The organism is Streptomyces sp. NPDC005962 (genome assembly GCF_040629205.1).
Lineage (GTDB): Bacteria > Actinomycetota > Actinomycetes > Streptomycetales > Streptomycetaceae > Streptomyces.
Genome location: NZ_JBEXVE010000033.1, coordinates 56,190 through 103,455, shown reverse-complemented (window position 1 = coordinate 103,455; position 47,266 = coordinate 56,190). Strand labels below are relative to the sequence as shown.

Genomic DNA, 47,266 nt, shown 5'->3' with positions numbered 1-47,266 from the left:
GGATCGGCGTAGACGGCCACGCTCGCGATCCCGGCATCCCGGCAGGCACGGGCAACACGGACAGCGATCTCGCCACGGTTGGCGATGAGCACCTTCTGCATGCTCTCTCTTCCCTCTTCAGAAGTTGCCGTCCGGCGAGGACGGTCAGGTTGCTATCCCAGGGCCCGCTTGAGGAAATCCAGTACCACGCTCGCGTAGCCTTCAGGATCGCTCTGCAGCCCGAGCAGATGCTCGGCTCCCGGGAGGACGTGCGTTTCGGCCTGGGCATAGCGCTCGGCCAGCGCGTCCACCGAGGAGGGCGGCACGATCGCATCGTGCTCGCCCGACATGAACAGGAGTGGGATCTTGGCGAACTTGCCGGTCGCGGGCGGTGGCCATTGGGCGCGCAGCATGGCGGGGCCCAGGGCGCACAGCGCCCGGGTCACCACGGAACGGGACGGTTCGCCGCTCAGCGCGGGGGGCATCGGCAGCGCCTCCGCCTCCAGGTACTTGCGCAGCAGCGGCGGGACGTCGTGCCCCGGGCCGCTGTCGCACACCAGCGCGTCGAACTCGAACCCGTCGTGGGTCAGCGCCCACATGGCCGAGAAGCAGGAGAAGGAGAAGCCGTAGACGGCGATGCGCGCCGTGGCGTACCCCTGCTTGCCGCGCAGCCAGGACACCACCGAGGTGACATCGCTCGCGAACCGGTCGCCGAGCCCGAACAGCGCCCGGTCGTCGCTGCTGGCCCCGTGGTTGCGGTGGTCGAACAGACAGACGGTGTACCCGGCGTCGTGCAGGAACTTGGCGTGGCCCAGGCTGTGGTCCTTGCCCGTCCCCATGCTGTGGCCGAGCACCACCACCTTCTCCGTGGAGCCGGGGCAGAGCCAGGCGTGCACCCGCTTCCGGCGGGCGAACGGGATCTCCAGGTCGGTGCAGGGCAGCCCGTAGTCCCGGGGGTGCTCCCGCTGGGTCCGGTTCCGCGGATGGAAGGCGAGATACGCCAGCTGGGCCCCGTACAGCGGGGCTATCGGCAGTGCCGCGACCGAGAGGGCGCGGGACCCCAGCGAGGGTGGCCGCACCGGCGTCCGGGGTGGCTCGGGCATCGGCGTCCTCCAGGAGGGGGTGGAGTGTCCGTCGGCGGTCAGGGCGTTCTCGTCTCGGTCGGTGCCGTGCGGTGGGGCAGCGGGGCGGGTACGTCAGGATGGCGGCTACCGGGGGGTACGGGTGGTCACCCGCAGCCCCCGGCGTGGCCCTGGTCGCCGGACCGGGCGGCCACGAAGTCCGCGTCAGCCGGTGCTGGTGTGGGGGTGGCCGGGCCGGGAGCGGGGGGCGGCGCGGCGCGGGAGCGGACCGCAGCGGCGAACGCCGGGAGCCGGTCCACGCCCCAGTACTTGTCGTAGCCGAGGAGGAAGAACGGCACGCCGAACACCCCGTCCCGGCTGAGGTCCAGCAACGCCCGGAGCCCGCGCCCGGCGCGCAGCTCCGGGTCGTCGGCGGCGCCCGCCATCCGGCCCGCCACGGCGGCCGGAAGGCCCAGCTCCGCGGCGATGTCCGCGATGGTCTCGCGGTCGCAGATGTTCCGGCCCTCCTGCCAGCGGGCCCGGTGGACCCGCTCGATGTACGCGGGGCCGAACCCCGCGTCCAGCGCGGGAAAATACGCCAGATGCGGTACTTCCCAGACCGGGTCACGGTCCACGGGCCAGGTGACGGCGAGACCGCGGTCGGCGGTCAGGCGGCGTACGTCCTGAAGGATATAGAGGTGTTTGTCGCGTGACATCGCCGTATACGGAAAGGACCGCTGGTGCTCGGCCATGCGGCGCTCACTGTCCGCGTCCGGCTCCCACCAGGGGTGCCATTCCACCACCTGTGCGACATCCGGAAAGCGGTCCATCAGATCACGGTAGGCGATCCAGCTGTACGGGCTGCGGAAATTGAAATAGAACCGCGGGACCCTACTGCGCCTGGCCGTCATGTCCGTCCCCGCCCCTCGCTCAGATAACGATGCCGCCATCGACCTGGAACACCGCTCCGGTCACATACTCCGCCCCGACCAGGTACGCGACCATGTCCGCGACCTCCTCCGGGCGTCCGAAGCGGCGCAGCGGGATGCTCGCTTCCGCTTCCTTGCGCACACTCTCGGACAGCGCCGCCGTCATATCCGTCTCCACGAAGCCCGGCGCGACCACATTGGCCCGGATGCCGTACCGTCCGACCTCCTTGGCGAGCGATTTGGTGAAGCCGATGATCCCGGCCTTGGAGGCCGCGTAATTCGACTGTGCCGCATGGCCGTGCACGCCCGCCACCGAGGAGATGTTGATGATGCATCCGGACTTGCGTTTCATCATGCCGAATACCACCGAACGGCATATGTGGTACGTACCGTCCAGGTTGACTTCCATCACGCCCCGCCACTCCTCGTCCTTCATCAACAGCAGCGGATTGTCCCGCGCGATGCCCGCCGACACCACTGCTACGTCGATGGGACCGAGCCGGTTCTCGGTGAACGCCACGAGCTCGCGCACCGCGTCCGCGTCCCGTACGTCCGTCTGCCGGCCGACGACCCGGCCGCCGCCCCGCCCGGCGGCCTCCTCCTCCAGGGCGCGGGACGCGTCGGGGCTGGACTGATGGCAGAACGCCACGTCGAAACCGTCCCGGGCCAGCCGCAGCACGGTCGCACGGCCGATGCCGCGCGAGCCGCCGGAGACGAGGGCCACCTTGCTGTGCACGTCGGACATGGTGTTACGTCACCTCTCCTGCCGGGGCCGCCCTGAGTTCGGCCGCCGGACGCATCGTCATCACCAGCCGCCCGACGGTGAGCACGGTCGCGCCCCCGACCCGGCTCTCCCCCTCGAACATGTACGTCTCCCCGACCTGCCGGTCCAGCCGGACGTGGTGCTCCACCACGTCGCCGGGGAGGACCGGGCGGTGGTACTCGGCGTCGGAGACCCCGCCGAGCAGCATCGCCATGCCCTCCACGACATCCGGATTGGGAGCCTCCCAGGCGACCAGCACCCCCGCCACATGGCACCAGGATTCGAGGAGCACCGTCCAGGGGTAGTGGTAGGCCTCCGGGGGCGCGTCGTCGGGTACGGCCTCGTACCAGGGTTCGTTGCAGGTGACGGCCTTGAGCCCGGAGGCGCGTTCGCCGGGGACCAGTTCGGTGATCCGGTCGACGAGCAGCATGGGGTAGCGGTGCGGCAGCACCCGCTTGATCTGGTCCACGGTGATCATCCGGCGGCCTCCCGTCCGGCAGGGGACGTGAAGCGCAGCCGGACGCGGGCGGCGAGCCCGCGCTCGGTGGTGGCCACGGCGCGGCAGCGCCAGCCGCCCGGCGCGGCTCCCCGCTCGTGCTGCTCGTGCTGCTCGTCCTGCTCTTTCGGCTCGTCCCGTGTCCAGGTGAACTCGCAGCTCAGGGTGGAGCCGGGGAAGACCGGGCCGAGGAAGCGGGCGGACTCGACCGCCGCCAGGGCGGCCCCCGGCTCGGGCAGCGTGGCGAGGGCGCCGCGCTGGACGTACTCGACAACGCACACCCCGGGGAAGATCGGGAAGCCGGGGAAGTGACCGGCGAACACCTTCTCCGTTCCGGCGATCACGGCCACGCACCGGGCGGGCCGCTCCCCCGGCACCCCGGGGTCGACCACCTCCAGGGTGCCGTCGACCGGTCCGCACGCGGTCGCCGTCACCTCACTTCTCCAGCTTCGACGCGAGCAGGTCGTGCACCTTCCGCAGGGTGGTGATGCTCTTCATCTCCTTCTCCTCCAGCTTCACCGCGTACTTCTTCTCCAGCTCGACCATGACCTCCAGGGCCATGAGGGAGTCGACGCCGAGGTCCTTGACGAAGTCGGCCTCGTCGGTCACCTCCTCCTCTTCCACATCGAGGACTTCCGCGACGAACGTGCGCAGTTCGTCGAGGTCCAGCGCGGCGGTGGCGTCGGCCATCGGGGGTTCCTTCCGCTCTCGGGGTCTTCTTCGGGGCTCGGGTCTTCTTCGGGGCTCATGGCGTGGTGGGTACGGCGAACGCGGCGGGCGACTCGACCGGGACGGTCGCCGCGCCCGCCGCGATCCGGCGGATCATTCCGGTCAGCTGACGGCCCGGGCCCAGCTCCACGAACCGGACGCAGCCCAGCTCGTCTCCGAGGGTCCGGACGCTCTCCTCCCAGCGCACCGGGCTGGTGAGCTGGGCGAGTTCGCGCTCCCGCCACCCCTCCCCGCCGCGGTGGGGGCGCGCGTCCACATTGGCGACGACCGGGGTGTGCGCGGGCGCGAACTCCACGGCGGCCAGCGCCGCGCGCAGCTCGTCCGCGGCGGCGGCCATGAGCGGGCTGTGGAACGCGCCGCCGACGGCGAGCCGGATCGCCTTGCCCCCGCTCTCCGCGGCCAGTGCGGCGAGCCGGTCGACGCCCTCGGCGGTGCCGGAGACGACGAGGTTGCCGGGCGCGTTGGCGTTGGCGACCCAGACCTCCGGCCCCTCCGCCCGCACCCGTCCGGTCAGCGCGTCCACGGCCCCGGCGTCGAGCCGGACGACGGCCGCCATGGTGCCGGGCGAGCGTTCGGCGCAACGGCGCATGGCCCAGCCGCGGGCGGCGACCAGCCGTGCCGCGTCGGCGAGCGGCAGCGCCCCGGCCGCGTACAGGGCGGTGTACTCGCCGAGGCTGTGCCCGGCGCACGCGGCCACCTCGCCCAGCAGCCCGGCGGCGGCCGCCTCGTGGTGGACGATCATCTGGTACCCGAAGACGGCGAGCTGGGCCAGGTCGGTGCGGCGCAGCGTGGCGTCGTCGGCCGTCAGCAGCAGCTCCCCGACGTCGACCCCGGTGTGCTCGGAGATCTCGTCGGCCAGCGGCCAGGCGCCGGTGTCCCGCCACGCCCGGCCCATGCCCGCCTTCTGGGCGCCCTGCCCCGGGAAGACCAGGGCCGTGCGCCCGTCCGCCGCGGATATCTCACTGCCTGTCATGAGCGCGCCCCTCCCCGCTCATTCACCGGGTCCGCAGCAGCGCCGCGCCGACCACGCCGTCCCGGTCGACCGTGGTGACCAGGGCCGGGCTGCCGGGGTCGAGCTCCCCGCGCCCGGCGAGCGCGAGGACGGCCGCGATCTGGAAGGCCGCCGAAGCGGCGCAGGTGTCGCCGATCGCGTCGGCCGTCGCCAGCCGCAGCGGCCGGTGGCCGCCGAGGACGTCGTCGAGGGCGGCGCGCTCGGCCTCGCCCTCGGCGCCGGGCGCCTGGGAGTCGGCGAGGACCCGTACCTCGCCGGGCGCGGTGCCGGTACGGTCCAGCAGCCGCGTCACGGTGTCGGCGAGCACCGTACGGGCCGCCGCCGGGTCCGTGGCGAAGCCGAACTCGACGCCCGCGACCTCGGCGAGCCCGCCGCGGCCGTGTTCGCGGGCCTCGTCGGCGGTCTCCAGCAGCCAGACCGCGGCGCCCTCGCCGAGCACCGCCGTCGTGTCGTCGTCGGCGCGGGTGTGCCACTCCAGCCAGGCGCGGGCGGAGGTGAACTCCTCGACCGCCCCGCACAGCACGGTGCGGGCGCGCCCCGCGCGCTGGAGCCGCATCGCGTACCGCAGGGTGAGCAGCCCGGCGGCGCGGCCGCCCGCGATGGTGGTGTTGGGGCCCTTGAGGCCGTGCCAGATGGCGGACTGGCCCGCCGCGCAGTTCATCACCGTGTTGGGGAACCGGGCCGGGTCCACGAAGAAGGGCTTGGCGCTGACCAGCGAGTCCCGGGTGAAGTCCATGATGGACTGGGCGCTTCCGGTGCTGGTGCCGAGCGCGAGACCGGTGTGCTCGCCGACGCCCGGCAGCCGCTCCGCCCCGTCACCGGACTTGCTCCCGCGCTCGCCGGAGAGCAGCTGGCGGATCGCGGTGACGGCGAGGCCGGTCACCCGGTCCATGGAGCGGGTGTTCTTGCGGCCGAGGATCTCCCGGATGTGGAAGTCGGGGACGAGGCACGCCTCGCGGAACGGCACCGACCACTCCTCGGGATCCAGCGGCTTCCCGGTGCCGCGGCCGAACTGCATCCCGCAGCTGAAGTCCGCGGCCCGCAGCCCCAGGGGCGATACGGCGGTCCAGGCGGAGATGACCGGGCTGACCGCGGCCGGAGCGTTGACCATCGGTACTCCTTCGGTTGTGGCCCGGGGGCCGGACGGAGTGCTCACAGGAACCACACCTGTTCGTAGGAGGGCCATCGCGCCGCGAGCCCGTGCGCCTCGATCACCTGGACGCCGGGCAGCAGCCGGTCGGCGGCGGTGCGTCCCAGCGCGGTCAGGTCGGGCCGCTCGACCAGCACGGTCACCCCGGCGTCGAGCACCTTCGCGACGGACGCGCGCGGATCGGGCAGGGTGTCCAGGGTGCGTCCGCCGAGCCGCAGCGGCGGCTGGGGGGCGGTGCGCAGGGCGTAGCCGACGGCGGGTCCGCGCAGCGCCAGATCGCAGCCCCCGCCGCTCTGCCGGTGCAGATCGGGGACGACGTAGAGGGCGTCCGCGAACTGGGTCTCGACCGAGCCGCGGTACGCCTTCTCCATGATCAGCAGCCAGCGCGCCTGCGGCTGTTCCGGCATGGCCTCGTCCCGCGTGACCTCTTCCGGCATGGCTCAGCACACCCCCATGACCAGGGCCTTGTCCGCCGCCTTGACGTGTTCGGCGAACAGGAACGGGGACCGCTTGCTGACCTGGGGGATCTGCTCGGCGGCGCCCCGGTCGTCGGCGCAGAAGCGGCAGACGTACCAGTAGAGCCGGTCGGGGTGGTCGGCGAGCAGATCGCGGACGATCAGCGCGGTGGACGGGTGGCGGCGCTCCAGGTCGGTGAGGTCGCGCGGCTTGGTGTCGCCGAGCGCCGCGCTGGTCAGGCCGGTGGCGTCGCCGCAGGTCCAGATCTGCACCCGGGCGCCTCGGTCGAGCAGCGCGGTGGCCAGCCGCAGCGCCGAGGTAACCAGGTCGCTCTGGTGGGGCGCGCCGAAGAGGTTGAGGAGGACGTCGGTGGCGGGTACCGGCCGGGCCATCAGTGCCACACCGCCCGCACCTGGGGTTCCAGCAGCTTGGCGGCCACGTCGTCCATCTCCACCATGCGGATCTCGGGCGTCAGGTCGGCGGCGGGCAGGGCGCGCTGGGCGGCCGAGAAGGTGTCCACCCACAGCTCGCCGCCGCCGCGCAAGAACGTCTCGATGCCGGGCGCGGCGCCGGGGAGGGCGGCGGTGACCCCGTTCTCGACGAGGAACAGCACTACCCGGTGGCCGTCCCCGGCCAGCCGTGCCGCGTCGCCGACGAAGCGTTCGCAGGCGGGCCCGGTCTGCGGGCCGCCGCTCTCGATCAGCAGATGGTCCGTCATGTGAGCAGCTCACCGCCGTCGACGCCGATCACATTGCCGGTGATCCAGGAGGAGTCGGTGCGGGACAGCAGGGAGACGGCCTCGGCGACGTCCTCCGGGCGGGTGAGCCGCCCGTGCGGGTTGAGGTCCTTGGCGTATGCGGCGAGCCGGTCGCTGCCGGGGATGCGCTCCATGGACGGGGTCGGGGTGACCCCGGCGCGCAGCGCGTTGACGGCGATGCCCGAGGGGGCGAGTTCCAGGGCGAGTTGGCGTACGTGGGACTCCAGGGCGGCCTTGGCGGCGGAGACGGCGCCGTAGTGGGGCATGACGCGGGCGCCTCCGGCGGAGGTCATCGCGTACACCTTGGCGCCCTCGCGCAGCAGGCCCGCGGTGAACAGGTCCTGGGTCCAGTAGACGAGGGAGTGGGCCATCACATCGAGCGTCATGTTCATCTGACGGGAGGTGAGGCTGCCCTCGCCGTCGGGGGTGACGTACGGCAGCAGGGTGCCGAACGCCAGGGAGTGGACCAGGACGCGGACGCCCTTGCCGCCGGTCAGCTCCTCGAACCGGGGCAGCAGCTCCTCGCGGGTGCGGGCGGAGGCGGCGTTGGCGTTGAAGAAGTGCGCCTCGACGCCGTGGGCCCGCATCTCCTCCTGGGCGACCGCCGCCTTCTCCTGCCCCTCGGCGGTGTCGAAGTGGACGCCCAGGACGCCGACGCCCGCGCGGGCCATCTCGTGGGCGATGGCCAGGCCCATGCCGCTGGAGGCGCCCAGCACCAGGCACCAGGAACCTTCGAGTGAGGTGATCATCGGTCGCTCGCCCTCCGTCGTAGTCCGGTCATCGGCTGCTCGCTTCCGCTCCGCCGGGCCCGCCCGGGGTGACCAGGCAGACGGCGGTGTTTCCCTCGGCCGCCGCGGTGACGACGGCGTGTGGGTGGTCCGGCGGGTTCCGCAGGGCGGCGGCGATGTGTGCCATCGGCGCCAGACAGCCCGCGCCCGCCGGTATGCGCTCGGCCTCTTCGTCCAGGACGTGCGCGACCGCCTCGCCGACCGCTTCGCCCACCGGGGAGCCGTCCAGGACAGCGGTGACGGTCAGCGGGGCGCCCGGCCGGTGGCCGAGGGCGGCGAGCGCGTCCCGGAGCGCCTGTGCGGCCTCCCCCGCGCCGTCGGCCGAGGCGGCGAGGCCGGGCGGCAGGAAGAACGTACGGACCGCGACGCGCCCGTACGCCCGTCCGCCGCGCTCCGCGACGGCCGCCGCGGGCTCCAGCAGCAGCGCGACGGCACCGGCCTCCGAGAGGTCCGCACCCGGCTCGCCCTCCGGCAGCGCCTCCTCCGTCGCCCCGGCGAGCAGCCGGGAGGCGCGTCCGGCAGCGATGGCGCGCGCGCCGGTCTGGAGCGCCTCCAGGCCCGCGACGCGGGGGCTGGTGAGGGTGAGGTTGAACCCCTTGAGGTCGTGCTCGGTGGCCAGTCGGCTGCCGAAGAGGTTGATGGAGAAGTAGGGCGCGGTGGCCGGGCTCAGCTCCCCCGCGCCCGCCCCGACGACCGTACGGTCCATCGCGTGGTGCAGGGAGACGGCCGCGCTGTTGGTGCCCACCGCGGCGGCGCGGCGCTCGGGTCCGGCCGCCGTCAGCGCGTCCTCGCCCGCGTCGGCGAGGGCGCGCTTGGCGGCCGCCAGGACGTACTGGGCGGCGCCGGGCAGGTACTTGTAGCCGCGGCGGCCCAGCGCCGTACGGAAGTCGAAGCCGTCCGCGCTCACCTCGCCCACGCCCGTGACCATGAGATCCATCGGCAGGTCCATCAGCGGGCCTCTGCGAAGACGAGGGAGATGTTGTTGCCGCCGAACGCGTAGGCGTTGACCATCCCGTATCCGCCGGTCAGCGGGGTGCTCCCGGACGGCAGCGGCACCGGGCACCCCGGATCGGCGTCCCCGACGGGCACGTTCGGCGGCAGGGTGCCGTGCCGCAGCATCAGGGCGGCGGACAGCGCGGCGAACGCGCCCGCCGCGCCGCCGGTGTGGCCGATGAGCGCCTTCAGGCTGTACAGCGGGGCGCGGGGCGCGACCGCGGCCAGCACCCGGCTCTCCACCACGTCGTTGAGTTCGGTGCCGGTGCCGTGCGGCACCACGAAGCCGACCTCGCCCCCGCCCGCCTCGCGCAGCGCCTCCCGCATCGCGCGCTCGATCTGCCCGCCGCCGGGCTCGGGCGCGGTCGCGTGGTGGGCGTCGCAGCTCCAGCCGGTGCCCGCGAGGCGCGCGTAGGCGCGCTCGGCGCCCCGCGCGCGGGCGTGCGCGCCGGACTCCAGGACCAGGACGGCGGCCCCCTCGCCGAAGACCGTGCCGCGCCGGTCGGCGGCGAACGGACGGCAGCGCTCGGGGTCGATGGCGCCCAGCCGGTTGAAGCAGGCCAGCGCCACCCGGGAGTACGCCTCGGCGCCGCCCGCGAACACCACGTCCGCCTCGCCCGAGCGGATCAGGTCGGCGGCGACGGACAGCGCGTAGCCACTGGCGGAACAGGCGTTGCTGACACAGGTGTTGGGGCCGCGCGCGCCCAGCGAACCGCCGACCGCCGAGGCGACCGGGAAGACGGGCGCCCAGCGGTCGGTGCCCGGGGCCTTCCCCTGCCACCACCCCTCGTGCAGCTCCGTGTCGCCCATGCCGCTGCTGATCGCGACGGCCACCCGGCGCGGATCGACGCTCCCCCACTCGGAGAGGCCCGCGTCCCGGGCCGCCTGCCGGGCCGCCTCGATCGCGAACCGCGAGCCGCGCCCCAGCGGCAGCCCCGCCCACTCCGCGGGCCCCTCCGGCACGTCGGCCTCGGGCACCAGGTACATCCGCGGATGGTCCATGCGGGCGTGGCTGTCGGGCACTCGGGACGGGGTGGTGCGCGCGGTGTGCATCCCGCGCCAGAACGCGTCGGCGCCCGTGCCCAGCGGGGACAGCGCCCCCACTCCGGTGACCGTGATGTCGTCCATCAGGTGCCGCTCGCCTTCCCGGCCAGCGCGTCCAGTACCCGCTGGTCGAAGGGGACCAGATGCCAGTCGCGGCGGTTCTCGATCAGCGCGTAGCCGTGCACGATGCCGCCGGTGGCGGTGAGGGTGAGCGCGCCGTCGCGGACCGCGTAACAGTCCATGCGGGCGGTGTAGGTGAGGTCCTTGAAGATCTCCTCCACCGTGTAGACGGTGTAGAGGTCCTCTTCCATCAGCGCCTCGTCGGTGATCCGTATCCAGGAGCGCGGTACGACGGGTATCCACCGGCGGTCGTCCAGCAGCGTCTTGATGGAGATGCCGCGGGACTTCACGAAGCGGTCCTTGGCCTCCTCCATCAGCCGCAGATAGCCCGACATCTGGAGCCGCTCGGTGAAGTGGCAGTAGGGGTAGGTGATGTTCCACTTCCACGCGTGGGCGTTACGGCCCTCCGTGAGCGCCGCCAGGACGGCCCGCTCGTCGCCGTCCGGCACCGCGGGGCGCGGCTCGGTGGGCGAGCCCTCGCCCAGCCGGTCCACCGTGAAGCGGCCGAACTCGCCGGGCGGTTCGGCGGGGCCGCTCAGCGGCTCCGGCAGATAGGTGTCGGCGCGCAGCGAGACATGGACCTTGGCGGTGACGGCCTTGAGGACGGAGCCGTCGCGGACGACCCGCAGGGTCACCCGGAAGGCCAGCGCCGTGGCGCCGTCGGAGGTGTCCGGCACCACCTCGGCCTCGGCCTCGTCGTCCAGGTGGAAGGCGTGCAGGATGCGGCTGTCCAGCGCCACGATGTCCAGCCCGAGGCCGTGCTCCTCGTAGAGGCGGCGGGCGGGCGCCCCGCTGCGGGCGAAGTGGACCAGCACCGCCTCCTCGATGAGGTAGTTGACGTGCTTGAAGCCGATCCAGGTGCAGATGTTCGAGCCCTCGTACCGCGGACGCAGCCGCACCGTGGTGGTGTCGGCCAGCAGGGCCTTCGTCGACATCGGCGGGGCGGCGGCTCTCATCAGGTGCACTCCATGGCTGAAATCTCTGACATCGCTGACCTTGCGGAAACCTTCGGAAGGGGCGCGTCCGGCCCGCGCAGCAGCAGTCCGGCCACGGCGTCGGCCGTGTCGTCGCCGCTGGTGATCAGCGCCTCGCCCGTCCCGGTTCCGGCCCGCGCCGCCGCGAGCCAGCCGACCGCGGCGGCGCACTGGAGGACGCCGAGCGCGCCGGAGGCGCGGCCGAAGGCGGCGGTGACGTCGTGCCGCGGTACGTGCGGGGGCACCGGCGCGGCGGTGTCGGCGGTGTCGGCGGTCGGCTCCTCGTAGCGCTCCGGGGTGAACCAGACGCCCGGCCCCTCGCCGCCTTCCGGCAGCAGCGCGCGGACGCAGCCCGCGAGCCCCGCCCGGCGCTCGTACGGCCCCAGGACGGCGGCGGCGCGCGCCCCGCGCTCGTCCGCCCAGCGCGCCCCCTCGATGACGAGGGCGGCGGCGCCGTCCAGCAGGTCGTCGGCGGGCCGGGCGAGCAGATCCGCCACGACGGCGTTGCGGGTTTCGACGCCGACCACCAGCGCGCGGCGGACGCGGCCCGCCGCCACGAGCGTCGCGGCCCAGTGGACGGCGTCGAGCCCGGACGTCGGCCCGTTGCACAGCATCAGGTTGGGGCCGCGCAGCCCGTGCCGGATCGCGACCCAGGAGGCGATCACATTGCTGGAGGCGTTGGGCAGGCTCATGGGGCTCAGGGAGCGGGCCGAGCCCTCGGTGATCGCGGCGGCGGTGAGGCACGCGGTGTCGAGGTTGCCCAGGTTGGAGCTGGCCACCACGCCGACGGTGTCGCCCGGTACGGTCAGCCTCTCCCCATCGGTGCCGTCAGTGGGGGCGACGAGGGCGGCGTCGCGTAACGCCTCGAGCGCGGCGCACAGCGCGAGTTGGGTCGCCCGGTCCTTGTAGCGGTGGCCTCGGCGGCCGATGCGGGCGCCGGTGTCGAACGGTTCGGGGGCGCGCCCGGGGGCGTGCGCACCGCGCAGCAGCGCGTCCGGGGTGTCCGCGCCGGGCAGTGCCAGGCCGACCCCGGAAACCACGGCGGTGCCGGGCGCGCTCATGTGCCGGCCCTCTCCACTATGGCGACGGCGTTGACCCCGCCGAACCCGAACGCGTCGATCTGGGCGAACCGCAGCCCCGCCACATCGGCCGGGGACGGCTCCCGGACGAAGCGGAAGGCCGCCGCCTCGGGCAGCGGCTCGGTGAGGCCGAGGGTGGGCGGTATCCGGCCCGAGGCCAGCGACTTCAGCGCGACGATCAGGCTGACCAGGCCCGAACTGCCCGAGGTGTGCCCGGTCATGGACTTGATCGCGGTCATCAGCGGCGTCGTCACCTCGGGGCCGAAGACCTCGGCGATCGCGGTCGCCTCCGCGCTGTCGTTGAGCTGGGTCCCGGTGCCGTGCAGCAGCACCAGGTCGATGTCGCCGGGGGTGACGCCCGCCCGCTGCTGGGCCTCGTGCACCGCCCGTACGATGCCCTGCGCGTCGGGCGCGGTGACATGGCGGGCGTCGCAGTTCATGCTGACGGCGCGGAGTCTGCCGAGCGCGCCGGAGCGCGCGCCGGACTCCTCCCGGCGCAGCACCACCGCGGCGGCGCCGTCGCCCATCAGCACCCCGCGCCGCTCCCGGTCGAACGGCCGGACCCGGTCGGGCGGTTCGGCGTTCACCCGGTCCAGCAGCCCGTACATGGACTCGGTGACGGTGTCGACACCGGCCACGATCACGGTGTCCTCGGCCCCGGTGGCCAGCAGGTCGCTGCCGAGGGCGAGGGCGTACAGCGAGGCCGAGCACGCCCCCGCGAAGGTGTGGGTGCGCACCGCGCCGAAACGTTCGCGCAGCGCGGTGCCGAAGTGCAGCCGCGCCCGGATGTCGAACGCGGTGCCGTCGCGCCAGGCCAGCTCCGCCGAGCGCAGCTCGCGCAGCCCGGTGCCGACGAGGACGGGCACCCCGCTCAGGTCCTCGCCGAGCCCGGCCTGCCGCGCCGCCTCCCCGACGGCGCGCAGCAGCCAGGCGGTGGCCCGGCCGGGCACATCGGCGCCGGGTCCGGGCCGGTCGTCGATCTCGTACGCGTGCCGTCCCCGGTAGCGGTCCGGGGCGAAGCCGCGCAGTTCACCGAGTCCGCTGGTGCCCGCGCACAGGGCAGAGAAGACCTCGTCGACGCCTTCGCCCACGCTCACCACGGCGCCCGCGCCGGTCACCAGCTGACTCATGGCCTTAGTTCCAGTCCGTGCCGCGCTTGCCGAAGATCACGACGGCGTTGTTGCCGCCGAAGGCGAGCCCGTTGTTCTGTACGACCCTCAGCTCGGCTTCCACCGCGTGGTTCGGCACGACGTCGAGCCCGCACTCCGGGTCGGTCTCGACGTGGTTGATGGTCGGCGGGATGAACCCCTCGGTGAGGGCCAGCGCGCAGGCGATGGAGGCGAGCGCCCCGGCGGCGCCCATGGAGTGGCCGATCATCGACTTGATGGACACGGTGCGCGGCGGGTCGTCGTCGCCGAAGACCTGGCGGATGGCGCGGGCCTCGGTGATGTCGTTGGCCCGGGTGCCGGTGCCGTGCGCGGAGATGAAGTCGACCTCCTCCGGCTTGATCCGGGCGTCGTCGAGGGCGAGCCGCATGCAGCGGGCCACGCTGTCCTGGTTGGGGGCGACGGGGTGGTCGGCGTCGCAGTTGAGGCCGTAGCCGAGGACTTCGGCGTAGATCCGGGCGCCGCGGGCGAGCGCCGACTCCAGGCTCTCCAGGACGAGGACGCCCGCGCCCTCGCCGGTGAGGATGCCCTTGCGGTCCTTGTCGAAGGGCTGGCAGCGCTCGGGCGCTATGGTGCCCAGCCGGTAGAAGCCGGTGAAGGTCTTGCGGCACAGCGCGTCGGCGCCGCCGCACAGCGCGATCTCCACGTCGCCGCCGCGTATGGCGTCGTAGCCGTAGCCGATGGCGTAGTTTCCGGCCGCGCACGCCGTGGGCAGGGTGACCGCCTCGGTCCGGCTCAAGCCGAACTCCTCGGCGATGACGGCCGAAAGCCGCCCGGCCGGCACCCGGCGGGCGACGGTGGGGTCCATCCGCTCGGGCCCGAGGTCGACCTCCGTCTCGACGAGCTGGTCCAGGTCGCCCGACTCCCCGTCGGTGGTGCCGATGGAGATCAGGGACGGGAGGGCGCGCAGCGCGTCCTCCGCGATACCGGCGTCGGCCACCGCCATACGGGCCGCCGCCACCGAGAACTGGCTCGCCCGGCCGAGGTTCGCGATGTCCAGATTTCGTATCCATCGCCCGGGTTCGAAGTCCGGGACCTCACATGCCATCGCATGCTCGAAACCCTCGGTGTCGAACGCGGTGACCGGCCGTGCCGCGCTCTTCCCCGCGCGCAGTCCGGCGAGGAATTCCGCGGTGCCGACGCCAATGCCGGACACCGCCCCGAGACCGGTGACGACAACCCTGCGACCCGACTCACCACGCATTTCGCCCTGCCTTCCGAGGAGTTGGCCGAGGGTCCTGTCACCAGCCGGCCGCGTCGGAAACAACCTCGTAGACGCCGCTGAGGTTCACCATCCGGCCCAGCTCGGCCTGGTCGATGACCACGTTGAACGTTTTTTCGAGCGCCGCGAGTATTTCAATGGCGCGCAGCGAATCCGCGTCATGCTCTTCTTTGAAGAGACTGCTCTCGGTGACCTCGTCCGGGTCGATCTCAAGGATATCCGTGACGATTTCCTTGATGGTTTCCCGACGCTCTTCGACGATGGCGGCCATTACCGCGCACCTCCATTTTCGGCATGGGCAAAGCGACGACTGCCGTTGACGCTATGCGTCGCTCCGGGGGCCGACAAGCCCCGAGTCCACTACCTGTCACACCGCCCGTGAAGCCAACCGGACGACAACCACGGCTGTCATAAAGCTGCACTACGCAGCCGGTTACCGGAACGTCAGGATGCCCAATCTGCAGCAAGCTGCCACGGCGATACCCACAGACCGCGCAAATCAGCCGGAACCCGACTACCCGACTACCCGTCACAGGAGGCGACTAGTCGCGCTCCGCCTCCATGAGCCCCGCGCGCACGGCCCGCACCCCCGCCTGGAAGCGCGACTCCACGTTCAGGTCCCGCATGATGTCGGCCACGTAGCGCCGGTACGTACGCACCGAGAGCCCCAGCTTCCGGGCGGCCGCGTCGTCCTTGTAGCCCTCGGCCATCAGCGTCAGCACCTCGCGCAGCACCCGGCCGCGCGCCCCGCCCTCGAAGGACAGCGGCCGCATCGGGCGCTGCGCGGTGTCCCACATCCCGCACAGCAGCCGGTGCAGCATGACGGCCACCGTCGAGTTCTGGATCATCGAGGCGCGGGAGCCGCCCGGGTCACCCGGGGAGCCCTCGGGCGCGATCACCGCCGCGCCGTCCACCGCCACCAGCTCCTGCCGCACGGAGCCGCACACCCGCACCTCCAGCCGCGGCACCGTGCCGACCGTGCGCTGCCACACCAATCCGCGGATCACCCGCGGCGGGCACAGCATCCGGGTCCGCACGCCCTTGCCCGACAGCTGTGCGAGCGTCTGCGCGACCAGTCGCGCATGCTCCTCGCAGGTCACCTCCGGCAGGCTCCAGATCACGTCACGCTCGGCGCGCAGCACCAGCCGCGCCACCCATCCCGCCACCACCTCGCCGTCCACCGGCAGGTCGGCGGTCGCCGAGGCGAGCACGCTGCGGCGGTGGTGGTGCACCGCGGACTCGATCAGCCGTAACGCCTGGCCGAGAGCTTCTTCCAAGTTGTCCGACCTGGCTTCCGGCTCCATGTGAACCGCTCTCCTTGTGCCCGTCTCGCCGTCAATACCGTCGATACCCTCAATAGGCTTACGGTCATTTGGTTGAATTCCAAAATGGCTCAAAGGACACCCCCCGTTCCCCCGTCGGGGCACAGTAACGAGCCATCTGCCGAAACGGCAAGGAACATCATGACTCAACGGCTCGTCAGCCGGGTAAATACCTTCGCTCTCCCGCGTGGGAAGACCCTCGAACGGGGTCAAGGGGCTGCGCCCCGGCTCGGCAGATTGGTAACTTCCTCTTGAGCCAGCAAGCCTTGAGCAAGCAAGCCGTCCCTTGCCGTACGAGCGCGGACCCCCCACCCTCACGTGGTCCCCGAAAGGCGCCGCCCCCATGGCCGCACAGAACACCGCGATCACCGACACGGCACCGGCCGGCGCTCCGCAGTCGCCGACCGGACGCCAATGGCTCGCTCTCGCGGTGCTGGTCTTCTCCCAACTCGCGGTGTGGCTGGACAACACCGTCCTCAATGTCGCGCTCAAGACACTGGCCGATCCGGACGAGGGACTCGGCGCCAGCCCCAACCAGCTCCAGTGGAGCATCAGCTCCTACACGCTGGTCTTCGCGGTGCTGCTCTTCACCGGCGGCGTGCTGGCCGACCGCTACGGCCACCGCAATCTGCTGCTCACCGGCATGCTCGTGTTCGGCGGCGCCTCGGCCTGGGCCGCGTACGCGGGTTCGGCCACCGAACTCATCGTCGCGCGCGGGGTGATGGGAATCGGCAGCGCCCTGATCATGCCCGCCACGCTCGCGCTGATCGCCCAGGTCTTCGACGAACGGCACCGCGCGACCGCCATCGCCATCTGGTCCGGCTCCAGCGGTATCGCGATCGCCACCGGGCCGATGCTCAGCGGGGCGCTGCTCGACCACTTCTGGTGGGGGTCGGTCTTCCTCGTCAACGTACCGATCGTCGTGCTGTGCGTGGCCGGTTCGCTGCTCTTCCTGCCCGGCGCGGCCGCCAAGGTGCGGCAGAAGTTCGACCCGCTGGGCGTGGTGCTCTCCACGGTCGGGCTCTTCGCCATCGTCTGGGCCGTCATCGAGGGCGGCCACCGCAACGACTGGAACGATCCGGCCATTCTCGGCGCGTTCGCCGTCGGCGCGGTCCTCGTCCTGGTGTTCGTCCTCGTCGAACTGCGCGTCGACAACCCCAGCTTCGACGTCCGGCTCTTCCGGAACAGCCGGTTCACCGGCGCGAGCGTGGCCGTGATGCTGACCTTCTTCGGCCTCAACGGCTCGATGTACTACACCAGCTTCTATCTCCAGGGCGTCCACGGGCAGACCCCGCTGGAGTGCGGGCTGTCCATCGCCCCCGTCGCCCTCGGTGTGCTGCTGGGCGCGCCGCTCTCGGCGAAGCTGGTGCGGGCGTTCGGGGTGCGGCGCGTCGTCACCGTCGCCATGCTCATCGCGACGACCGGCTTCTTCTCGTACGTCTTCCTCGACGAGCACAGCGGTCTGGGGCTGTTCTGGGTCTTCCTGATCCTCCAGGGGCTCGGCATGGGTGCCGCCGTGGCCCCCACCACCGAGACGATCATGTCCGTCCTGCCCGCCGACCGCACCGGCGCCGGGTCCGCCGTCAACAACGCGATGCGGCAGATCGGCGGCGTCCTCGGGGTCGCGGTCCTCGGCTCCATCCTGGCCGGGGTCTACCGCGGCGAGATCACCCCCAAGCTGGGCGATCTGCCGCCGGGCGCCGCCGGTGCCGCCGAGGAGTCCCCCGAGGCCACCCGGCTGATCGCCGACCGGCTGCGCGTGCCGCACCTCTCCGACTTCGCCGACCAGTCGTTCGTGCACGCCATGCACGTCGCCGCCGTGATCGGGGCGATCGCCGCGGTGGTGGGCGCGGTCATCATCTGGTGGACGTTCCGGCGGGCGTCGTACGCCGAGGGCGCCCGCTGATCACCCCCGGTGATCCTTTCCTTGCCTCCCCGGGGACACGGGCATAGCCTCCCGGCACAACGTCCGTATTCCGGAAGGCTGTTCCCATGCGTACAGCGGTCATCACCGCCGCCGGCGAGGTCGAGTTACGACGGATACCCGTGCCCGACGTCGGGGACTCGGAAGTGCTGGTGCGCATCGCGGCATGCGGCATCTGCACCATGGAGGCCAACCTGTACGCCGGGCGCATGACCGTCTACCCGGCCGCCGCCGGACACGAGATCTCCGGGTGGGTCGAACGCGTCGGCCCCGGCGCCGCCGATCTGGAGGACATGCCCGCCGTCGGCTCCCTCGTCACCCTCGACGGCCTCCCCCGCTGCGGCGCCTGCCGCGCCTGCCGCCGCGGCCAGTCCGCCATCTGCGTCGCCCTCCAGGGCCGGGTCCGCGAGGCGGACGGCGCGATCGCCATGGGCGCCGGGCTCGCCGACCACATCGTGCTCCCCGCCTCCCGGGTCTGGTCGGTCGGCGACACCGACCCGGCGGTCGCCGCCATGGGCGAACCGCTCGCCTGCGTCGTCCACTCCCTGCGCCGCGGCGGCTTCCGCGCCGGGGACCGGGTGACCGTCATCGGCGCCGGGTACATGGGCCATCTGCACCTGGCCGTGGCACGCGAGCTGGGGGCGCGCGGGGTCGCGGTCGTGGAGCGCGACGAGGAACGCCGCGAGGCGGCAGCGGCGGCGGGCGCCGACGCGGCCGTACCCCCCTCGGACGTGGCGCAACTCCCCACCGCCGACGTCGTGTTCGTCACCATAGCCAGCGCCGAATGCATCGCCGCCGCGCTGGCCGCCGTGGCGGACGGCGGCACGATCGTCCTCTTCGGCGGCGCCCCGGACGGCCCCCCGGCCGACCTCCCGGGCTACGAGGTCCACCGCCGCCAGCTGACGGTGACGGGCTCCTTCAGCCACGAACCAGCCGACTGGCGCACCGCCGCCGAACTCCTCCGCGGCGCCTCCCTGGCCCCGCGCCTGGAGCCCCTGGTGACGGCACGGTACGGCCTGGACGAGGTGGAAAAGGCCCTGCAGCAGGCGGCAGAGACCCCGGTCTACCGAGTGGTCGTCACCCCGTAGCCCCAGGCATCCGGTAACCCACGCATGCTGCACGGCCAACGGACGCCTCGTAGCCCACGGACACCGCTCGTGGGCTACGGACGCCCCCGGCACCGGGCACGCGCTCCCGGGCGAACGGGGGGCACGCCCCGCGTCACGAACCAGCACCCGTCACACGCCCGCCCCGGGGCACCGGGTAGGCGGCCCGCCCCGGAAGGGCAGGCGATCGCCCGTACGCCCGACAACAGGAGGACCCGCGCTCCCCGGCGAACCGGGGGCACGCCCCGCCCCCGCCACCCGACGCGCAACCCCACTACCCGACACCGGACATACGGCTCCCAGCCCCGCAGCACCGAACACAGCCCAGCCACCGGCACAGGGAACGAGCCCCACCGCCCACGACACCGGACACACACCCCAACCCGCCGCAGCGGGCGCGCGGTGTCGCCCCCGAGGGGCGGTTGCCCGCGCCCGTCCGGCGGGGCGCGCCCCGGGCGGGCTTGGGGTCCAGGGGCGTAGCCCCTGGTTCGGGAAGGGGCGGGGTGGGGGCTTACCGCTACCGAAAGGAACACCGTGCGCATCGGCGTGCAGCTCCACCCTCAGCACACCGGCCTCCAGGAACTCCGCGCCGCCTGGCGGCAGGCCGACGGCCTCGGCGTCGACTCGCTGTGGACCTGGGACCACTTCCTCCCGCACACCGGCGACCCGGACGGCACCCACTACGAGTGCTGGTCGCTGCTGTCCGCGATGGCGGTCGAGACCCGGCAGGCCACCATCGGCCCGCTCGTCACCTGCACCGCCTTCCGCAATCCGCATCTGCTCGCCGACATGGCCCGCACCGTGGACCAGCTCAGCGGCGGGCGGCTGGTGCTGGGCCTGGGCGCGGGGTGGTTCGAGGCCGAGCACACCGCGTACGGCATACCGTTCCCCGGACCATCCGGCCGCATGGACGCGTTCGCCGCCTCGGTCACGGCCGTCAAGGCGCGGCTGGCCAAGCTCAACCCCGGCCCCGCGGGCCCGCTTCCGCTGCTCATCGGGGGCGCCGGGCGGCGCCGCACCCTGGAGCTGGTGGCCCGCGAAGCGGACTGGTGGAACTGGTACGGCTGGGCCGCCACCGACCCGGTCGCCGAGTTCCGGGAGCTGAACCGGGTCCTGGACGAGTGGTGCGAGCGGGTCGGCCGCGACCCGGGCGAGGTGGCCCGTACGGTCATGGTCAACCCGGACCAGCTGCCGCTGGCCGAGGGGTTCGCGGAGGCCGGAGCGGTGCACCTGATCCTGTCGCTGCCCGCCCCGTACGACCTGGGCACGGTCGAGAAGCTGCTCTCGGTGCGCGCCGCGCTCACCCCGTGAAACGGGAACCCCTGGGGCACCGCTTCACCCTGCTCATGGGTGCCCTGCTGGTCTCCACCCTCGGCAACGGCCTGTGCTTCCCGTTCACCGCGATCTACGTCAGTGAGCTGCTCGGCCTCGGCGCACGGGCCGCGGGCGGGTACTTCCTCGCGATGGCCGCGGCCAGCTTCGCCGCGGCACTGGTCGGCGGCCCGCTGGCCGACCGGCACGGGCCGCACCGGGTGGGGGTGCTGGGCGGGGCGGCGCTCGCCGCCGGGTACGGGCTGCTGGCTCCGGCCGACACCACCTCCCTGGTCCTGGCCTCGGGGGCGTGCGTGGGCGTGGGCTTCGGGCTGTTCTACGCGTCGATCGTGGGCGTCGTGGACGCGGCCGTCCCGGAGAGCGGCCGCCGCACCGCGTTCTCCGTCCGGCACATCGTCAACAACGTCGGGATCGGGGCGGGTTCGGTGGCCGCCGGGCTCGCGCTGCGGGGCGCGCACACCCCCACCGGCACCCTCCGCTGGCTGTATCTGGCCAACGCCCTGGCCGCGCTGCCGCTGATCGCGGCGACGTGGTACGTACGTCCGCGCACCGCCAAGCAGGCAGTGGACGCGACGGCCGAGGCACCCGCCGACGGCGCCACCTACCGCGATCTGCTGCGCGCCCGCCCGATGGCGTTGCTCATCCTCGCCCAGGCCCTTTTCGCGATCGTCGGCTTCACCCAGATCGAGGCCACGGTCCCGCTGCTCCTGCACGACGGCATGGCCGTCACCCTGGGCTGGGTGAGCACCGTCGTGGCGGCCAACTCCTTCGCCCTGATCGCCCTCCAGCCACTTCTGAGCCGCTGGCTGGAACGGCTGCCGGAGACCGTGAGCCTGGCCGCCGGGCCCGTTCTGTGGGGGGCGGCGTTCGGCTGCGGCCTCGGGGCGGCGCTGGCCGGGGACGGGGCGGCGCCGGCCCTCCGTTACGGGCTGCTGCTGGCCTTCGCGGTGGTCTTCGCGGCGGGCGAGCTGACGTACTCGTCGGCCTTCTACCCGCTGCTGCTGCGCTGGTCCGGCGAGGCGGCCGTGGGGCGGGCGAGCGCGCTCGCGTCGCTGGCCTGGAACCTGGGCACGGCGACCGGGCCGCCGCTCGGGCTGTTCGTGGTCGCCCACTTCCCGGCGACCGGCAGCTGGGCCGCGCTCACGGCCGGTGCCGGGGCCGCGTTCGCGGTGGCCGCCGCACTGCACCGGCGCGCGACGGCCACCGCGAAGGCGAGAAGCTAGGACTTCGGCAGATAGCCGTTGTCGTACGCGTCCTCAGGGGTGACCGTCTTCGCCAACAGCCCCTGGTCGTACATGAAATCGGCCATCCGGGTCCAGGTCTGCGGATCGTTGACGCCGACCTCGCCCTGGTCCGTCTTCATCATCGGCACCGTGGCCTTGAGGACCGCCATCGCGTTCTTCTTCTGCTTTTCGCCGCGCAGCCCGGGCACGTATTTCTCGCTGAGCTTGATGGTCTCGTCCGGGTTGTCCATCGCGTAGCGCAGCCCGCGCAGCGACGCGGCGACGAACTTCTTCATGTCGTCGCCGCGCTTGTCCAGCACATCCTTCTTGGCGCCCAGACCGACCCCGACCAGCGGATCGCCCTTGTCCCCGGAGTCGAGCGTAATCGCCCGGACCGGCTTACCGGCTTCCTCGAAGGAAATGGCGTCATTGTTCAGGTAGCCCATGACACCCTCGACCTTGTTTCCGGTCAGGGCCGCCTGCTGGGTGAATCCGATGTTCTGGATCTTGGCCTGCTTCGGGGAAAGTCCGCCCTCCTTGAGAAGGGCGAGCAGACCGAAATACGTCTCGCCGTAGGGGCCGGGAGTCCCGATCTTACGGCCCTTGAGATCGGCCGGTTTCCTGATGTCAGAATCCTTGGGCACAATCAGGCCCACGGGGTATTTCTGGTAGAAGGTCGCGATGTCCACGACGGGCAGATTCTTGGAGGCGCGCGCCTGGAGCATCTCGTCGCCGCCCGCGTAGACGACGTCTTCCTTGCCCGACTTCAGGGCCCCGAAGAGGTCTTCGGCCGCCCCGTGGTGACGTAGCGTCACATTCAGCCCGGCGTCCTTGTAGTAGCCCTTCTCGGCGGCCGCGTAGAACGGCGAGAACTGGATGTTCGGTGTGTAGGTCAGCCCCACGGTGATGCTCTTGCCGCCCTTGCCCTCCGCGTCCTTCGGCTCCTCGGCGCATGAGGTCAGGGTGGCCGCTGCCACCACCGACACGAGAGCCGCCCCCAGAACCCGGTGTCTGAGGGTGCCCCTCATGGACGTCTGCACAGCACGCACGTACTTCTCCTCGCGAATCGACTCGTGAATCGGATGAACCGGTCAGTCACGCTGGACGAGCCGCTCGACCAGCCGGACCACGCCGTACAGACCGGCGGCGAGCAGGGCGAGCATGACGAGTGTCGAGAACAGGCCGATGGTGTCGGCCGCCTGGCGCTGCACCGACAGCAGCTGCCCCAGCCCCTCGCCGCCCATGACGAACTCCCCGACGACCGCGCCGGTGATGGAGAGCGTGAGCCCATTGCGCACCCCGGCGAGGATGCTGGGCAGGGCGAGCGGAAGCTCGATGTACCAGAGCATCCCCCACCACCCCACGCCGTCCACCCGCGCGGCGCCCAGCACCTCGGGGTCCAGGGCGCGCAGCCCGAGCACGGTGTTGACCAGGATGGGGAAGAAGACGAGGAGCGCGCACAGCACCGCGATCGGCAGCAGTCCGTAGCCGAGCCACAGCGCGAGCAGCGGGGCCAGCGCCACCGCGGGCACGGCCTGCGACGCGGCGATGTACGGCTGGAGCGCGGCGGCCGCCAGGTCGCTGCGGGCGATGAGATAGCCGAGCGGCAGCGCCACTCCGATTCCCATACCGCTTCCGGCCAGCGCTTCCCACACGGTTTCCCGCGTGTAGTCGACAAGTGAATCGTGCAATACCTGGTCGATGAAATGCCGGGCCAGGTCGACCGGCCCCGGAAGATAGAACTCCGCCACCGCTCCGGTACGGGTCACGATGTCCCAGACGAGAAGCGTCACCAGCCCGAATACGAGGGGCGGAAGCACTCCCCGGAACAGCGTTCCCGTCCGGTTCCCGCCGCCCCCGCCGCTGTTCTCGCGGGTCTTTCGCATCCGCCCCGGCCGGGGGGAATGCGGCTCACGCCGCGGCGTCACCGCATCCGGCTCAGCGCGTGCGACCACCGTACCGGCCGCGCCGTTCCCGTACCCCTCACCCATCCCCAAATCCCCTTGTATTACCGGCGGTTGCCAGATGGCGCCACGCCCGCGTGCAACCTATCCCCAGCGCACACCGGTTCACAATGTCGATGGGAAAACGAAACAATTCCGGTGCCGTACTTCCCACCCCGTCCTCAGCGTTCCCCGAGAATGCCCAGCTCGGAGGCGCGCGCCCCGGCCTGGAAGCGTGAGTTGGCGTCCAGCAGCTCCAGGATGCCGGTGACATAGCGGCGGTACGTACGCACGGAAATCGCCAGATCGCGGGCGGCCGCCTCGTCGGTCACCCCGTCCCGCAGCCGCGCCAGCACCCGCCGCACCATCTCCGTACGGGCCCGGTTGCCGAAGTCGAGCGGGCGCGGGGCGGGGGTGGCGCCCGCCCAGATGGAGCGGAACATGCCGTACAGCGAACCGACCACCACCTGGTCCTCGATGACGGAGGTGTGCCGCCCGTTCGCCGACTCCATGCACACCAGCGCGGCCCGGCCGTCGGCGATCACGGCCGTGGGCAGGGGCACCGGGGCGATCCGGACCTGTGCGAGGCGAGGGGCGGGCGCGGGCACGGACTCCTCCGCCGCCGCCTCGGACCGGGGCGCGGAACCGGGCGCGGGCGCGGGTACGGACGCGGGCGCGGGTACGGGCGCGGGCGCGGGTACGGACGCGGGCGCGGGGCCCGGGAGGGGCGCGGGCAAGGGCCCGGCGCCCGCCGGGGCCCCACCACCCGAGCCGCCACCCGGACCGCCCCCCGCTCCCCCGCCCGGGGCCCGGCCGCGCAGCACCCGCACCCGCACCGCGTCGTCGTCCGGGTTCAGCAGCAGGGCGGTGAGCGCCGCGTGCGCCGCCGCCATCCGGCCGGAGCTCTCCGGGAACACGGCGTCCACCCGCCCCCGGGCCTTGGTGATCACCTGTTCGGCGGCGGCCAGGAACGCCCCGTCCGCCATACCCACCTGGGTGAACTGGCCCGTTCTCGTTCTGCGGGCCCGGTGTTCCACGACGGTCGCCTCGATGAGAGCGCGCACCTCCCGTAACGTCCGGTCCAGAACGTCCCCCGGATCACCGGGTTCCTTCATGTCTCATTCCTGCCTCGCGACGTGGTCAAGGTCTCGAGTGCCAAAGGTCATGGGCGAAGAGGAGTCAGTGGTCCGGCAGCAGCCCCAGTTCCACCGCCCGCACCCCCGCCTGGAAGCGGGACCCGGCCCCCAGTTCCCGCATGATCTCCGCGACGTACCGGCGGTAGGTCCGCAGGGACACCTGCATGTCGCGCGCCGCCACCTCGTCCGTGTGGCCGGTGCGCAGGCATTCCAGGATGCGCCGCGCGTTGGCGGGGCACAGCCGCCCGCCCAGCCGCGGGTAGTCCTCGAGCGCCACGGCGTTCCCCCAGGTCCCGGCGAACATCAGCTCCAGGGCCTGCACCGCGGCGGGGTCCTCGACGAGCGACGCCTGCCGCCCGCCGTCCCGGGCCGGGTCCGGCGGCTCGTTCCGTACGTAGACGATCTGGCCGTCGATGAAGAGCGCCTCCGGTAACTGCCCGTCACAGACGCGGACTTCGCAGCGCGGGTCGGTGCGCGCCAGCGCCCGCACCCGGGCCGCGTCCAGCGCCCGCGGCAGACACAGCAGCCGCACCGCGCGGCGGCCGCGGCCACCCCGGGCGGGCCGGGCCAGCGCCGCGCAGACGACCTCGGACTGCTCCTCGCCGCCCGACAGGACGACGCTCACGGTCCGTTCGGCCCCGTCCACGAGCGTGTCGACGACCTCGGCGAGCGGCACCTGCCCGAGAGCCTTCCCCGCCCAGGAGTCCTGGGCCAGCTCCCGGCGGTGCCGGGTGACGGTGGATTCGAGCAGATCGCGGGCGGCCAGCAGGGCACGCTCGACATAGTCGCCGGTCAGAGCGGGGGCCGAGGAGTCCGTCTCATGCTCAGGGGAAAGCTCGGACCTCGTCACAAGACCAACCATGACTTCCCCTGCAGGGCGACGGTTACCTGGATTCCCGAATACCGGCCTGGTTCTTGGAATTTCCGTGCCTCGACGTGCTCAATACGCGGAGGCAGCATGGTGCGAAATCACTGATGACAGTAATTCGCGCACAGCGACGGCGTCAACGCGGGGCGTGAGGTAAAGAATCAGCCAAGTCCGGCGCGTCAGAGCACAACACGCCGCTCGACCGCCCATCAAGCGGCGCGCGCTGTCAGCAAGTTACGAATGATCACCCCGCCAAGGGCCCGCCCGGGCACGGGCGGTCGCGGTTCCGCGACGCTCCGCCACGAAGCGGAAGCGATCATGTCCGGTTGCTGCCACGTCATGCCGGAGCCCGGCGCGATCCCCCGGACGGGGCACACCCCCGGACAGGGCACGCCCCTGAACAAGACCCCCGGACGAGGCACAGGTCACCGCGGGCCCTGGCTGATCCCACCGTGGAAGTCGCGCCCCTGGATGACCATGCCGTGGACCTCCCCGGAGACGGAGTTGTGCACCGAACCCGCCTCCCGCTCGGCGGGCTCGCCGAACTCCCGCAGCCAGGCGGCCAGGTCGCGCCCGAACTCCGGGTCCTGCCGGGACCGTTCGACCAGCAGATCGGCCAACCGGAGCAGCCGCTCCTCGTCGTCGTACGGGATGGCGACCGGCTCGGGCCCGCCCGCCGGTTCGGTGTCGCCGCGCCGCCACACCCGGCGGGCCAGCGCGCCGAGCGATTCCAGGGCCCGCCGCCCCGCCTCGCCCCCCGCGCCCGACACCGCCGCGTTGACCGCCGCGACCAGCGCACCTGTCGTCACCGCATCCATCGGCCCTCCCCTGTCGTTGCGTCAACTCCCCGTGACACAACGTTATCGGGGCGGGCGGTCACAGATCCACCGCTTCGGCGCGCAGCGTGAACCAGACCGTCTTGCCGTCGCCGTGGAGATCCGTCCCCCACTCATGGGCCGTCTTGCTGAGCAGGAACATCCCGCGCCCGCACTCCGAGAGGAAGTCCGGCTCCTTGACCACCGGCAGCGAGGGCTCGGAGTCGCGGACGGCGGCGCATATCCCGTACGGGCGGTTTTCGAGCGTCAGTACGCAGTCGGGCGAGGCCGCGTGCTTATGGACGTTGGACAGCAGTTCGGTGACGCACATCGCCGCGGGCGTGATCAGTTCCTCGCGTCCCCACAGGCGCAGCCGGGCGCCGACGGCGCGGCGCACATCGGCCAGATTCTGCGGGTGAACGCGGAGGCGGAATTCGTACCGCTGCGGGATGTTGTCTTCCATATGGTCCGGGGCCCCTCCAATGCGCAGCGCACTGCCGCCGTGTCACAGGAGCGATCCTGGCCCACGGAGAGCGCCACTCGCAATGTTTCGACCCTTTAGCTCACAACTGGCATATGCCGCCTGGTGACCCGAGTTGGCGATAGGCCAGACTGACGCCATGTCCTACCAGCCAGTGCCCACCGTGCGGCGCAGGCGTCTGGGTTCGACTCTGCGGAGGCTGCGTACCGAAGCGGGGATGACTCTGGACGCGGCCGCCGAAGCGCTCAACGCCACCGCGAACGGTTCCCCTGGCGCGCGCCACTGGACCGCCCCCAAGCTCTCGCGCATCGAGAACGCCAACGCGACCATCCGCACCACCGAGGTCGAGATCCTGCTGCGGGCGTACGAGGTCACCGACCGCGACATCCGGATCGCGCTGGAGGGGCTCGCCAAGGACGCGGGCAAACGCGGCTGGTGGCAGACGTACCGCGGAGTCGTCGCCCCCGCGTACGCCGACTACATATCGCTGGAGTCGGACGCCGACTCCGTCCGCGACTACGCCCCGCTGGTCGTCCCCGGGCTGCTCCAGACCTCCGAGTACGCGCGCGAGACGATCGCCGCGAACGCCAGGGCCCGCAGCGCGGCCGAGGTCACCGCGCTGGCCGAGGTGCGGCTCGCCCGTCAGGCCGTGCTCACCCGCCAGGACACCCCGCTGAGGCTGTGGGCCGTCATCCACGAGACGGCGCTGCGCCGCCGGTTCGCCGACCGCCCGGCCATCATGGCCGAGCAGCTGCGCCGACTGCTGGACGTGGCGGAGTGGCCGACGGTGACGCTCCAGGTGATGCCGATCGACGCGGCGCCCAACCCGGGGGACGCGGGCGCGTTCACACTTGTGGGCTTCCCCGGTCCGATGCCGGATGTGGTCTCCCAGGAGAACCTGCGCGGCCCCACGTACGTCGAAGGGGTCGACGACGTCAACGTTTTCGTCGACGCCTTCGGCCGCATCTCCGACAGCGCGCTGTCTCCGGATGCGACGAAGGGCCTCATCGCAGATCTCGTATGAGAAAGAGGGCCCCACACATGAACACCTCATGTACCTCTGCACCGCTCGCCGGGAACCAGCACCGTCCGCGCTGGCGCAAGTCCTCGTACTCCGTGGGCGAGGGCCAGTGCGTGGAGATCGCCGCCGGCGGGGGACGGCTCCTGATCCGGGAAAGCGACGATCCGGGCGTGGTCCTCACCACGGCCCCGGCCACGCTCGCCGCCTTCCTGCGGGGCGCGAAGGCGGGCACGTTCGACGCGTGAAGTGACGTGCCGTGACGTGAGCCGACGGTGCCGCCCGGTCTCCCCGACCGGGCGGCATCGGCATGAGCGAGGGCTGCTCGGGAACAGCACTGTCAGAACTGCACGTCCGAGCACGAATAGAACGCGTTCCCGGTGTCCGCGATGGTCCAGACGGCGAGGATCACATGCCGTCCGGTCATCCCGCTGGGGATCGTCCCCGAGTGGGAGAGCGTGGACGGCGGCCGCTGGCCGTTGTACGGCACGGTCAGGAAGGGCTGGGACTGGAGGCTGGAACGGGTGACCTTGCCGCTCGGGCTCCAGCCGTTCTTGGTGATGTAGTACTTGAAGTCCGTGGTCGCGTGGGAGGCCGTGAACCGCCAGTTGAAGGTGTAGCTCTTCCCGGCCGTGAGCTTGGTCGCGGGCCAGCTGCCGCCGCGCGGGTCGTCGAGCTGAGCGAACCGGCTGTTGCCGCCCGCGCAGATCGTCCCGTCCGCGGGCCCGCCCGACGGGAATCCCTTGGGCCCTTCGACGCTCTGCGGCTCGTACTGGATGTCGCCGCAGTTGCTGACGGTCCCGTTGGCGCACAGCTTCTGCCTGCTGATCGGTGAGTCGGTGTAGCCGTGGCCGGTGGCGCTGCCGCCGGTCGCGAGAACGGTGACCGCCGCGAGCCCGATGCCGACCACGGCGGCGCGGATCTTCTTGCGCATGCTTCGCTCCTGAAGACGTGGGGAGTGCTTCTGCGAGCCGTGCGATGCGGTCTAGACCAAGTGGAGCGTAGCCAGCGCTTCTGGTCATGTCCATACCAATTACAAGAGGTCGATCCGTCCCGGTTCGGACCACGCTCCGGGGTCCGGTAAGATTCCGACGTCAGCAGGCGCCGCTAGCTCAGTTGGTTAGAGCAGCTGACTCTTAATCAGCGGGTCCGGGGTTCGAGTCCCTGGCGGCGCACCCTGGCTTCACCCACGAAAGCCCCGGCACGCAGTGTGTGCCGGGGCTTTCGTGCTGTTCAGTTGGGGTTCGTGCCGCGATCAGCCGTGATCAGCCCTGATCAGCCGCAGGAGGGACACGGCTCGCAGTGACGGACCGTGACGTCGTCGATGACCGGACCATAGGCGCCGGACAGGGTGCTGGCGAACGCCAGGGTCGTGGTGGCGCCGGTGGCCACGAAGGACACCTCGCGGGTCACGTAGCCCATGCTCGCCATCGTCTTGCCGGTGGTGTCGAAGCTGAAGTCCTGGAAGTTCTGGCCGTCGACCAGGACCTTCCCGGTCTTCAGGGCCGCACCCCCGGCGGGGTTACCGGCGAGGGAGTACGTCACCGTGTACCTCTTGCCGGGCACCGTCGTGAAGGTCTGCGACACCGTGCCCGCGTTCCCGCCGTTGAGGTCGACGGACTGCTCGCCCTCGGCCGCCTGCCAGAACCCGTTCCCGATCAGGTCGACGTTCCCCGCGGCGACCTTCCATGGCCCGATGGTCCCTCCCGTCCCCACGTTCACGAACGTGTTGGCCGCCACCCTGGGCGTTTCGAAGCTGCCGTCGTCGAAGTGACTGGCGGCCGGCGCGGCCAGCGCGGCTCCCGTACCGGCTCCCACAAGAACACCGGCGACGATGACCGCGGCAGCGAAGGTGCGAATGGGCGACATGTTCCCCTCCTGGATGAAAGATGCGCGAGCGTCTGAATTGACCGCTCGGAAGAATCTCCCGCATCCCCCGGTGGAGACCAAGACCGAGTCACCGGCGCACGGTTGTGTGCGACGGCCCGAACTTCCCTGACGCGCCGCTCAGTTGACCGTCCGCCCCCTCTGCGGACAGCTATGGCCAAAGCATGCTGACGCGTGCTCGCATCAGGACATGTCCCGTTCAGGGCATTGCTTTTCCCAGCAACTCCGGTCGCCGCTGGACCATACTCATGCTCGTCGAACAAAGGGGCTGTCTGTCCGGCCCTGGCCCGAATAGGCGGCTCCGACAGATTCGATTGGGGAGAGATGAACAACCTGGACAAGCCGGAAGAGCTCGACGAGCTCTACAGGTTCTCGTTGGTAGAGAACATCGGGGATCTCGCAGAGGCCCATGCCTTGCGCCTTGTCCGGTACGAGCCCCGTTTCCCGGAGAGCGATTTCTGGTGGTTGGACAAGGACCGTGATGTGCACGGCAAGGTATTCACGCTGCACAAAGGCGACCGCATCGGCGCCTCGCTGCGGATAGTCCCGGTCACGGCCTGCACCACGGAGATCGAGGAGCTCGGCCTCCTCCCGGAGGACCTCAAGGGCGACCCCTCGGTGTGGGAGCTGGGCCGGCTGGTCTCGGTCCCGAGCCGGGGCAGGGACCTGCCCTACTCCCGCCTGCTCTTCGGGTGGGCGACCCAGTGGGCGAAGGTGAATCTGCCCATCCAGAAGGTTGTCTCGTACTGCCGGGGCGGAAAGGTCTCCGGATTCGAGGCATCGGGCGCGAAGGTCGTCGCCGGTCCGTATTCGGTTCCCGAGCGGGGCGACGACTACTTCACCATCGTGGCCGATCTGCAGGACGTGGTGGATCGCCTCTCCGGCTACGGCTTCGGAACGCTACTGGAGGCGGCGGCTGCCGGAAAGACGGAATTCTCGACGGCAGAAATCCTCGGCAGCCCGCGCGTCCCGGCTTCCTCCGGGACGAACAAGTAACACGTAAGAAGCAACCCGGCCAAGAAAGCACCGAACACATTCCACGAAGGAGTTCGACTGCAATGTCCGACACCGAGATCATTCGCCCGGAGCTCCGCAAGCAGGTCGACGACCGGCTCAACAACTACATCAAGAAGTTCTACAACGAGGTCCCGTACGCGACCCACTTCCTGAAGGCCTCCGACGTCGACATGCCGTACTACAAGCGGCACACCATCGAGACGATCCTGCGCATCCGCCGCAAGCGCACCATCGACGCCCACGCCATCCACTACTTCACGCTGCACAACCCGGTCGCGGCGAAGGAGTGGGCCGAGTACACCGACGACGAGATGCTGCACGACAAGCTCTTCCTCGCCGACCTGGAGCGGCTCGGCGTCACATCCGACGAGGTCTACTCCACCGACCCGTTCCTGGCGACCAAGCTGCTGAACGGCTACTTCCTCTACTGCCAGGAGTTCGAGGGCACCCCCCTCGCCGCCATCGCCAGCAGCTACTTCCTGGAGTACACCACCCGGAAGACGCAGCCGGACTGGCTGGACAACCTGGAGAGCACCCTGGGGAAGGACGAGGTCCGGGGCGCGCGGACGCACGTCAACTACGACATCGACGAGGACCACACCGGTGACGTGTGGAACACCCTGATGTCGATGGTGGAGTCGGACGCGGACGTCGAGCGCCTGCTCAAGCACTTCGACCACCTCTACAAGCTGTTCACCATGTACTTCACCGAGGCCTACGAGGCCACCCGCGCCAGTGAGGCCGCGCTCGCGGGTACGACCGCCGCCTGACGGCAGGCACAGGCAGGAGCGCACAGCAGCTGGGTGCCGTGGGCCGTCTCCATGGCACCCAGCCCCTCGTGGCATGCCCCGGCGGACCGGGCGATACGGAAGGCAGTGGACACACGTTATGGATTGGTCGATCGAAGGGCGGCTGGCCGGGGCCTGCAACTGCGGTACCCCCTGTCCTTGCTGGTTCGCCGAGGCGCCGACGCACGGCTCGTGCGACGCCATCGGCGTCGGCATCGTCGACAAGGGTTTCTACGGTGACGTCGACCTCACCGGCTGCAAGCTGGGCGTCGCGTACCGCACCGTCAAACATGTCTGGGACGGCGGGCTGAAGGTCGCCGTGTACATCGGCGAGGAGACGCCCGAGGCCCAGTCGGAGGCCATGGAGCAGATCCTCACGGGGAAGGCGGGCGGGCTGCTCGCCCTGCTCTTCACCCTCGTCGAGGATTTCAAGGGCATCCGCCGGGTCCCCATCGAGCTGGACGACTCCGGCGAGAAGCCGTACTTCCAGCTGGGCCGCGCCAGTACGATCCCGGTCAAGCCGCTGCTGGGCAGGGACGGCGAAACGCCGATCGCGGTCCACAACGCCCTGATGTCCTTCGGCGGGGAACGGCTGCTGGCGAAGACCGAGAGCCGTTTCTCCGATCCCGACCTGGGGTGGGACTGGCCGTTGGTGCACGCCGACTTCGGTCCCATGAAAATGGGGTCGGAGGAGTGACAGCAAGCCCTCAAACGGTGATCCGGCGCCTCACCCTCACCACCGGTGTGTGGATGGTCGCCGTGGCGGGGATCGCCTGGTGGTGGATGTACTCCGCGGGCCACCACCCGATGGCGGGAGCCCCCGCGGGCGGCATGCCCGCCATGCCGTCCATGCCTGGGATGGAACCGGGGACGGCGGGGCACCACCCGATGGGGCACGGCGCGTCCGCGCCGGTCATGTCGATGGCCGAGGCGCTGATGTTCCTGGCCATGTGGGGCGGCATGGTGGTGGCCATGATGGTGCCGGTGGCGGTCCCCCTCGTCGCGGCGCACCGGTTCGTGACCCGGACCAAGGGGCGCGACGGCGCGGTGGACACCGCCGTCTTCATCACCGGCTATCTGCTGGTGTGGGTGGTCTCCGGTCTGGTGCCCCTGCTTCTGGTGGTGCTGAAGCGGTGGCTCCTGCCGATCGGCGAGGGCAGCACCTGGGCCGTGGCCGGGGCGGGCGCCGTCATCACCATGGCGGGCGTCTTCCAGTTCACCGGCCTCAAGACCCGGTGTCTGACGGTGTGCCGCAGCCCGCTGTCCTTCGTCCTGACCCATGACTTCGCGGCGGGACGCGCCGGGACCTTGAAGGCGGGGGCGCTCAACGGCCTGTACTGCCTGGGCTGTTGCTGGGCCCTGATGCTGGTCCAGGTGGCGGTGGGCCTGCACAACATGATCTGGATGGGGGCGCTGACGCTGCTGTTCCTCGCCGAACGCGTGCTGCGCGCCGGTCAGCGCGTCGCGATGGTCACAGGAGCGGCGATGCTCGCCCTGGGAGTGGCCCTGATTCTGAACCCGTTGCTCCCCACTCCGCTCGCCAGGATGGTCGGCTGACCCCATAGCGCGACGCGTCTGAAAAACGGCTCCTTCCCGCTCGGGGACACCACTCCCCGAGCAGGAGGGAGCCGCCTGTATTGGCCATCCGTCGCTCCGGGGTGAACGGCCAGCAGAGTGGTTAGGCTGTGCCCGTGACTCGAGCCCAACTTAGGGAAGATGGCATGCCTGACACTTCCACGGCCGACTCCACGGGCAGGTCCGTCACCCCGCGTCAATTAGCGGCGCTCTTACCGGATCTGTCCAAGAGCAGACCTGCCTACCGGCATCTCGCGCAGGCCATCCGGGCTCTGATCCTCGAAGGGCGTTTGGCCCTTCATCTGCGGCTTCCCGCCGAGCGCGAACTGGCCGGGGTCCTGGCCCTCAGCCGTCCGACCATCACGGCGGCCTACGATCTGCTGCGCGGCAGCGGATACGCCCGCAGCCGCCGGGGTTCGGGGACGTGGACCATGCTGCCGGACGGTCTGCGGCCGGCCGGTGCCAGGCAGCCACTGTCCCCCGAGGACGAGAACATCGACCTGGCGGCGGCCGCACTCGGGCTCCCCGAGACCATGCTGACCGAGGCGCTCGCGCAGTGCGGGCCCCTGCTGACGCAGCACGTCCACACCCCCGGCTACCACCCCTTCGGGCTTCTGGGCTTACGGTCCGCCATCGCCGACCGGTACACCCAGCGCGGTGTCCCGACCCTGCCCGACCAGATCCTCGTCACCTCGGGCGCCCAGCAAGGGCTGGTGCTGACGCTGAACCTGCTGGCCTCCCGCGGGGACCGGGTGGTGGTGGAGAACCCGACGTATCCGAACGCGCTGGACGCCATACGCCGCGCCCGGCTCCGTACCACTCCCGTGCCCGTCGCCGAATCCGGCTGGGACGGGGAGATACTTCAGGCCACGCTCCGCCAGACGCTGCCGCGGCTGGCGTATCTGATTCCCGACTTCCACAATCCCGTCGGCTGTCTCATGCCCGACGAGCAGCGCGGCGAAGTGCTGCGGGCGACAAGCCGTACCGGCACCTGGCTCATCATCGACGAGACGCTCGCCGACATCGCCCTGGACGTCCCCGCGCCGCCGCCGTTCGTCGCGCACGCCGGGCCCGGCAAGGCCGAGCATGTGATCACCGTGGGCTCCATGAGCAAGAGCCACTGGGGTGGCCTGCGGATTGGCTGGCTACGGGCGACACCGCGGCTGATCACCAAGCTGGCGCAGCTGCGCGTCAGCATGGACATGGCCGGTTCGGTGATGGACCAGCTGCTCGCCACCTCGCTCATCGTCCGCACGGACGACATCCTGCTGCCCCGCCTCGCGCAGATCCGGCTCCAGCGCGCCGCGCTGCTGTCCGCGATGGAGCGCCATCTTCCGCAGTGGCGTGCGCAGGTGCCGCCCGGCGGGCTGTCGCTCTGGGTGGATCTGGGCGAGCCGATCGCCTCGTCCCTGGCGGACCGTGTGCTGGCCAAGGGGGTCCGTATCGAGGGCGGGGCACGGTTCGGAGCCGACCCGGGGACGCACGACCACCGTCTGCGCATCCCCTACACGCTTCCGCCCGAGACGCTGGAGGAGGCGGTGCGACGCCTCGCGTCCGTCCTGGCCGAAGGGCCGCTCTGCTCCACCGTGGCCAGCCCCCACTGGGTCGCCTGACACCGGCCCGGAACACCTTCGAAGAGTAATGAGGAGAGTCAGATCAACGCGCATCCGGCCGCAACGGCCCGCTTGGACCCGCAGGCCATCAAGAAGGATTTCCCCATCCTCGACCGACGAGTACGGGACGACAAGCCCCTCGTCTACCTCGACTCGGCCGCCACCGCGCAGAAGCCCTTACAGGTGCTGGACGCGGAACGTGACTTCTATCTGCGGCACAACGCCGCCGCACACCGCGGTGCGCACCAGTTGGCCGAAGAGGCCACCGAGGCCTACGAGTCCGCCCGGCAGACCGTCGCCGAGTTCCTCGGGGCCCGGGAGTCGGACATCGTCTTCACCCGCAACGCCACCGAGGCGATCAACCTGGTGGCGTATGCGCTGAGCAACGCGTCCACCGCACGGCAGGGCGGCCATCCGCTCAGTCTCGGCCCCGGTGACGAGATCCTCGTGACCGAGATGGAGCACCACGCCAACCTCGTGCCGTGGCAGCAACTGGCCGAGCGCACCGGGGCGACGCTGCGCTGGGCGTCGATCACCGCCGAAGGGCGCCTGGACGAGGCGAGCTTCGACGAGCAGCTCGGCGAGCGGACCAGGCTGGTGGCGGTGACGCACCAGTCGAACGTCCTCGGCACGATCAACCCCATCGCCTCGCTGGCGAGCCGGGCGCATGCCGTCGGAGCCCTGGTGCTGGTGGACGCGGCCCAGTCGGTGGCCCACCAGGCCGTGGATGTGAACGAGCTGGGCGCCGACTTCCTCGTCTTCTCCGCCCACAAGATGCTCGGCCCCAACGGGATCGGGGCGCTGTGGGGGCGCCATGAGCTGCTGGCCCAGATGCCCCCGTTCATCACCGGTGGCTCGATGATCGAAACGGTGCGCATGGACCGCACCACCTTCCTGCCGCCGCCCCAGCGCTTCGAGGCGGGCGTTCCGCTGGCACCGCAGGCGGTCGGCCTGGCCGCCGCGATCGGGTACCTCAACGCCCTCGGGATGGGGGCGGTGGAGCGCCACGAGGCCGAGCTGACGCGGGTGACCCTGGAGGCTCTGGCGGAGCTGAAGGGCGTCTCGGTGGTCGGCCCGGTCACCACGCGGGACCGCGGTGCCACCGTGTCCTTCACCGTCGACGGGATTCATCCGCACGATGTGGGACAGGTGCTGGACGACCAGGGGGTCGCCGTGCGCACCGGTCACCACTGTGCCCGGCCCATCTGTGACCGGTACGGCATTCCCGCCAGTACGCGCGCCAGCTTCTACGTGTACAACACCACCGAGGATGTCGCCGCCTTGACCGCGGGTATCGAAGCGGCGCAGCGATTCTTCGCATAAGGGGACGCACAAGGGACGTCAGGGGAATGGAGCCCGCTGCGCCGCATTCTCACTTTTGTCGCCCGGACGGCCTGCGGCGGAACCGGTCATGGCCGCTATGAGACAGCCGTCCGGTCTCGTCAGCGGAAGGGTTTTCCGCCGAGTATGGAAGCGTTCAACCGTCCCTCCCGGGGCGGTTGCTTTCGTGTAGGCGGTGATACCGCCGGTGAGAATTCGAGGTGGACGATGAATGTCGCGCAAGCCGTGATCACCCGGCGTGGCGGCACCCGATTGCTGGGGCCGGCGCCGTCGGACGCGGAATTGGCCGAGCTCGTATCGCTGGCCGGAACGGCGCCGGACCACGGACGGCTTTCCCCTTGGCGGCTCATCAACCTCCGGGGCGAGGCCCGGCGCGCCCTCGGTGAGGCGATGGCCGACGCCGAGGACGGGACGCCGCGCGAGCGTACGGTCGGCAAGGCCTTGCGGGCCCCGCTTCTCGTCACGATCGTCTTCCGGCCGGAGGACCGCCCGAGGATTCCGCGCTGGGAGCAGCTGGCGGCCACCGCCTGCGCGGTCCAGACGCTGGTGTTGCTGCTGCACGACCGGGGCTGGAGCAGCATCTGGCGGACCGGCCCGTCCGCCGAGTACGCCGAGGTGCGCAAGGTACTGAATATCGATGAGGACGAGCAGTGCCTCGGCTGGCTCTATGTCGGCACGGAGGAGGAGACGGACTCCTCCCACGTGCGCAGGCCGATCGACGGATACTCGAAGTTCTCTTCCCTGGAGGCCCTGGTGCCGCAGGCATAACGGCCCCCCATACCGCCGCGACGTCGTCCCGCGCACCTGTTGTGGTGCGCGGGACGACGTCGTCGGGACGCGGGACTTACACCTGTGCCGGAGAGCTCAGCCGGGCGGCGGCGGGCGCTTCGCCGTCGGCGGTCGGCGCCGTGAGGTAGGCCAGGGCGGCTCCGGTCATGGCCCGGACACCGGCGGCGATGGTCGGGCCGGGGACCGGGGCGAAGACGGAGGAGTGGTTCTGCGGAATGTCCTCCGCGAGCCGGTCGTTGAGCAGCGCGGTGTGGAACTCCTCCGGGTCGTTTCCCCCGAAGAACCAGAAGACCGAGGGCACTCCGGCGGCGGTGCCGAGCACCCCGAAGTCCTCACTGGCGGTGTTGGGCCCCATGGCGATCACCGCGTCGGCGCCGAAGACGCCCTCGTGCGCCGCCGCGACGCGCTCCGTCGCGGCCGGTTCGTTGACGGTGGCGGGCAGCTGGTAGCGCGAGGTGATCACCGGTTCCCGGGGCGCGTCGGCCGCCAGTGCCTCCGCCTTCGCGAAACGGCTGATCGCCTCGACGACCTGCTGGCGGACGGACGGGGAGAACGTGCGGATGTTGACGCCGAGTTCCGCCTCGTCCGGGATGACGGAGGCGGTGAGACCGGCCCGTAAGTAGCCCACCGTGACGACCACGGATTCCTGTGCGGGCACGGTGCGGGAGACGATGGTCTGCAGTCGGCCGACCAGCGAGGCCGCCATCACCACCGGGTCCACCGCGGATTCCGGCTTGGAGCCGTGGCCGCCGCGGCCGAAGAGCTTGATGGTGAGGCTGTCGGCGGCTCCCATCACGGTGCCGGGGATCTTGGCGACCATCCCGGCCGGGCCGGGCCCGACATGCTGGCCGAGGATGACGTCCGGCCTGGGGAAGCGGGCGAAGAGGCCGTCGTCCACCATCGCGTGGGCGCCGAGCCCGCTCTCCTCGGCCGGCTGGAAGACGGCGACCGCGGTGCCCTGCCACTGGTCGCGGTGCGCGGCGAACAGTTCGCAGGCGCCGATCAGGCAGGTCACATGAATGTCATGCCCGCAGGCGTGCATGACGGGCACCTGGGTGCCGTCCTGGCCCGGCGCGGTGACCGTGGACGCGTACGGCAGGCCGGTCTGTTCGCGTACCGGCAGCGCGTCCATGTCGGCGCGCAGCATGACCACCGGTCCCGGGCCGTTGCGCAGGACCGCCACCACCCCCGTCCGGCCGATGCCCGTGGTGACGTCCCATCCGGACCGGGTGAGCCGGTCGGCCACCACGGATGCCGTGCGCTTTTCCTGGAAGGCGAGTTCGGGGTGGGCGTGGAGGTCCTGGTACAGCTCCTCCAGGCCGGGCAACGTGGCATCGATACGGGCGAATATGGCATTCATGAATTCTTCTCCGGAATAGCTGAGAGGTGGTGTGCTGGGTGGCGCCCTTCTTCGGTTCCCGCTTCTGGTCCCGCTTCTGCTTCTGTTCCTGCTTCTGTTCCTGCTTCTGTTCCTACTGCCGGTACTCTTCGAGAAAGCGGCTGGTGCGGATGATGGCGTCGGTGAGCGTGTCGGCGTCGGCCAGCGTCACGAACCGCAGACGATTCGGGGTGGGCCAGCCGAAATCACTGCCGGGCGCCACGAGAATGTGCTCCTGGTGCAGGAGATCGAGCATCAGGCGGCGGTCGTCCAGGACGCGGGACATCGCCTTGCGGTGGCTTGCGAAGACGTACAGCGCGCCGCGCGGTTTGACGCAGCGCATTCCTACGTCGTTGAGCACCCGCCAGGCGAATTCCCGTCGCTCCGCCAGACGGCCGCCCGGCAGAGTCATCGCGGTGGCGTCGCGCCCGCCCAGCGCGGGAGCGATGGCGTGCTGCCCCGGTACGTTGGGGCAGCCCCGCAGGGTGGCGAGGGCGCCCAGCGCCTCGGCGAACGGCTTCGTACGGCGCGGCGGCCCGGTGACGAGGAGCCAGCCCGCCCGGAAGCCCCCGGCCCGGTACGCCTTGGACAGGCTGTTGAACGTGAGGCACACGAGGCCGTCGGCGATCGTCGCGAGCGGGATGTGCACGGCGTCGTCGAACAGGATCTTGTCGTGGACCTCGTCCGTGAACAGGATCAGGCCGTGTCTGCGCGCCACCTCGGCCAGTCCGCGGAGCGCCGCCCGGTGGTAGACCGCGCCGGTGGGGTTGTTGGGGTTGATCACCAGCAACCCCTTGGTGCGCGCCGTCACCTGGCGCTCCAGGTCCGCCAGGTCCGGCTGCCAGCCCGCTTGCTCATCGCACCGGTAGGGCACCGGAACGGCCCCGGCCATGGTGACGGCTCCGGTCCACAGCGGGTGGCCGGGCAGCGGAACCAGGACCTCGTCCCCGTCCTCCAGGACGGCCTGGGTGGCCATGAGGATGAGCTCCGAGGCTCCGTTTCCCACGTAGACGTCGTCGATGTCGACGCGGGGAACCCCCGCGCTCAGGTAGTGCTGGGCGATGGCCCGGCGGGCGGTGGCGAGGCCCTGGGGGTGGCCGTACCCGGGGGAGTCCGCCAGCGAGCGGTGAACGTCCAGGACGAGGCTGCCCGGTGGCTGGAATCCGTGGGCCACCGGGTCCGCCTTGTGCAGCCGCAGTACGCGGTGACCGCTCCGTTCGAGCCGGTCGGCCGCGGTCAGTGCGCCCATGGCGTGTCCGAGCGTGTGCGTACGGGCGGCAGGGGGGCGCGGCAGCGCGCGCCCCCCTGCCGGTGGCGGCTGCGGCGCCGCACGGATGTCTCCGAGAGAGGTCATGAGGTTTCTACGGGGACCGGTTTCTCGGACACGGCCGGCTTGGCCGATGGGGGCGTCATGGACAGCCGTGCCCACTGGGCCAGACCGACGCACGCGAGGACCAGGACCGCGGCGGCCAGCGTCCAGGCGCTGATCGACTCGTCCAGCAGCAGCGCCGCCCATCCGACGGTCAGCAGGGGCTGCAGCAGCTGGATCTGGCTTCCGCGGGTGACGCCGACCCGGGCCAGCCCGGGGTACCAGGCGCAGAACCCGAGGAACATCGAGAACAGCGAGACATAGGCGAGGCCGATGAGGGGCTGGGCCGCGATGTCATGCGGCGGCGAGACCGCGAGCGACACCGCCGTGATCGGCACGGTGACCGGCAGGGAGAGGACCAGGCCCCAGGAGATGACCTGCCAGCCGGGCATCATCTTGGAGAGTCGGCCGCCCTCGGCGTAGCCCAGGCCACCGGTGATGAGGGAGCCCAGGAGCAGCAGGTCGGCGAAGGCGAGCCCGTCGATCCCGTGCTGCAGGCTGTAGGCCACGATCACCGCGGCACCGGCGGCGGAGGCCCACCAGAAGAGTGCGCTCGGGCGCTCCCCGCGCAGGCGGCCGAACACCGCCGTGGCCAGGGGCAGCAGCCCGGTGACGACTGCCGCGTGCCCGGAGCTGACGTGCTCCAGGGCGAGCGCGGTGAAGATGGGATATCCGGCGACGATCCCCACGCCGACGAGCAGAAGGGGGATCAGGTGCTCCCGGCTCGGCCGGGGGACGCGCTTGACCATCAGCCAGATGGCGGCCGGGATGGCGGCGATGACCGCGCGGCCGATGCCGATCGTCCAGGCATTGAAGGACGGAAGCGCTTTCTGTGTGGCCGGAAAGGTGAGGGAGAAGGTCACCACGCCCAGCACGGCCAGTAAGAGCCCCATGCCGTTCACGGTTGACGATGTCGTCTTCGGGGATTTCATGCTCTTTCTGCCTCTTCTGGAGTCAGGGGGGATGGTCCGGGCCCAAGGCCCGGACCATCACGTTAGAGCGTTGTCCCGCCCCGTTCCCTAGCCAATCCTCAGGTCGTGGCTTGGTGGTGGCCGGTGTGCCGCTCAGGACTTCCTGTAGTCCGTGAGGAACGTGCCGATACGGGTGATGGCGTCCGCCAACTGCTCGGTGTCGGGGAGTGTGACGAGGCGGAAGTGGTCGGGGGTGGACAGATTGAATCCCCTGCCGTGGACCAGGAATATTTTCTCCTGGCGCAGCAGATCCAGGACGAGCTGTTCGTCGTCGTCCACCGGATAGACCGAAGGGTCCAATTTGGGAAAGGCGTAGAGGGCTCCCTTGGGCTTGGTGCAGCTCACTCCGGGGATGTCGTTGAGCATTTTCCACGCCGTATCCCGCTGGGCGTGCAGTCGGCCGCCGGGGAGTACGAGGTCCTCGATGGACTGGCGGCCGCCCAGGGCGGTGGCGACCGCGTGCTGGGAGGGAACGTTGGGGCACAGGCGCATATTGGCCAGAATGCTCAGCCCCTCCAGATATTCCCGGGCGTGCGCCTTGGGGCCGCTGACCGCCAGCCATCCCGAGCGATATCCGCAAACCCGGTAGGACTTCGACAGCCCGTTGAACGTCAGGCAGAGAAGGTCCGGCGCTACCGCGGCCAGCGGTATGTGCTCGACCTCGTCGTAGAGAATCTTGTCGTAGATCTCGTCGGCGCACAGGAGAAGCTGGTGGCGTCCCGCGATCTCCGCGATGCCGCGCAGCAGGGATTCGTCGTAGACCGCGCCCGTGGGGTTGTTCGGGTTGATCAGGACGATGGCCCTGGTGCGGTCGGTGATTTTCGCCTCGATGTCGTCGAGGTCCGGGTACCAGTCCGCTTTCTCGTCGCAGACGTAGTGGACCGGCTTTCCTCCGGCGAGGCTCACCGACGCCGTCCACAGCGGGTAGTCGGGCGACGGGATGAGGACTTCGTCCCCGTTGTCCAGGAGCGCCTGCATGGCCATCTGGATGAGCTCGGAGGCGCCGTTGCCGAGATAGACATCGTCGATGTCCATGCCCTCGACTCCCCGTGTCTCGTAGTACTGGACGACGGCCCTGCGCGCCGCGACCAGCCCTTGGGAGTCGCCGTAACCGTGGGATTCGGCGAGGGCGCGCTGCATGTCCAGCACGATGTCGGCCGGGGCTTCGAAACCGAAGGCGGCGGGGTTTCCGGTGTTCAGCTTCAGAATCCGGTGTCCCTCCCGTTCGAGGCGCTTCGCCTCGGTCGCGAGCGGCCCGCGGATGTCGTAGCAGACATCGGCCAATTTGGCCGACTGACCGATCGTTGCCAGCGGCCGGGAAGCCGCGTCGACTTCCCCGCTGTCATGCCGCCGGCCGCCGGGCGGAATTGAAATGATGCGCCCCATTTTCGCGCTCCCCATCGTGACACCCTTCGCATGCGACTGGAGGAGAGATCTCCCCCGGTACGGCCCGAGGGTATCGAAGCGTGCTCGCCACCGCCCCCTGATTACCGTGTGATAGGCGATGAACAGTGGCTACTCGGCGGCCGACCCGGCCGATGCCAGCAACGCCTCGACCTTGCCACGGCAAATGCCGCACCCCGTGGTCGCCTTGGTGCTGCGGGCGATCGCCGCGATGCTGACCGACCCCTGCGACCAGGCCTCCAGAATCCTTCTCTGCGGAACGTTGTTGCAATAACAGACGGCGATATCGGCGTCCTTCCGCGCAGCCTCCTCCGCTATCCCCTCCAGCCGCAGCAATCGCATGACCTTGTCCCGCGTCATCGGTGTACCGGCGTGGTAGTGCTCGATGAACGGGGCGGCGTCCGATTCCTCGCCGCCGAGCACCAGGGCACCGCTGATGCGCCCTTCCCGCAGGACAATCCGCCGGTACGCGCCGCGGTCGGGCTCTTCGACGGCGTACACGTTCGGGCCGTCGGGAGCGTTGGACTCCCCCATCACGGTCAGCTCGACGCCCGGCGCCTTCAGCCGGGTGACCGCTGGGGGAATTGTCACAGGTGTGTCCTCATCACGCACTCCGGTTATTGCCTCGGCGGCGATGCGGGCGTGCTGCCAGGCTTCGCCGACCAGTCCGCTGACGACACCGCCGAGTTCCGCGCAGTCACCGACGGCGTAAATGTCCGAATCGCTGGTGCGCATGTCCTCATTCACGAGCACGCCTCTGCCGACGGGGAGTCCGGCCGCTTCCGCCAGTGCCGTATCGGCCTCGAATCCACAGGAGAGGACGAGAAGGTCGCAGGGAATCCAGGTGCCGTCCTCCATTCGCACGCGCCGCACACGCCCCCGGTCTCCCGCGACACGGGTGATCGTGCAGCCGAGATGTACGGTCACGCCCAGGGCGGTCAGTTTCCGTACGACGATGTCCGAGGCCGGTTGGTCGAGCTGACGATTCATCACGATCTTGTCGGCGTGGAGCACCTCCACATCGGCCCCTCGCGCCACGAGGGCGCGGGCCGTTTCCAGGCCCAGTACGCCGCCGCCCACGACCACGGCGCGTGAGCCCGGTTCGGCGGTGCGCATGATGCGCCGGCAGTCGTCGAGGGTGTGAAAAAAAGCGGCACCTTCCAGCAATTCCCCGGAGTCACCTAATTCTCCGGAGTCACCTGCTTCTCCGGAGTCACCGAACAGACCCGAGATCCCCGGCACTCGCGGAGAGCCCCCGGTCGCCAGGACGAGCGCGTCATACGCGTGCTCGACTCCCGTGCTGTCCACAACAGTTCGGCTTTTCCGGTTGACCGCCACTGCCCGGACACCCGTGGCGACGGTGGCCGCTCCCCGCGCCTCCGAGAGAGCGATTTCCCCTTCGTCCACGCTCCCGGACAGAACTTCGGTCAGCATCGTGCGGTTGTAGGCGGCATGTTCTTCGGCGGCAAGGACGGTGATATGTAATTCCGGGTCCCGCTGGACCAGTTCCGCCACCGTCCGCGCACCGGCCATGCCATTCCCGATAATGACAATACGCTTCTTCATGTCCGTCCCTGTTGACCACTGAATGGATCGGGTATCGATCGTGAACTCGGATATGCGAGCGCCGTGATCTCATCAGCATGGCGCACGACCGCGCCCCGGGGTCGGTGGCCCCTCGGCCTGATCAGGGCATGCCCGGAAGCGGAAGACACCGGATGGCGCCGCCGGCTTCGACATGAAGGGCCTTGTGCGCCACGGTCGACGCGGGACACAAGAGGGAAGCGATCACCCAAAGCAGCACTCGACGGACATAAGACCATAGGGAACTTTGTCCGATTATGGTCACGTTGCGTTCCTGACGTGCGCATATCTAGCTTAGGTGCGTCGGGAAACAAACGGGGTCGGTGCGTCGCCCGATTCCGGTGTTGTGGGCCGGGCATCGACAGAATCCATCGGCTGGATTACTGCTTCTCGAACGAAGGGTGGGGCTTGACATGCGCGAGGATTACGCTGCGTCCACACTGGGCGCTACCGCGCAGGGAACGCATCGAGAACAGGCGCAAGCACTCTACGAGCTGGCACTCGGGGACGTCGGCTGGACACCACTCGACGCGCTGGAACGGTTCAGCTGGTCCGAACCGGTATTCGAAGAGTGTGTCCGTTTACTCGTCCGACTGGGCCTCTTCACCGAAAGCTCCAGCACGCCAAGTGGCTGGATAGCACTGCCTCCGCAGAATGCGCTGGGGGATTTGCTGGGTGAGGCGAAATCCCGAGTGGCCGACTTTTGCGCCGACATGACCGCCGCCTGGGACAGCGCCTTCGACACCCTCACCGTCTTCAAAACCTCATATATGAGCCACATGGACCGCAGCCGCGTCACGGTGGTCGAGGACCCGGCCGACATCGCGGCCACGCTGGAACGGGAGATCCATGGAGCGTCGAGAGAAGTGACCCTGCTCGGGTCCGGGAAGTTGCTCGCCAGCCCGCTGAAATCGGTGTGCGCGTCCACCCTGGACCGCGGCATCATGCTGCGCTGCGTGCTCAGGTCGTCCACCGCGGGGGTTCCCCAGCCGGTGAACGTCGTCCGCGATCTTCTATCCAACGGAGCCGAGTTCCGCACGTACCCCACGCTTCCCCTCAGCTTCGCCCTCATCGACCGTTCCACCGCGCTGTTCGGCGCTCCCCCGCACCCGCTCGCCGACGACGCCCACCGCAGGCGCATGATCGTGATGCAGAGCCCGCTCGTCAACGAGGTGCTGCGGTCGGTGTTCGACCACTACTGGTTCCAGTCGTCCCCGTTCATCACGGAGACATCCAAGAACGCCGCGGATCAGGAACGAAAACCCGTCGTCATGCACAACGCCGCCAGCATCCGCAGTGCCGCGCAGCCCGACAACGTCCAGCAGACCACCCTGCTGCGCATGCTCGCGGGCGGCATGACCGACCAGGCCATTTCCCGGCGGCTCGGCGTCCACGAAAGGACCGTGCGCCGCAAGGTCGCCGAGATCACCGCGAACCTCCAGGCCAGCAGCCGCTTCCAGGCCGGGGTGAACGCGGCCAAGGCCGGATGGCTGGACGACGAGGTCTTCGACCTGCCCCCCGAGGGCAGCCGGACCGCCTAGGCGCACCCCCCTCTGGCGCGCCCGCACCGCCCAGCGCATCCGACCCCCGGCGCGCCCGGACCCCCCTGGCGCACCCGCCCCCCTGGAGCGCCCCCGGCGCATGCGCCCCCCCTCTGGCGCACCCACCCCTGACGCACCCCAACCGCCCCCGCCCCCCCTGCATGGTCATAGCCGCACGGTCATAGCCGGATGAAGTCCTGTGCCGCCACCCGGCGCAGTTCCCGCACAGCCCGCTTCGGAGTCATGAGGCCAGGCACCGTCAGCACCTGGCACCGGGCGTGCCCGCGTACGTAGAGCCGTACCGGTGCCCAACGTGCCTTCGAGCGGGCCCCCACCACCAGCACATGTCCCTCCGCGTTGGCCACCGCGCAGAGCACCCTGCCAGGTTTGCCGCGTACCGCCAGCTTGCGCACCGGAACATCGGCCGGGGTGCCGCCCAGCGCTTCGTCGAATGCCTGATCCAGGCGCCCCCGCGCCTGCTCCCGCCACTTGGCGGTCCACCCGTGATTGCAATTGCGAGCGGAGAGAGCGCGCCCCTCCGGGTTGTCCCAGGCAATCACAGCGGTGAGCTCCCGGCCGCTGTCGCGTGCCTCGGTCACCGCCGTACGCAGCGCCGCCAGGCTTGCCAGTGAGCCGCTGACACCCACCACTACGCGCTCTCCGGTCATCTGGGCTGTCGTCTCCTCGCCGTCGGCCTGCTACGGGGCTTCGAAGGTGGCATGAACAGCGGCCAGGTAGGGCCGTCGCCGCCCGGGCACCGCTGGTCGTGCGGCTACCAATCTTCTGGCAGGCGCGGCGTGGATGGCATAGCCAATCGCAAAGCAGTGGTATGGAAACGGGCTCCGCTGCCGCGCGAGCGGTCATGCGATCGCTCGCGCGGCAGCGGCCCGGGAGCTACGCGGAGCCCTTCACCGGCGGAGAGGCCGCGTCCTCCCCGCCGTCCGCACGCCCGGCGCCCCAGCGGGCGCGCACCACGGGGTATCCCACCCCGAGGAGGACGAACCACACCGCGATCACGTACAGCGCCATGCGGGTGTCGGACCGCCAGGCGATCAGCACGACGATGAAGGCGAAGCACGCCAGGACGAACCAGTTCGTGTACGGAGCGCCGGGCATCCGGTAGGAAGACCGCGGGCTCGTCTCCCGCTCCACCGCCCGGCGGTAGAGCAGATGGGTCACCAGGATGACGCTCCAGATCATGATGGCCCCGCCGGTGGACACCGCCGTGATGTAGACGAAGGCATGCTCCGGGTCGACGGCGTTGACCCACACCCCGATCGCCATGACCACGGCGGAAGCCAGTACGGCCGCGACCGGCACGCCCTTCTTGCTGAGCCGCGCCAGCGCCTGGGGCCCATGCCGGTTCAGGCTCGCGGTGCGCAGCATGCGGGCCGTCGCGTACAGACCGCCGGCGTTGCAGGAGGACAGCGCGGAGGTGAGGACGACGAAGTTGACGATGCTGGCGGCCCCGGAGATGCCCATCTTGTCGAAGGCGGCGACGAAGGGACTCGTCCCGGGGTGGAACTCCTGCCAGCTGACGACCGAGAGGATCACCAGCAGCGACCCGAGGTAGAACAGGCCGAAGCGGACCGGCAGGCTGTTGATGGCCCGCGGGATGTTCTTCTCCGGGTCCTTGGCCTCGGCGGCCGTGACGCCGACCAGCTCCACGCCGAGATAGGCGAAGAGCACGATCTGAAGCGTCAGCAGGGAGTTCCCGATCCCCCGGGGGGCGATCCCCCCGTCCGCCCACAGATGGCTGACCGAGGCCGTGGGTCCGGCGTCGCCGAAGCCGATGACGAGCACGCCGAGCCCGATCAGGATCATGCCGACGATGGCGGCGACCTTGATGATGGCGAACCAGAACTCCAGCTCCGCGAAGATCTTGACGGAGATGAGGTTCACGCAGGCCAGCACCGCCAGGGAGATCAGCGCGGTCTTCCACTGCGCGAAGTCGGGATACCAGTACGTCACGTACTGCCCGGCCGCGGTGATCTCCGCCATCCCGGTGGTGACCCACATGATCCAGTACGTCCAGGCGGTGGCGTACCCCCAGAACGGCCCGAGGTACTCACGCGCGTGGTCGGCGAACCCGCCGCGGCCGGAATGCGCCGTCAGCATCTCCC

The 47,266-nt window shown here is 70.7% G+C and carries 50 protein-coding genes and 1 tRNA gene (1 of these 51 running past the window's edge); 15 read left to right on the top strand and 36 right to left on the bottom strand.

The window, feature by feature from the left end:
• The 21 genes from ABZ370_RS36925 to ABZ370_RS36825 form a co-directional block, all read right to left on the bottom strand.
• On the bottom strand, window positions 1-101 hold a 101-nt coding region (locus tag ABZ370_RS36925), incomplete at its 3' end, for a biotin carboxylase N-terminal domain-containing protein (protein WP_344316556.1).
• A gap of 51 nt (window positions 102-152) precedes the next feature.
• Window positions 153-1,082 (bottom strand): alpha/beta fold hydrolase, encoded by a 930-nt coding sequence (locus ABZ370_RS36920; protein ID WP_358630462.1) that lies wholly within the window; start codon window positions 1,080-1,082, stop codon window positions 153-155.
• A 125-nt stretch (window positions 1,083-1,207) separates the two neighbouring features.
• Window positions 1,208-1,951: a DsbA family protein gene (locus ABZ370_RS36915; RefSeq protein WP_358630459.1), complete on the bottom strand. Its 744-nt coding sequence runs from the start codon at window positions 1,949-1,951 to the stop codon at window positions 1,208-1,210.
• A gap of 19 nt (window positions 1,952-1,970) precedes the next feature.
• A complete protein-coding gene (fabG, locus tag ABZ370_RS36910) occupies window positions 1,971-2,714 on the bottom strand; it encodes a 3-oxoacyl-ACP reductase FabG (RefSeq protein WP_358630456.1) in 744 nt (247 codons plus the stop codon).
• 4 nt (window positions 2,715-2,718) lie between these two features.
• On the bottom strand, window positions 2,719-3,210 hold the full coding sequence (locus ABZ370_RS36905; RefSeq protein WP_358630453.1) for a beta-hydroxyacyl-ACP dehydratase: 492 nt from the start codon (window positions 3,208-3,210) through the stop codon (window positions 2,719-2,721).
• Entirely contained in the window at window positions 3,207-3,662 is a 456-nt protein-coding gene (locus tag ABZ370_RS36900) for a 3-hydroxyacyl-ACP dehydratase (RefSeq protein ID WP_358630450.1), read from the bottom strand. Before ABZ370_RS36900 ends, ABZ370_RS36905 begins: the two co-directional genes overlap by 4 nt.
• Before the next feature lies 1 nt (window position 3,663).
• Entirely contained in the window at window positions 3,664-3,918 is a 255-nt protein-coding gene (locus tag ABZ370_RS36895) for an acyl carrier protein (RefSeq protein WP_063735262.1), read from the bottom strand.
• A 55-nt stretch (window positions 3,919-3,973) separates the two neighbouring features.
• On the bottom strand, window positions 3,974-4,930 hold the full coding sequence (locus ABZ370_RS36890) for an ACP S-malonyltransferase (protein WP_358630447.1): 957 nt from the start codon (window positions 4,928-4,930) through the stop codon (window positions 3,974-3,976).
• 22 nt (window positions 4,931-4,952) lie between these two features.
• Complete coding sequence (locus ABZ370_RS36885; RefSeq protein ID WP_358630444.1) at window positions 4,953-6,080, bottom strand: beta-ketoacyl synthase N-terminal-like domain-containing protein; 1,128 nt, start codon at window positions 6,078-6,080, stop codon at window positions 4,953-4,955.
• Window positions 6,081-6,121: 41 nt separating this feature from the next.
• Window positions 6,122-6,556: a hypothetical protein gene (locus ABZ370_RS36880; protein ID WP_358630441.1), complete on the bottom strand. Its 435-nt coding sequence runs from the start codon at window positions 6,554-6,556 to the stop codon at window positions 6,122-6,124.
• 3 nt (window positions 6,557-6,559) lie between these two features.
• Entirely contained in the window at window positions 6,560-6,967 is a 408-nt protein-coding gene (locus ABZ370_RS36875; protein WP_358630476.1) for a hypothetical protein, read from the bottom strand.
• Window positions 6,967-7,293 carry a hypothetical protein gene (locus ABZ370_RS36870; protein ID WP_358630438.1) on the bottom strand — a complete coding sequence of 109 codons (327 nt, stop codon included), beginning with the start codon at window positions 7,291-7,293 and terminating at the stop codon, window positions 6,967-6,969. Before ABZ370_RS36870 ends, ABZ370_RS36875 begins: the two co-directional genes overlap by 1 nt.
• Complete coding sequence (locus ABZ370_RS36865) at window positions 7,290-8,081, bottom strand: SDR family oxidoreductase (RefSeq protein WP_358630435.1); 792 nt, start codon at window positions 8,079-8,081, stop codon at window positions 7,290-7,292. Before ABZ370_RS36865 ends, ABZ370_RS36870 begins: the two co-directional genes overlap by 4 nt.
• Before the next feature lie 28 nt (window positions 8,082-8,109).
• The gene (locus ABZ370_RS36860; protein ID WP_358630432.1) at window positions 8,110-9,057 is read right to left on the bottom strand and encodes a beta-ketoacyl synthase N-terminal-like domain-containing protein; all 948 of its coding nucleotides are present in this window, start codon (window positions 9,055-9,057) and stop codon (window positions 8,110-8,112) included.
• An 11-nt stretch (window positions 9,058-9,068) separates the two neighbouring features.
• Window positions 9,069-10,241 carry a beta-ketoacyl-[acyl-carrier-protein] synthase family protein gene (locus ABZ370_RS36855; protein WP_358630429.1) on the bottom strand — a complete coding sequence of 391 codons (1,173 nt, stop codon included), beginning with the start codon at window positions 10,239-10,241 and terminating at the stop codon, window positions 9,069-9,071.
• Window positions 10,241-11,233 carry a hypothetical protein gene (locus tag ABZ370_RS36850; RefSeq protein WP_358630426.1) on the bottom strand — a complete coding sequence of 331 codons (993 nt, stop codon included), beginning with the start codon at window positions 11,231-11,233 and terminating at the stop codon, window positions 10,241-10,243. The genes ABZ370_RS36855 and ABZ370_RS36850 overlap by 1 nt, the downstream gene beginning before the upstream one ends.
• Window positions 11,233-12,312: a beta-ketoacyl synthase N-terminal-like domain-containing protein gene (locus ABZ370_RS36845; protein ID WP_358630423.1), complete on the bottom strand. Its 1,080-nt coding sequence runs from the start codon at window positions 12,310-12,312 to the stop codon at window positions 11,233-11,235. Before ABZ370_RS36845 ends, ABZ370_RS36850 begins: the two co-directional genes overlap by 1 nt.
• On the bottom strand, window positions 12,309-13,460 hold the full coding sequence (locus tag ABZ370_RS36840; RefSeq protein WP_358630420.1) for a beta-ketoacyl synthase N-terminal-like domain-containing protein: 1,152 nt from the start codon (window positions 13,458-13,460) through the stop codon (window positions 12,309-12,311). Before ABZ370_RS36840 ends, ABZ370_RS36845 begins: the two co-directional genes overlap by 4 nt.
• A 4-nt stretch (window positions 13,461-13,464) precedes the next feature.
• Complete coding sequence (locus ABZ370_RS36835) at window positions 13,465-14,700, bottom strand: beta-ketoacyl-[acyl-carrier-protein] synthase family protein (protein ID WP_358630417.1); 1,236 nt, start codon at window positions 14,698-14,700, stop codon at window positions 13,465-13,467.
• Window positions 14,701-14,737: 37 nt separating this feature from the next.
• A complete protein-coding gene (locus tag ABZ370_RS36830; RefSeq protein ID WP_358630414.1) occupies window positions 14,738-14,989 on the bottom strand; it encodes an acyl carrier protein in 252 nt (83 codons plus the stop codon).
• A 271-nt stretch (window positions 14,990-15,260) separates the two neighbouring features.
• On the bottom strand, window positions 15,261-16,022 hold the full coding sequence (locus tag ABZ370_RS36825) for a LuxR C-terminal-related transcriptional regulator (RefSeq protein WP_358630411.1): 762 nt from the start codon (window positions 16,020-16,022) through the stop codon (window positions 15,261-15,263).
• Between the two features lie 361 nt (window positions 16,023-16,383).
• On the opposite strand from ABZ370_RS36825, the gene ABZ370_RS36820 reads away from it, so the two are divergent.
• The 4 genes from ABZ370_RS36820 (at window position 16,384) to ABZ370_RS36805 (ending at window position 21,625) form a co-directional block, all read left to right on the top strand.
• On the top strand, window positions 16,384-17,946 hold the full coding sequence (locus ABZ370_RS36820; protein WP_358630408.1) for an MFS transporter: 1,563 nt from the start codon (window positions 16,384-16,386) through the stop codon (window positions 17,944-17,946).
• An 86-nt stretch (window positions 17,947-18,032) separates the two neighbouring features.
• Window positions 18,033-19,052 carry a zinc-binding dehydrogenase gene (locus ABZ370_RS36815; protein WP_358630405.1) on the top strand — a complete coding sequence of 340 codons (1,020 nt, stop codon included), beginning with the start codon at window positions 18,033-18,035 and terminating at the stop codon, window positions 19,050-19,052.
• A 552-nt stretch (window positions 19,053-19,604) separates the two neighbouring features.
• Window positions 19,605-20,381, top strand: a complete 777-nt coding sequence (locus tag ABZ370_RS36810) for an LLM class F420-dependent oxidoreductase (protein WP_358630402.1) — start codon at window positions 19,605-19,607, stop codon at window positions 20,379-20,381.
• Entirely contained in the window at window positions 20,378-21,625 is a 1,248-nt protein-coding gene (locus ABZ370_RS36805; RefSeq protein ID WP_358630399.1) for an MFS transporter, read from the top strand. Before ABZ370_RS36810 ends, ABZ370_RS36805 begins: the two co-directional genes overlap by 4 nt.
• Here ABZ370_RS36805 and ABZ370_RS36800 read toward each other — a convergent pair.
• The 6 genes from ABZ370_RS36800 to ABZ370_RS36775 all read right to left on the bottom strand — a co-directional run bounded on the left by ABZ370_RS36800 (window position 21,622) and on the right by ABZ370_RS36775 (window position 26,850).
• Window positions 21,622-22,602, bottom strand: a complete 981-nt coding sequence (locus tag ABZ370_RS36800; RefSeq protein ID WP_358630396.1) for an ABC transporter substrate-binding protein — start codon at window positions 22,600-22,602, stop codon at window positions 21,622-21,624. The genes ABZ370_RS36805 and ABZ370_RS36800 overlap by 4 nt on opposite strands.
• Before the next feature lie 114 nt (window positions 22,603-22,716).
• A complete protein-coding gene (locus tag ABZ370_RS36795; protein WP_358630473.1) occupies window positions 22,717-23,280 on the bottom strand; it encodes an ABC transporter permease subunit in 564 nt (187 codons plus the stop codon).
• Window positions 23,281-23,750: 470 nt separating this feature from the next.
• On the bottom strand, window positions 23,751-24,683 hold the full coding sequence (locus tag ABZ370_RS36790) for a DNA-binding response regulator (RefSeq protein WP_358630393.1): 933 nt from the start codon (window positions 24,681-24,683) through the stop codon (window positions 23,751-23,753).
• A gap of 64 nt (window positions 24,684-24,747) precedes the next feature.
• Window positions 24,748-25,554: a hypothetical protein gene (locus ABZ370_RS36785; protein WP_358630390.1), complete on the bottom strand. Its 807-nt coding sequence runs from the start codon at window positions 25,552-25,554 to the stop codon at window positions 24,748-24,750.
• 443 nt (window positions 25,555-25,997) lie between these two features.
• On the bottom strand, window positions 25,998-26,390 hold the full coding sequence (locus ABZ370_RS36780) for a hypothetical protein (RefSeq protein WP_358630388.1): 393 nt from the start codon (window positions 26,388-26,390) through the stop codon (window positions 25,998-26,000).
• Between the two features lie 58 nt (window positions 26,391-26,448).
• Complete coding sequence (locus ABZ370_RS36775) at window positions 26,449-26,850, bottom strand: ATP-binding protein (protein ID WP_358630385.1); 402 nt, start codon at window positions 26,848-26,850, stop codon at window positions 26,449-26,451.
• Window positions 26,851-27,007: 157 nt separating this feature from the next.
• Here ABZ370_RS36775 and ABZ370_RS36770 point away from each other — a divergent pair, with 157 nt between their 5' ends.
• Together ABZ370_RS36770 and ABZ370_RS36765 are read left to right on the top strand one after the other, a co-directional pair.
• Window positions 27,008-27,892, top strand: coding sequence for a helix-turn-helix transcriptional regulator (locus ABZ370_RS36770; protein WP_358630382.1), 885 nt, complete (start codon window positions 27,008-27,010; stop codon window positions 27,890-27,892).
• Between the two features lie 17 nt (window positions 27,893-27,909).
• On the top strand, window positions 27,910-28,134 hold the full coding sequence (locus tag ABZ370_RS36765) for a DUF397 domain-containing protein (protein WP_358630379.1): 225 nt from the start codon (window positions 27,910-27,912) through the stop codon (window positions 28,132-28,134).
• 92 nt (window positions 28,135-28,226) lie between these two features.
• Here the strand turns inward: ABZ370_RS36765 and ABZ370_RS36760 are convergent, their stop codons facing one another.
• Entirely contained in the window at window positions 28,227-28,820 is a 594-nt protein-coding gene (locus ABZ370_RS36760) for a lytic polysaccharide monooxygenase auxiliary activity family 9 protein (protein ID WP_358630377.1), read from the bottom strand.
• Between the two features lie 167 nt (window positions 28,821-28,987).
• Here ABZ370_RS36760 and ABZ370_RS36755 point away from each other — a divergent pair.
• Window positions 28,988-29,061, top strand: a tRNA-Lys gene (locus tag ABZ370_RS36755).
• A gap of 100 nt (window positions 29,062-29,161) precedes the next feature.
• On the opposite strand, the gene ABZ370_RS36750 is transcribed toward ABZ370_RS36755, so the two are convergent.
• Window positions 29,162-29,755, bottom strand: a complete 594-nt coding sequence (locus ABZ370_RS36750) for a choice-of-anchor C family protein (RefSeq protein WP_358630374.1) — start codon at window positions 29,753-29,755, stop codon at window positions 29,162-29,164.
• Window positions 29,756-30,097: 342 nt separating this feature from the next.
• On the opposite strand from ABZ370_RS36750, the gene ABZ370_RS36745 reads away from it, so the two are divergent.
• The 7 genes from ABZ370_RS36745 (at window position 30,098) to ABZ370_RS36715 (ending at window position 36,875) form a co-directional block, all read left to right on the top strand.
• Complete coding sequence (locus tag ABZ370_RS36745; RefSeq protein WP_358630372.1) at window positions 30,098-30,769, top strand: hypothetical protein; 672 nt, start codon at window positions 30,098-30,100, stop codon at window positions 30,767-30,769.
• Between the two features lie 62 nt (window positions 30,770-30,831).
• On the top strand, window positions 30,832-31,560 hold the full coding sequence (locus ABZ370_RS36740) for a hypothetical protein (protein ID WP_358630370.1): 729 nt from the start codon (window positions 30,832-30,834) through the stop codon (window positions 31,558-31,560).
• 118 nt (window positions 31,561-31,678) lie between these two features.
• A complete protein-coding gene (locus ABZ370_RS36735) occupies window positions 31,679-32,275 on the top strand; it encodes a DUF1326 domain-containing protein (protein WP_358630367.1) in 597 nt (198 codons plus the stop codon).
• Window positions 32,272-33,135: a DUF2182 domain-containing protein gene (locus ABZ370_RS36730; protein WP_358630365.1), complete on the top strand. Its 864-nt coding sequence runs from the start codon at window positions 32,272-32,274 to the stop codon at window positions 33,133-33,135. The genes ABZ370_RS36735 and ABZ370_RS36730 overlap by 4 nt, the downstream gene beginning before the upstream one ends.
• A 164-nt stretch (window positions 33,136-33,299) precedes the next feature.
• On the top strand, window positions 33,300-34,766 hold the full coding sequence (locus ABZ370_RS36725; protein WP_358630362.1) for a PLP-dependent aminotransferase family protein: 1,467 nt from the start codon (window positions 33,300-33,302) through the stop codon (window positions 34,764-34,766).
• A gap of 72 nt (window positions 34,767-34,838) precedes the next feature.
• Window positions 34,839-36,089: a cysteine desulfurase gene (locus ABZ370_RS36720; RefSeq protein ID WP_358630359.1), complete on the top strand. Its 1,251-nt coding sequence runs from the start codon at window positions 34,839-34,841 to the stop codon at window positions 36,087-36,089.
• 225 nt (window positions 36,090-36,314) lie between these two features.
• Entirely contained in the window at window positions 36,315-36,875 is a 561-nt protein-coding gene (locus ABZ370_RS36715; protein ID WP_358630356.1) for a nitroreductase, read from the top strand.
• Window positions 36,876-36,951: 76 nt separating this feature from the next.
• On the opposite strand, the gene ABZ370_RS36710 is transcribed toward ABZ370_RS36715, so the two are convergent.
• From ABZ370_RS36710 to ABZ370_RS36690, 5 genes are all read right to left on the bottom strand, one after another.
• On the bottom strand, window positions 36,952-38,256 hold the full coding sequence (locus ABZ370_RS36710) for an amidohydrolase (RefSeq protein ID WP_358630354.1): 1,305 nt from the start codon (window positions 38,254-38,256) through the stop codon (window positions 36,952-36,954).
• A 112-nt stretch (window positions 38,257-38,368) separates the two neighbouring features.
• On the bottom strand, window positions 38,369-39,523 hold the full coding sequence (locus ABZ370_RS36705; RefSeq protein ID WP_358630351.1) for an aminotransferase class I/II-fold pyridoxal phosphate-dependent enzyme: 1,155 nt from the start codon (window positions 39,521-39,523) through the stop codon (window positions 38,369-38,371).
• Between the two features lie 101 nt (window positions 39,524-39,624).
• A complete protein-coding gene (locus tag ABZ370_RS36700) occupies window positions 39,625-40,536 on the bottom strand; it encodes a DMT family transporter (RefSeq protein ID WP_358630349.1) in 912 nt (303 codons plus the stop codon).
• Between the two features lie 171 nt (window positions 40,537-40,707).
• The gene (locus ABZ370_RS36695) at window positions 40,708-42,000 is read right to left on the bottom strand and encodes a pyridoxal phosphate-dependent aminotransferase (protein ID WP_358630346.1); all 1,293 of its coding nucleotides are present in this window, start codon (window positions 41,998-42,000) and stop codon (window positions 40,708-40,710) included.
• A 129-nt stretch (window positions 42,001-42,129) separates the two neighbouring features.
• Window positions 42,130-43,584 (bottom strand): FAD-dependent oxidoreductase, encoded by a 1,455-nt coding sequence (locus tag ABZ370_RS36690; RefSeq protein ID WP_358630343.1) that lies wholly within the window; start codon window positions 43,582-43,584, stop codon window positions 42,130-42,132.
• A 710-nt stretch (window positions 43,585-44,294) separates the two neighbouring features.
• On the opposite strand from ABZ370_RS36690, the gene ABZ370_RS36685 reads away from it, so the two are divergent.
• Window positions 44,295-45,143 (top strand): helix-turn-helix transcriptional regulator, encoded by an 849-nt coding sequence (locus tag ABZ370_RS36685; RefSeq protein ID WP_358630340.1) that lies wholly within the window; start codon window positions 44,295-44,297, stop codon window positions 45,141-45,143.
• A 179-nt stretch (window positions 45,144-45,322) separates the two neighbouring features.
• On the opposite strand, the gene ABZ370_RS36680 is transcribed toward ABZ370_RS36685, so the two are convergent.
• On the bottom strand, window positions 45,323-45,811 hold the full coding sequence (locus tag ABZ370_RS36680) for a universal stress protein (protein WP_358630337.1): 489 nt from the start codon (window positions 45,809-45,811) through the stop codon (window positions 45,323-45,325).
• A gap of 226 nt (window positions 45,812-46,037) precedes the next feature.
• Window positions 46,038-47,266 carry the 3' portion of an amino acid permease gene (locus tag ABZ370_RS36675; protein ID WP_358630334.1) on the bottom strand. 268 nt of this gene lie beyond the right edge of the window, so only the last 1,229 of its 1,497 coding nucleotides appear in the window; its start codon lies off the right edge, out of view; it ends in the stop codon at window positions 46,038-46,040.

Excerpts from the sequence above, each read along its gene's own strand:
- ABZ370_RS36920 (WP_358630462.1), bottom strand. The coding sequence starts at position 1,082 with ATGCCCGAGCCACCCCGGACGCCGGTGCGGCCACCCTCGCTGGGGTCC.
- ABZ370_RS36915 (WP_358630459.1), bottom strand. The coding sequence starts at position 1,951 with ATGACGGCCAGGCGCAGTAGGGTCCCGCGGTTCTATTTCAATTTCCGC.
- fabG (WP_358630456.1), bottom strand. The coding sequence starts at position 2,714 with ATGTCCGACGTGCACAGCAAGGTGGCCCTCGTCTCCGGCGGCTCGCGC.
- ABZ370_RS36905 (WP_358630453.1), bottom strand. The coding sequence starts at position 3,210 with ATGATCACCGTGGACCAGATCAAGCGGGTGCTGCCGCACCGCTACCCC.
- ABZ370_RS36895 (WP_063735262.1), bottom strand. The coding sequence starts at position 3,918 with ATGGCCGACGCCACCGCCGCGCTGGACCTCGACGAACTGCGCACGTTC.
- ABZ370_RS36890 (WP_358630447.1), bottom strand. The coding sequence starts at position 4,930 with ATGACAGGCAGTGAGATATCCGCGGCGGACGGGCGCACGGCCCTGGTC.
- ABZ370_RS36885 (WP_358630444.1), bottom strand. The coding sequence starts at position 6,080 with ATGGTCAACGCTCCGGCCGCGGTCAGCCCGGTCATCTCCGCCTGGACC.
- ABZ370_RS36880 (WP_358630441.1), bottom strand. The coding sequence starts at position 6,556 with ATGCCGGAAGAGGTCACGCGGGACGAGGCCATGCCGGAACAGCCGCAG.
- ABZ370_RS36875 (WP_358630476.1), bottom strand. The coding sequence starts at position 6,967 with ATGGCCCGGCCGGTACCCGCCACCGACGTCCTCCTCAACCTCTTCGGC.
- ABZ370_RS36870 (WP_358630438.1), bottom strand. The coding sequence starts at position 7,293 with ATGACGGACCATCTGCTGATCGAGAGCGGCGGCCCGCAGACCGGGCCC.
- ABZ370_RS36865 (WP_358630435.1), bottom strand. The coding sequence starts at position 8,081 with ATGATCACCTCACTCGAAGGTTCCTGGTGCCTGGTGCTGGGCGCCTCC.
- ABZ370_RS36860 (WP_358630432.1), bottom strand. The coding sequence starts at position 9,057 with ATGGATCTCATGGTCACGGGCGTGGGCGAGGTGAGCGCGGACGGCTTC.
- ABZ370_RS36855 (WP_358630429.1), bottom strand. The coding sequence starts at position 10,241 with ATGGACGACATCACGGTCACCGGAGTGGGGGCGCTGTCCCCGCTGGGC.
- ABZ370_RS36850 (WP_358630426.1), bottom strand. The coding sequence starts at position 11,233 with ATGAGAGCCGCCGCCCCGCCGATGTCGACGAAGGCCCTGCTGGCCGAC.
- ABZ370_RS36845 (WP_358630423.1), bottom strand. The coding sequence starts at position 12,312 with ATGAGCGCGCCCGGCACCGCCGTGGTTTCCGGGGTCGGCCTGGCACTG.
- ABZ370_RS36840 (WP_358630420.1), bottom strand. The coding sequence starts at position 13,460 with ATGAGTCAGCTGGTGACCGGCGCGGGCGCCGTGGTGAGCGTGGGCGAA.
- ABZ370_RS36835 (WP_358630417.1), bottom strand. The coding sequence starts at position 14,700 with ATGCGTGGTGAGTCGGGTCGCAGGGTTGTCGTCACCGGTCTCGGGGCG.
- ABZ370_RS36830 (WP_358630414.1), bottom strand. The coding sequence starts at position 14,989 with ATGGCCGCCATCGTCGAAGAGCGTCGGGAAACCATCAAGGAAATCGTC.
- ABZ370_RS36825 (WP_358630411.1), bottom strand. The coding sequence starts at position 16,022 with ATGGAGCCGGAAGCCAGGTCGGACAACTTGGAAGAAGCTCTCGGCCAG.
- ABZ370_RS36820 (WP_358630408.1), top strand. The coding sequence starts at position 16,384 with ATGGCCGCACAGAACACCGCGATCACCGACACGGCACCGGCCGGCGCT.
- ABZ370_RS36815 (WP_358630405.1), top strand. The coding sequence starts at position 18,033 with ATGCGTACAGCGGTCATCACCGCCGCCGGCGAGGTCGAGTTACGACGG.
- ABZ370_RS36790 (WP_358630393.1), bottom strand. The coding sequence starts at position 24,683 with ATGAAGGAACCCGGTGATCCGGGGGACGTTCTGGACCGGACGTTACGG.
- ABZ370_RS36780 (WP_358630388.1), bottom strand. The coding sequence starts at position 26,390 with ATGGATGCGGTGACGACAGGTGCGCTGGTCGCGGCGGTCAACGCGGCG.
- ABZ370_RS36775 (WP_358630385.1), bottom strand. The coding sequence starts at position 26,850 with ATGGAAGACAACATCCCGCAGCGGTACGAATTCCGCCTCCGCGTTCAC.
- ABZ370_RS36770 (WP_358630382.1), top strand. The coding sequence starts at position 27,008 with ATGTCCTACCAGCCAGTGCCCACCGTGCGGCGCAGGCGTCTGGGTTCG.
- ABZ370_RS36765 (WP_358630379.1), top strand. The coding sequence starts at position 27,910 with ATGAACACCTCATGTACCTCTGCACCGCTCGCCGGGAACCAGCACCGT.
- ABZ370_RS36760 (WP_358630377.1), bottom strand. The coding sequence starts at position 28,820 with ATGCGCAAGAAGATCCGCGCCGCCGTGGTCGGCATCGGGCTCGCGGCG.
- ABZ370_RS36750 (WP_358630374.1), bottom strand. The coding sequence starts at position 29,755 with ATGTCGCCCATTCGCACCTTCGCTGCCGCGGTCATCGTCGCCGGTGTT.
- ABZ370_RS36745 (WP_358630372.1), top strand. The coding sequence starts at position 30,098 with ATGAACAACCTGGACAAGCCGGAAGAGCTCGACGAGCTCTACAGGTTC.
- ABZ370_RS36740 (WP_358630370.1), top strand. The coding sequence starts at position 30,832 with ATGTCCGACACCGAGATCATTCGCCCGGAGCTCCGCAAGCAGGTCGAC.
- ABZ370_RS36735 (WP_358630367.1), top strand. The coding sequence starts at position 31,679 with ATGGATTGGTCGATCGAAGGGCGGCTGGCCGGGGCCTGCAACTGCGGT.
- ABZ370_RS36725 (WP_358630362.1), top strand. The coding sequence starts at position 33,300 with ATGCCTGACACTTCCACGGCCGACTCCACGGGCAGGTCCGTCACCCCG.
- ABZ370_RS36715 (WP_358630356.1), top strand. The coding sequence starts at position 36,315 with ATGAATGTCGCGCAAGCCGTGATCACCCGGCGTGGCGGCACCCGATTG.
- ABZ370_RS36710 (WP_358630354.1), bottom strand. The coding sequence starts at position 38,256 with ATGAATGCCATATTCGCCCGTATCGATGCCACGTTGCCCGGCCTGGAG.
- ABZ370_RS36705 (WP_358630351.1), bottom strand. The coding sequence starts at position 39,523 with ATGGGCGCACTGACCGCGGCCGACCGGCTCGAACGGAGCGGTCACCGC.
- ABZ370_RS36700 (WP_358630349.1), bottom strand. The coding sequence starts at position 40,536 with ATGGGGCTCTTACTGGCCGTGCTGGGCGTGGTGACCTTCTCCCTCACC.
- ABZ370_RS36695 (WP_358630346.1), bottom strand. The coding sequence starts at position 42,000 with ATGGGGCGCATCATTTCAATTCCGCCCGGCGGCCGGCGGCATGACAGC.
- ABZ370_RS36690 (WP_358630343.1), bottom strand. The coding sequence starts at position 43,584 with ATGAAGAAGCGTATTGTCATTATCGGGAATGGCATGGCCGGTGCGCGG.
- ABZ370_RS36680 (WP_358630337.1), bottom strand. The coding sequence starts at position 45,811 with ATGACCGGAGAGCGCGTAGTGGTGGGTGTCAGCGGCTCACTGGCAAGC.